This is a genomic window from Streptomyces sp. NPDC058691 (assembly GCF_042714775.1).
Classification (GTDB): Bacteria; Actinomycetota; Actinomycetes; order Streptomycetales; family Streptomycetaceae; genus Actinacidiphila.
In genome coordinates, this window is the sequence record NZ_JBHXSO010000005.1 from 56,263 (window position 1) to 112,608 (window position 56,346).

The following is a 56,346-nucleotide window of genomic DNA, read 5'->3' on the forward strand; positions in this document are numbered from 1 at the left end:
CGCCTCCGCCGGGGGCACCGCCCTGTTCGTCGGTACCGTCCGGGACCACGACGGCCCCTCGGGCGCGGAGGTCACCGGCCTGGGCTACACCGCCCACCCCGAGGCCGAGGCCGCGCTGCGACGGGTCGCGGAGAAGGTGGCGGCGGACTTCCCCGTCCGCGCCCTGGCCGCGGTCCACCGGGTCGGCGACCTGCGTGTCGGGGACCTGGCGGTCGTCGTGGCCGTCTCCTGCCCGCACCGTGCAGAGGCCTTCGCGGCGTGCCGGCGGCTGATCGACGACCTCAAGCGCGAGGTGCCGATCTGGAAGCACCAGGAGTTCTCCGACGGTACCGAGGAATGGGTGGGTGCCGGCGCGAACTGAGCGCGGGGAACGGGGGGCCGGGCGCGCTGCCGCAGCGGCGGCCCCGCATCACTGGATCGAACTGGTGTTCACCGTCCACCGGACGGCCTACCTGCGGTTGCGTAACCCCTGACCCGCCCGGAACGTTATAGCAGCAAACGATTAGTCTGCTCATAGTTTCTTGATCGACTGCGCGTCCGTTCGCGCATACGGGAGGCCTCAGTGGCGGCGCTCGCATGGTTGCTCATTCCGGTGTTGGCCGCTGTCGCCGCCGCCGTCTGGGGAAGCTGGGCGGCGCGTACGCGCTCCACGGGGGACGGCGCCTCACTCGCCGGCTATGAGCGGTTCCGCGAGGCCATGCAGCGTTCCGAGTCGGGCAGCGTCTGAGGGCCCGCGGGGCGCCTGCCGGTCGCGTACCGTACTGTCGTTCCATGCCACGCCGCACTGCGACGCTGCTCGCGTCGACCCTGACGTTGATAGCACTGCTCTGTGTCGCGCTGCTGATGCGCGTGCCGTACGCGGAGATGTCGCCGGGGCCGACCGTCAACACGCTGGGCGACCACGACGGCGCACCGGTGCTGCAGATCTCCGGGCACAAGACCTATCCCGCCGACGGTCACCTGAACATGACCACCGTCCGGGTGACCAGCGCGGACTACTCCATGAACCTGGTCGAGGCGGTCGCCGGGTGGCTGGCCCACGACCAGAAGGTCGTCGAGCACGACACGCTCTACCCGCAGGGCCAGACGGCCGAGCAGGCCGACCAGGAGAACGCCGAGGAGTTCACCCAGTCCCAGGACAGCGCCAAGGTCGCCGCCCTGAGGGAGCTGGACATACCGGTCGGCTCCCGGGTGATCGTCTCCACCGTGGTGAAGGACGCCCCCTCCGAGGGCAAGCTGCACGCCGGTGATGTGATCAAGGCCGTGGACGGCACCCAGGTGAAGGCGGCGGGCGACGTCGCCACGCTGGTCACCAAGCACCAGCCGGGCCAGAAGGTGGTCTTCACCGTCGTCCCCAAGGGAGCCAAGGGCGACGCGACCAAGGACGTCACCATCACCACGGCCACGTCGGACGACGACGGCAAGCGGCGCGCGATCGTCGGCATCCAGGCCGGCGTGGAGCCCACGCTCCCGTTCACGATCGACATCAAGCTCGCGGACGTCGGCGGACCGAGCGCCGGCCTGATGTTCGCCCTGGGCATCGTCGACAAGCTCACGCCCGGCGATCTCACCGGCGGCACCTTCGTCGCGGGCACCGGCACGATCGACGACGAAGGCAAGGTCGGCCCCATCGGCGGCATAGACATGAAGACCATCGGGGCACGCGAAAAGGGCGCCGAGTACTTCCTCACCCCCGCCGACAACTGCGCGGAGGCCGCCCAGGACACTCCGAGCGGCCTCACCCTGGTCAAGGTCAAGACCATCGACGACGCCCTGGACGCCCTGAAGGACATCCGCGAGGGGAAGACCGCCCAGCTGCCGAGCTGCTCGGCCAGCTGAGCCGGACCGGCGCGGGCTTCCCCTCGCGCCGCTACTCCTCGAAGGTCGCCGACAGCGCCTCCGCCAGCCCCGGCACCAGCGCGGCGCCGGTCAGCACCTCGGTCGCCGCGTCCTTGGCGCGCAGCCGCACTGCCGACTCCCGGGTGCCGTCGCGCAGCACGGCGACCGTCATCCGCACCTCCTGGCGCTCGGGATGCGCGGCGACCCACTGTCCCAGCGCGTCCTCGTCCAGGCCCTCGGGCATGGCCTGTTCGGCGGACGGCGGCAGCATCAGCCGCTCCACGGTCAGCGCGCAGCCGCTGACCACCTCGGGCCACGCGATGGTGGCCAGGAACTCGTCGAGCGGCGTGCCGGCCGGCAACTCGTCCTGCTCGATCGGGGTCAGCGCCCCGGCCGTCTGCTCGGCGAGGCCCAGTTCGTCGGCCAGCCCCGGCTCCTGTACACGCAGCCGGTCCGTGTCGACCAGCGCGAAGAGCCGGGCGGGCTGGTCCCAGCCCAGGCCGGACGCGTAGTCGTCGATCTCCAGGACGGCCTGGGTCAGCGGATTCGCGGCGAGCGGGGCGCCGCCGGACTCAATGTTGGACATGCTCAACATCCTGCCTGTTCTGTGACCCGCATCCCCAATCGAGCACCTTGGGGAACTGTGTAAACCGTGAGTAAGTTGCATCAGTGGGCGCCGGCCGGGCGTCCGCCGGAGACCGATTCTTGAGGTGCGCACCTTGGTATTCCAGATGCCGGACCGTGGCGGGGGTCCGCACGGGCCGCGGACCAGAGCGGGGCGCCCGTCGCGGCGAGCCCGGACGCTGCTCATGACGCTGGGGGTCCTGGCCGTGCTGGCCATGGCCTTCGTCATGTTCGCCGGCTTCTGGACCGACTGGCTTTGGTACCGATCCGTCCATTACTCCTCGGTGTTCACCACGACGCTGTGGACCAAGCTCGGGCTGTTCTTCGTCTTCGGCCTGCTGATGGCGGTGGCCGTCGGCATCAACGTCTATCTGGCGCACCGGTTGCGGCCGCCGCTCAGCGCGATGTCGCTGGAGCAGCAGAGTCTCGACCGCTACCGGATGGGCATCGCGCCCTACAAGAAGTGGGTGCTGCTCGCGGTCTGCGCCCTGGTGGGACTGATCGCGGGAGCCTCCGCCTCCAGCCAGTGGCGCACATGGCTGCTGTGGACGAACTCCACCCCGTTCGGCACCACGGACCCGCAGTTCCATGTCGACGTCTCCTTCTACGCCTTCGACCTGCCCTGGTTCCGCTTCCTGCTGAGCTTCGGCTTCGCGGCGGTCGTTCTCTCGCTGCTGGCGGCCGCGCTGGTGCACTACCTCTACGGGGGCCTGCGCATCACCTCCCCGGGCGGCCGGGCCACCGCCGCGGCGACCGGCCACCTGTCGGTGCTGCTGGGCCTGTTCGTGACCCTCAAGGCGGTCGCCTACTGGCTCGACCGGTACTCGCTGGCGGTCAAGTCCGGCAACCTCAAGTCCGGCGACTGGACCGGGCTGCGCTATGTGGACGCCAACGCCTATCTGCCGGCCAAGACGATCCTTTTCGCGATCGCCATCATCTGCGCCCTGCTGTTCTTCGCCACCTTGTGGCGGCGCACATGGTCGCTGCCGCTGATCGGCTTCGGCCTGATGGTGCTGTCGGCGATCCTGATCGGCGGGCTGTACCCGGCGATCGTGCAGAAGTTCCAGGTGCAGCCGAACGAGGCCGCCAAGGAGCAGCCGTACATCCAGAAGAACATCGACTCCACGCGGCAGGCGTACGGCATCGCCGGCACCGAGGTGTCCGACTACGCGGGCACCAACCCGGCCGACGACAAGGACAGGGCGCAGTTGCGCGCGGACGCCGACACCACCGCGTCCATCCGGCTCCTGGACCCCAACGTGGTCTCGCCGACGTTCCAGCAACTGCAGAAGGTGCGCGGCTACTACGCCTTCCCCTCCACGCTCGACGTCGACCGCTACAAGGTGGACGGCAAGGAGCAGGACACCGTGCTCGGCCTGCGCGAGCTGAACCTCGCGGGCATCCCGCAGCACAGCTGGATCAACGACCACTTCAAGTACACCCACGGCTACGGCCTGGTCGCGGCGAAGGGCACCACCGCGACCGAAGGCGGCGAGACCACGGGCGGCGAGCCGGTCTTCACCGAGTCCGACCTGCCGACCACCGGCGCCCTCGGGAAGTACGAGCAGCGGATCTACTACGGCGAGGAGACCAAGCAGTGGTCCATCGTCGGTGACAAGACGACGCCGGAGATCGACTACAACACCGACGACGACGGTGAGAAGTCGTACACCTACACCGGCAAGAGCGGTGTCGGCCTGAAGAACCCGGTGACCCGGGCCGCGTACGCGGTGACCTTCGGGGACCCGCAGATCTTCTACTCCGGCGCCGTCGGCGACGACTCCCGCATCCTGTACAACCGCACGCCCAAGGAGCGGGTCGAGGCGGTCGCGCCCTGGCTGACGATCGACGGCGACTCCTACCCGGCCGTCGTCGACGGCCACGTGGTGTGGATCGTGGACGCCTACACGACGAGCAACGGCTACCCGTACTCGTCGCGGACGACGCTCGGCGACACCACCGCGGACTCGTTGACCGACGGGCAGCGCGCGGTCCTGGCCCAGCAGAACCAGGTCAACTACATCCGCAACTCGGTGAAGGCGACCGTGGACGCCTTCACCGGCGACGTCAAGCTCTACCAGTGGGACGACAAGGACCCGGTGCTGAAGACCTGGATGAAGGCCTTCCCGCACACGGTGCAGCCGAAGAGCAGCATCAGCACCGACCTGCTGGCCCATCTGCGCTACCCGCAGGACCTGTTCAAGGTGCAGCGCCAGCTGCTGACGCGCTACCACGTCACCAAGGCGTCGACCTTCTACAGCGGCAGCGAGGTGTGGCAGGTCCCCAACGACCCGGCCGCGAAGACGGGCAAGGCGGTGCCGCCGTACTACCTGAGCCTGCGCATGCCGGGCCAGAACGCACAGGCGTTCTCGCTGACGACGACCTACACGCTCAACCGGCGTGACAACCTGGGCGCGTTCATGGCGGCCAACGCGGACGCCACCAGCGCGGACTACGGCAAGATCCGATTGCTCAAGCTGCCGTCGAACACCCAGGTGTACGGCCCGCAGCAGGTGCAGAGCCAGTTCAACTCCGATCCCGCGGTGGCGGAGAAGATCAAGCTGCTGAGCGGCGGCGGCGGTTCCACCGTCGAGTACGGCAATCTGCTCACCATCCCGCTCGACGGCGGCCTGCTCTACGTGGAGCCGGTCTATCTGCGCGGCGCCGGCACCAACTACCCGCTGCTGAAGAAGGTGCTGGTCTGGTACGGCGGACGGGTGGAGTTCGAGGACACCCTCGGCCAGGCGCTGAACGCGGTCTTCGGGACGGCGGACGGCGGGACGACACCACCACCGGAGACCGGCGGCGGCAGCGGCACCCAGCCGCCTCCGTCCAACGCGACGGTCGCCCAGGCCCTGGCGGACGCCCAGACGGCGTACGACGCGAGCCAGAAGGCGCTGAAGGCCGGCGACTGGGCGGCGTACGGCCAGGCCCAGAAGGATCTGGCGGCCGCGCTGCAGCGCGCCCAGGAGGCCGAGAAACAAGCGGAGAAAACGGGCTGAGCAGGCACTCCCCGCGTCGTGGTACGGTTGGGACACAACGACGCGGGGTGGAGCAGCTCGGTAGCTCGCTGGGCTCATAACCCAGAGGTCGCAGGTTCAAATCCTGTCCCCGCTACTGTTCGAGAGGGTCCGGAGTCAACTAGGCTCCGGGCCCTTTCACTTGTACGGGGGAACTGCGCGCGCAGAGGTTTCGTCAGGGTAGTTGTCGGGAAGTCGACAAAACGCTGAAGTGACCTCCTGGGACGGTCTCAACCCCGCAGGGTTGTTGCATACCAGGTGTACTGCGGGTACGGGTGGTGCGACGATGGACCTCATGGGGGATGGTGCAAGGCTGCTGAAAACTCGTCGGATCCCGGACATCGGGTCCGCGGGCGACTCCAGCATGCCCGCGTCCGTACCCGCGCAGACGGCCGCCTTCGGGCCGACCGTCGCCGAGCTGCTGCCCGGCCCGCGCATGGGCTCCGCCGAGGAGGAGCGGCTCATCGAGTCCGAACTCCCGGACGAGGAGAGCCTGGAGGCCCGCGAGGAGGCCGAACTCGAGGCGCGCCACCGGCGGGCCGCCGAGCACGGTGACATCGCCGCGGCGAGCGTTCTCGGCACCCTGCTGCTGCGCCGCGGCGACCTGGAGGGGGCCGAGCCGTATCTGCGCGCGGCCGCCGCCGGGGGAGACCGGCCGGCCGCCAACAACCTCGGACTGCTGCTGCATCAGCGCGGCTACGCCGAGGAGGCCGCGGGCTGGTGGCGTATCGCCGCCGTCGCCGGCTCCGCCGCGGCCGCGCACGCGCTCGGCCGGCACTTCCGCGAGCGCGGCGACGAGCCCGGCGCCGAGTACTGGCTGCGCCAGGCCGCCGGGTCCGGGCACACCCTGGGCGCCTACGCGCTGGCCGACCTGCTCGACCACCGCCGCGACGTCGGCGCCGAGCGCTGGTTCCGTGCCGCCGCCGAGCACGGGCACCGCGAGGCGGCGTACCGGCTGGCCCGCATCTGCGCCGAGCGCGGCGAGGAGCGCGAGGCCGAGCAGTGGTACCGCCAGGCCGCCGCCCGGCGGCACCGGCGCGCCGCGCTGCGCCTGGGCACGCTGCTGGAGGAGCGCGGCGAGTTCGAGGAGGCCAGGCGCTGGTACCTCACCGCCGCCCGCGACGGCGAGCCGCGTGCCGCCTGCGCGCTCGGTTTCCTGCTGCGCGACGCCGGTGACGTCGACGGCGCCGCCACCTGGTGGCGGCGCGCCGCCAACGCCGGTGACGGCAACGCCGCGAACGCGCTCGGCGCGCTCCACGCGCAGGAGGGCGAGACCCAGACCGCCGAGCGGTGGTACCGGGCCGCGCTGGAGGCCGGCGACGTCAACGGCGCCTTCAACCTCGGCCTGCTCTGCGCCGGCCAGGGGCGTACGGCCCAGGCCGAGCAGTGGTACCGCAAGGCGGCCTACACCGGGCACCGCGAGGCGGCCAACGCGCTCGCCGTGCTGCTGCTGCAGCGCGGGGACGCGGCGGGCGCCGAGCCGTGGTTCTCCAAGGCCGCGGAGGCCGGCAGCGTCGACGCCGCGTTCAACCTCGGCATCCTGTTCGCCGGTCGGGGCGACGAGGGCACCGCGCGGCGCTGGTACGAGCGGGCGGCCGCCAGCGGGCACAGCGAGGCCGCGCTGCAGGTCGCGTTCGCCCTGCAGAAGGACGGCGACCCGCACGGCGCGGAGCGGCACCTGCGGTGCGCCGCGGGCGGCGGCAGCCCCGAAGGGGCCTTCCGGCTCGGCGCGTTGCTGGACGCGCAGGGTACGGAGGACGCGGCCGCGGAGGCGGAGGAGTGGTACGCCCGCGCCGCCGGGCAGGGGCACCGCCGTGCGCAGGTCCGGCTCGGCATGTGCGCCGCCAAACGGGGGGACGTCGTGGACGCCGCCCACTGGTACCGCGAGGCGGCGGAGGGGGGCAGCCGCAACGGGGCGTTCAACCTCGGGCTTCTCCTCGCGCGCGAGGGGGCGGAGCCGGAGGCGGCCCTGTGGTGGACCCGGGCCGCCGACGCGGGGCACGGGCGTGCGGCGCTGCGGCTGGCTCTGCTGGCCGCGCGGCACGGGCAGCTCGCGGATGCGCAGGCGTGGTGTGCGCGGGCGGTGGAGTGTGGGCCGGCGGAGGTGGCGGAGCGGGCGGCGCGGCTCACGGATGCGCTGGAGCACGAGCTCTCGGCGTAGGGTTTTTCCCCGCCCGCCCTCCCTCCCTCCCCCAACCTTCGGCCGGGGGTGCCCCCAGCCCTGTGAAGTCAGGGCGCCCCGGCGCGCGTGGTTCCTGGGCCGGGGTCGGGGCCTCCGGGGCTGGCCATTCTGGACAGCACATTTACGTGCGTTTCCAGCACCTGCCCATCCCGTCCCGACCCGGATACCGCACACAAATATGCTCCACAGTCCAGAACACCCACCCCTACGACCCCGCCCCCTCCGTAGGGCTCGCGTCTGATCCCCAGTGGGGGGATGGAAGCGGTCCGGGGTGACCCCGGTTGCCTGGCTGAACCCCCGCGTGTGGCGGGGAAAAACCTCCACCCGCGAAAGCCCCCCGGGCAGGATTTGCGCTGTTCAGGGGCGGGGGGTTACTCTAAGGACACAACGACGCGGGGTGGAGCAGCTCGGTAGCTCGCTGGGCTCATAACCCAGAGGTCGCAGGTTCAAATCCTGTCCCCGCTACTGATGAGAAGGCCCGGAAGCCATTGGCTTCCGGGCCTTCTTGTATGCGTCGGGTACAGCCCAGGCATGGATCCGGCAAAAGCGTGCGAACCTTTCGCCGCGGGTCCGGGGCGCCGGAGGATGCTGGACGGGTGGCGAGGGCGGCGGCGCGAGGCGGGGTTGCTGCGCAGGCGGCGTAAGCGGCGGCCGACGGAACTCAGGGATGTGACGCGGTGGGGGCGGCTGTGTGCCGCCGGTGCGGTGGCGGAGCTGCTGACGGAGCTACGGGCGGCGGCGGAGGCCGCGGAGGGCGCCGGGTACGACCGGGAGGCCGCGCTGAAGGCGCTGGGAGAGGCGGATCCAGGGCTGTGGCTGTCGTTGGACCGCGCCGCGCGGACCGTGGAGGGGGCGCCGCTGCCCGCCGGGGAGGCTGATCCGCTGCGTCTGCTGCTGGCCGCGATGGACCGGGACGGCCGTACGCGGCAGGCCGCCGTGGAGGGCCTGGCGCACACGGGCGGTCCGCTGGTGGCCACCGCGTTGGCGCTGCGGACCGCGGACTGGGTGGAGCAGGTGCGGGAGCGGGCCGTGGAGGCGCTGGCACTGCGGTCCGCGCCGGACGAGGCCGCCGCGGCGGTGCGGATGCTGCTGAGACTGCGGGGCAGGCGCCGGGCCGCGGGGGCGCTGGCGGCGTACCGGGAGGTGCTGGCGGCCCCTGAGGCACGGCGGGCGGTACGGGCGCTGGCCGCCGGCGAGGAGCCGCAGACCCGGCGGTTCGGGGTGGAACTGGCCTTGGAGCTCGGGGAGTTCGTCCGCGGTGACCTGGTCAGAACCGCGCTGCGCGACCCGGACCAGATGTGCCGGCGGCTGTGCGCGCAGCGGCTGCTGGAACTGGACCCGGACCAGGCCGGGCGGCTGCTGTGGGCCCGGTCCGCCGCGGTGCGGGAGCTGGCGGTGGCGGCGCTGCCGGAGGACGTGCCCGCGGCGCGGCTGACGGCGTCCCTGGCGGACCCGGCGCGGATCGTGCGGGCGCAGGCGCGGTGGCGGCTGTACAGCAGGGGTGAGCCGCCCGCGCTGACGTACCGCAGGCAGCTGGTGCGCTGCGGGCCGCAGAGCCCGCCGCGGCTGGTCGCGGGGCTGGCCCTCGGGCTGGGGGAGTGCGGGGACGGCACGGACGTGCCGCTTCTGCTGCGGCTGGTCCGGGAGGCCCGTACGCCGTGGCCGCCGGTGGTGCGGCGGGCCGCGGTGCGTGCGGTGGGCCGTCTGGCGCCGCGTGAGGGCCTGCTGGGGCTGCTGGGGCCGCTGGCGACGGACACGGACCCGGGCGTGGCCAGGGAGGCCTTCGAGGCGCTCGCCAGGGTGGCCGGGGAGGTGCCGCCGGAGACCGTGTGGTTCGGGCGGACGCGGCCGGAGCCGGCCGTGCGGAAGGCGGCGGAACGGCTCCGCCGCTCGGCGCAGCGTCAGGCGCAGTCGGGGCACAGGCCCCGGTAGGTCACCTCGACGTCGGAGACGGTGAATCCGAAGCGCTCGCTGTCGGGCAGGTCGGTCAGCGGGTTGCCGGCGGGGTGGACGTCCCGGATGGTGCCGCAGCGGGAGCAGACCAGGTGCTGGTGGGCGTGGTGCGCGTTGGGGTCGTAGCGCTTGGCGCGGCCGTCGGTGGCGACCTCCATGACCTCGCCGAGCGAGACCAGTTCGCCCAGGGTGTTGTAGACCGTCGCCCGGGAGATCTCCGGCAGGCGGGTCGCGGCCCGCGCGTGCACCTCGTCGGCGGTCAGGTGGACGTGTTCGCCGTCGAGGACCTCGGCCACGACACGCCGCTGCGCGGTCATCCGCCAGCCGCGTCCGCGCAGTCGTTCCAGCAGGTCACTCATTCCGTTTCACCTATCCGTGGGATGGATCCAGCTTAACAGCGGGAGTCCGTGTTCCGAATCCGTACGACTTTGATGCCCTTCTTGACTTAGACCTTGTCTATCGTAGGATCGGTTCCGGCGACAGCCACGGCACAGACGAACGCAGGGAGAAGGACGTGACGGTTCAGAAGACCGGCCCGCTGACGACCGAGGCGGGAGCCCCGGTCGCGGACAACCAGAACAGCGAGACCGCGGGGGTCGGCGGACCGGTCCTGATCCAGGACCAACTGCTGCTGGAGAAGCTCGCCCACTTCAACCGCGAGCGCATCCCGGAGCGCGTGGTGCACGCCCGCGGCGCCGGCGCGTACGGCACCTTCACGGTGACCGCCGACGTGACGCGATACACCCGGGCGAACTTCCTGTCGGAGGTCGGCAAGCAGACCGAGACCTTCCTGCGGTTCTCCACGGTCGCCGGCAACCTGGGCGCGGCGGACGCCGTGCGCGACCCGCGCGGCTGGGCGCTGAAGTTCTACACCGAGGAGGGCAATTACGACCTCGTCGGCAACAACACCCCGGTGTTCTTCATCAAGGACGCCATCAAGTTCCCCGACTTCATCCACACCCAGAAGCGCGACCCGTACACCGGCTCCCAGGAGGCGGACAACGTCTGGGACTTCTGGGGGCTGTCGCCCGAGTCGACCCACCAGGTGACCTGGCTGTTCGGCGACCGCGGCATCCCTGCGAGCTACCGCAACATGAACGGCTACGGCTCGCACACCTACCAGTGGACCAATGAGGCGGGCGAGGTCTTCTGGGTCAAGTACCACTTCAAGACCGACCAGGGCATCAAGAACCTGACCACCGAGGAGGCGGTCAAGGTCTCCGGGCTCGACCCCGACTCGCACCAGCGCGACCTGCGCGAGTCGATCGAGCGCGGCGACTTCCCGACCTGGACCGTGCAGGTGCAGATCATGCCCGCGGCCGAGGCGGCGGCCTACCGCTTCAACCCGTTCGACCTCACCAAGGTGTGGCCGCACGCGGACTACCTGCCGATCGAGATCGGCAAGCTGGAGCTCAACCGCAACCCGCAGAACATCTTCGCCGAGGTCGAGCAGTCGATCTTCTCCCCGGCGCACTTCGTGCCCGGCATCGGCCCGTCCCCGGACAAGATGCTGCAGGGACGGCTGTTCGCGTACGGCGACGCCCACCGCTACCGCGTCGGCATCAACGCCGACCACCTGCCGGTGAACCGTCCGCACGCCACCGAGGCGCGCACCAACAGCCGTGACGGCTACGCCTACGACGGCCGGCACGGTGGCGCGAAGAACTACGAGCCGAACAGCTTCGGCGGCCCGGCCCAGACGGGCAGTGCGCTGTGGTCGTCCACCGCGGTCACCGGCTGGACCGGCAACCACGAGGCGCCCTCGCACGCCGAGGACAACGACTTCGTTCAGGCGGGCGACCTCTACCGGCTGATGTCGGAGGGTGAGAAGGAGCGGCTGATCGCCAACCTGGCCGGCTTCATCGCCAAGGTGTCGCGCGACGACATCGCCGAGCGGGCGATCGACAACTTCCGCCGTGCGGACGAGGACTACGGCAAGCGGCTGGAGGCCGCCGTCCAGGCCCTGCGCGGCTGACGGGCGCTTGCCGTAACAGACCCGGAGGGGTTCAGGTGCGTCCAGGCACCTGAACCCCTCCGATCCATTTCCCGGTCTTCCCCCGTCCCTCTCAGCCCGCCAGGGCGGCGGCCGAGTGCGCGGGGTGCCAGCAGCGCACGATGTCGCGGACGGAGACCATGCCGACGGCGTTGCGGTCCTCCATCACCACCAGGTGACGGAAGCCCCCGCGCACCATGGCGGCGGCCGCCTCCTCCAGGGTCCACTGGGGCGCGGCGAAGACGACGTCGGTGGTGGTGTGGGCGGCGGCGAGTTCGCTGTCGGGGCTCAGTCCGGCGCCGACGGCGTTGAGGATGTCGCGCTCGGTGAGGATGCCGAGCCCGCAGGTGTCGGGATCGAGGACGACCGCCGCACCGACCTTGCGAGCGGACATCAATCGGGCGGCCTGGCGGAGGGTGTGAGCCGGGCCGATCGTGAGAACGACCGTGCTCATGGCTTCGCGTACGAGCATGGGATACCCCTTGGCTGCGTCGTGGGCCGTCTTGAGAACTGTTTCACAAATTCACAAGCTCACGCATTCTCATGTTCACATGCGGGACGGCGCGCAGCAAGGGGCGTGCGGAGGGTGATCGGTGGTGTACGGGGGCGGCCCGGGCCGGGTGCGGCGCAGGTGCGGTTCAGGTGCGGTTCAGGAAACCGAGCATCTGCTCGTGCAGCAGTCCGTTGGAGGCCGCCGCATTGCCCCCGTAGGGGCCGTCCGTGCCGTCCAGGCTGGTGAAACGGCCGCCCGCCTCCCGGATGATGACCTCGTTGGCGGCCATGTCCCACAGGCTCAGCTCGGGCTCCGCGCAGAAGTCCACCGAACCCTCGGCGACCATCATGTAGGGCCAGAAGTCACCGTACGCACGCGTGCGCCAGCAGGAGCGGGTCAGATCCAGGAAGCCGTCCAGCCGCCCCTGCTCCTCCCAGCCGCCGAGCGAGGAGTACGCGAACGAGGCGTCCTCCAGCCGGCTCACCCGGGACACCCGCAGCCGCGTGGCGGAGGAGAGGCTGCGCCCGGTGTACGCGCCGCCGCCCTTCACCGCCCACCAGCGGCGGCCCAGCGCCGGCGCGGAGACCAGGCCGACCACGCCCTCGTCCCCGTGCTCGCCGCGCACCATGAGGGCGATGAGCGTGGCCCACACCGGCACGCCCCGGACGTAGTTCTTGGTGCCGTCGATCGGGTCGACGATCCAGCGGCGCGGGCCGGTGCCCTCGAAGCCGTACTCCTCGCCCAGGACCGCGTCGCGCGGCCGGGCGCGGCCGAGCTGGCTGCGGATCAGCTCCTCGGCGCGCTTGTCCGCCTCGCTGACCGGCGTCATGTCGGGCTTGGTCTCGACCTTCAGGTCCAGGGCCTTGAAGCGCTCCATGGTCGCGGCGTCGGCGGCGTCGGCGAGAATGTGCGCCAGGCGCAGGTCGTCGTTGAAGTCCGGCATGGAGCGAACAGTATCGATCGCACCCTGTCGAGGTCACGCAGGGTGCGCGCGAAGGGTTGACACGAACCGACAGCACGTCAATTCTTTGCGCACGGCCGCTTTACGACGGCTTGGAGGCAATCATGCCGACAGCGCGTGAATCCTTGCTGGACGCGGCTTTGGCCGCGCTGTCCGCCCAGTCGTGGGCGGTGATCCGGATGGTGGACATAGCGGCGACCGCCGGAGTGTCGCGGCAGACCCTCTACAACGAGTTCGGCAGCAAGGAGGGCCTCGCGCGGGCCCTCGCACGGCGCGAGGCGGACGAGTTGGTGGCCGGTGTGGAGCGCGTCCTGTCCACCGCCGCCGACCAGGGCGGCGACCCCGGCGACTGCTTCGCCGCCGCCACCGGCCTGCTCCTCCACGAGGCCCGCCGCAACCCCCTGGTGCGCGCGGTTCTGACGGGGTGCCGTGGGGGCCGCGTTCCGGCCGCCGCCATCACCCGCATCCCCGTGCCCCGCTCGCCGGGGGCGAAGCCGCGCAAGAGCGACCTTCCGCTGACCCCCACGGAGGTGCTCGCGGCGCTGCGCACCCGTGCCGCCGCGGTGCTGGAGCGGAGCTTTCCCAAACTGGACTCCGCCGACCTCGCATGGGCGTGCGAGGCGGCGGTGCGCGTGGGCGTGTCCTACGTCATGGCGCCGCTGACCACCGACGAGGACGCGTGCCTGCGCGTGGCCCGGCTGGTGCGCGGGATGCTCGGTCGCGGGTGGGCGGGCGCCGCCTGACCCCGGGCGGGGCCGCCGGCGTGACGCGCGGTCAGTGCGCGGTCAGTGCGTGGAGCCGGACAGCTGGAGACCGATGGCGCCCAGGACGACGAGCGTGACCGAGATCAGCTTCAGCGTCGAGACGACGTCACCGAGGAACGCCATTCCGTAGATCGCGGTCCCGGCCGCCCCGATGCCCGTCCAGACCGCGTACGCGGCGCCGACGTCGAGCTTCTTCAGCGACATCGTCAGCAGCCCGAAGCTGCCGAGCGCGAAGACGCAGAAGGCGATGGTCGGCCACAGACGCGTGAATCCGTGGGAGAGCTTGAGGCAGACCGCGAAGCCGGTTTCGAGGAGTCCAGCGACCACCACGAGGAGCCAGGCCATCGAGCGCCCTCCCGTTCCGTCCTGTCGATGAGCGATCATCACACAGCATGCCCGGAAATCGCGCTTCAGTCCCCTTCCTTGGCCTCCCGCGTCGCGAGCAGCCGGCGCAGCGAGAAGAGGCGGGCCGGTTCGGCGTGCCCGTCGGCCACCCAGGCGTCCAGCGCGCAGTCCGGTTCGTCGTGGCTGCAGGCGCGCGGGCAGCCCTCCGTGCCCGGTACGAGGTCCGGGAAGGCGTTGATGACCCGTGAGGGGTCGATGTGCGCCAGGCCGAAGGACCGCACGCCCGGGGTGTCGATGACCCAGCCCTGCTCGCCCTTGAGGGGCAGCGCGAGAGCCGAGGTGGTGGTGTGCCGGCCGCGGCCGGTGACCGCGTTGACGTGGCCCGTGGCGCGCTGACGCTCCACCAGGGCATTGACCAGGGTGGTCTTCCCGACCCCGCTGTGGCCGACGAAGGCGGTGACGCGGCCTTCCAGGTGCTCGCGCACGGCGGCGGTCGCGGCCTCGTCGAAGTGCTCGTGACTGGTGACGACATAGGGGACGCCGAGCGGCGCGTAGGTCTCCAGCAGCGTTTCGGCCGGGGCCAGATCGGACTTGGTCAGCACCAACAGCGGTTCCAGACCGGCGTCGTAGGCCGCCACCAGGCAGCGGTCGATCAGCCGCGGCCGCGGTTCCGGGTCGGCGAGGGCGGTGACGATCGCGAGCCGGTCGGCGTTGGCGACGACCACGCGCTCGAACGGGTCGGTGTCGTCGGCGGTGCGGCGCAGCACGGAGGAGCGCTCCTCGACCCGCACGATCCGCGCCAGGGTGTCCTTGTCCCCGGACACGTCGCCGACGATGCCCACCCGGTCGCCCACCACGATGCCCTTGCGGCCGAGTTCGCGGGCCTTCATGGCGGTGATGGTGCGGTCGTCGACGAGGCAGGTGATCCGGCCGCGGTCGACGGTGAGGACGAATCCCTCCTGGGCGTCCTCGTGCTTCGGGCGGATGGTCGAGCGGGGCCGGTTGCCCTTGGGGTTCGGGCGGGACCGGACGTCGTCCTCGTCGGTGTGCTTGCCGTAGCGGCGCATGAGCTCAGACCCGCACCGGGGACGCGGGGGCGGCGGGCGTGGCGCCCAGCATGGCCGTCCACATGTCGGGGAAGTCGGGGAGCGTCTTGCCGGTGGTGGCGACGTTCTCCACCCGCACGCCCTCCACGGCCAGGCCGAGGACCGCGCCGGCGGTGGCCAGGCGGTGGTCGTCGTAGGTGTGGAAGACGCCGCCGCGCAGCGGGCGCGGGCGGATGCGCAGGCCGTCCTCGGTCTCGGTGACGTCGCCGCCGAGCGCGTTGATCTCCTTGGTCAGCGCGGCCAGCCGGTCGGTCTCGTGCAGCCGGAGGTGGCCGACCCCGCGCAGCACCGACTCGGAGTCCGCCAGCGCGGCGACCGCGGCGATGCCCGGGGTGAGCTCGCCGACCTCCGACAGGTCGGCGTCGATGCCCTGCACCCGTCCGGAGCCGATCATGACCAGGCCGGCGTCGGTCAGCTCGCAGGAACCGCCCATCCGGGTGAACAGCTCGCGCAGCGCGTCGCCGGGCTGGGTGGTGCGCACCGGCCAGTCGGGGATGACGACGCGGCCGCCGGTGACCAGGGCCGCCGCCAGGAACGGCTGGGCGTTGGACAGGTCCGGCTCGACGGTGACGTCCACGCCGAGCAGCGCGCTCGGGTCGACCCGCCACACATTGGGCTCGCCCCCGTTCTCCGGGGTGTCGACCTTCGCACCCGCGTGCCGCAGCATCTCCACGGTCATCCGGATGTGCGGCAGGGACGGCAGCGTGGGGCCGGTGTGCCGGACCTCGACGCCCTGGTTGTAGCGCGGGCCGGACAGCAGCAGTGCGCTGACGAACTGCGAGGAGGCGGACGCGTCGATCGAGACCGACCCGCCGTCCAGCGCCCCGCCGCCCTGCACGGTCAACGGGATCGCGCCGCGCCCCTCGTCGTCGATGCGGGCGCCGAGCGCGCGCAGCGCGTCGATCACTCCGTGCAGCGGCCGCTCGTACGAACGGGGGTCGCCGTCGAAGCGCACCGGGCCGTCGGCGAGCGCGGCGACCGGCGGCAGGAAGCGCATCACGGTGCCGGCGTTGCCGACGTCGATGGTCGCCGGGCCGTGCAGCCCGGCGGGGATGACCCGCCACGCCTCGCCGCCGTAGGGGTTGACCACCTCGTCGATCTGCACGCCCATGGACCGCAGCGCCTCGGCCATCAGGACCGTGTCCCGGCTGCGCAGCGGACGGCGCAGCCAGCCGGGCTCGGAGGCGAGGGCCGCCAGCACCAGGGCGCGGTTGGTGACCGACTTGGATCCGGGCACGGTGACCGTGGCGTCGACGGGAGCGGACGCGTGCGGTGCGGGCCAAAGGGCGGTGTGCGCGGGGGTACCGGTCATGGAAACCAAGCGTAGTGGTTGAACGTGAGGCTGAATCGCGCACAAAGCGGACGAAACCTGACGGAAACAGGGGTCCGCCCGCAAGGGCTACAGAGGGACTACAGGCCCAGCAGCCAGCGTCCGCCTCCGAACAGCGAGAACAGCGCCACCGCGTAGAAGAGCAGCATCCACAGGGCGGCCGGGGTGTGGGTGAGGCGCGCCAGCTGGTCCGCGTCCGAGCTCGGCGCGGCGCCCCCGCGCCGTTTCCCCTGAAGCTCCAGCACCGGGCGCACGCCCCCGAGGAGCAGGAACCACACCACCAGGTACGCGAAGACCGCTTGCACCTGCGGCCCGGTCAGCCACGACACCAGGAGGAAGATCGCGCCGGTGACGAAGACCGTCAGCACCCCGTAGGCGTTGCGGATCATGACGAGCATCAGCAGGAGCAGCGCGGTCGCGCCCCAGAGCAGCAGCGTGATGTGCCCGGCCGCCAGCAGCAGCGCGCCGCCCGCCCCGAGGAGCGAGGGCGCGGTGTAGCCGGCCGCGGCGGTCAGGATCATGCCGAGGCCGTACGGCTTGCCGCGGGAGACGGTCAGCCCCGAGGTGTCCGAGTGCAGCCGGATGCCCTGCAGACGGCGTCCGGACAGCAGCGCGACCAGGCCGTGGCCGCCCTCGTGCGCGATGGTGACGGCGTTGCGCGACAGCCGCCATATGCCGTGCGGGAGGACCGCGGCCAGGGCGACGGCGGCCGTCGCGCCGACCACCCAGGCGGAGGGCGCGGGCTGGGTGCCGAAGAGGGAGTCGATGAGCTGCACGGTTCCGCACCCTACGACGGCGAGCTGTGCCCGCGCCGTGGCAATCTGGCACTCATGTGCGGCCGATATGCAGCGAGCCGGCGGCCCGAGGACCTCGTCGACCTCTTCGACGTGCGGAAATGGGACGCCACCGAGGCGCTGGACCCCAACTGGAATGTCGCTCCCACCGACAGCACCTACGCGGTGCTGGAACGCCCCGACAAGGAGACCGGCGAGATCGTCCGGCAACTGCGCGCCCTGCGCTGGGGTCTGGTGCCGAGCTGGGCCAAGTCCCCCGACGGCGCGGCGAAGATGATCAACGCACGGGCGGAGACGGTGCACGAGAAGCCCTCCTACCAGCGGCCGTTCGCCTCCCGCCGCTGCCTGCTGCCCGCCGACGGCTACTTCGAGTGGGTCACCGGCACGGACGAGCGGCAGCTGGAGGAGCAGGGCAGGAGGAAGCGGCCCCGCAAGCAGCCCTACTTCGTCACCCCCGCGGACGGCTCGGTCTTCGCGATGGCCGGGCTCTACGAGTTCTGGCGCGACCGCACCCTGCCCGACGCCCACCCGCGCGCCTGGTGGGTCACCTGCGCGGTCATCACCACCGAGGCCGACACCGAGCCCTTCGCGGACGCCGACGCGCGCCCCCGGGGCCCGCGCGCCCTGTCCGACATCCACCCCCGCATGCCGCTGTGGCTGACCCCCGACCGGTGGGACGCCTGGCTGGACCCCGCCCGTACCGACCCCGGCGCGCTGCGCGGACTGCTCGTGCCGCCGGGACACGGGCTGCTGCGCGCCCACCCGGTGCGCACCGAGGTCAGCAACGTCCGCAACAACGGGCCCGAGCTGGTGGAGCCGATCGAGGCGCCGGAGGAGGAGACGCTGTTCTGAGAACCGTCCTCTGAGAGTCCGCGGTGGCAGACTGCGACGGTGAACGTGATCTCCGACACGGTCGAGACCGTGCCCACCCCGGTGGGGGACGCCCGCATCACCTGGCACCGGGCGCGCGGGGCCCGCGCGGTCGTCGCGCTCGGTCACGGCGCGGGCGGCGGCATCGAGGCCCGCGACCTGCGGGCGCTGGCGGAGGCCCTGCCGCCGCACGGCTGGACCGTCGCCCTGGTCGAGCAGCCGTGGCGGGTGGCCGGCAAGAAGCTGGCGCCCGCCCCGAAGACCCTCGACGCGGCCTGGACCGCCCTGTGGCCCGCCCTGGCCGCTCCCGGCCTGCCGGTCGTCGCCGGGGGCCGCAGCGCGGGGGCGCGGGTGGCCTGCCGCACCGCCGACGCGCTCGGCGCGGTCGCGGTGCTCGCGCTGTCCTTCCCGCTGCACCCGCCCGGCAAGCCGGAGAGGTCCCGCGTCGACGAGCTGACCGGCGCGGGCGTCCCGGCCCTGGTCGTCCAGGGCGGCCGGGACCCCTTTGGGCGGCCCGAGGAGTTCCCGCCCGGCCACGAGCCGGTGGAGGTGCCCTTCGCCGACCACGGGTTCGCCGTGCCGAAGTCCGCGGACCTCGGCCAGGAGGAGGCTGTGACGATCCTCACGGACGCCGTACTGGGCTGGCTGGGGGACCTTCCGCCGCTCCGGGAATGAGCCGCGGTCGGGCCGTGTTGTGCCAGGCGTCCAGACGAAAGTTCGTACGTACAGTGAGGAAGCCGCATGGCGACAGCCGCATGCCGCGCCCGTGCCGAGGCGCCTTACCTGGCCTGGCCCGAGTGGCCGGCGACGGGTGGTACGGCGGGCACGACCAGCGCACCGATCCCGCCCGGGATATCCTCCGATGGCGTGGGGTCCGTGTATGGCCCCGTGACCGTCGTGGAGGAGGTGGGTCCGGTCAGCGGCACCGACGACAGTACGTCCGAGGTACACGAGCAGGTCCAGGTATCCCAGGAATCGGACCTGGAGCGCAGTGCGCGCTTCGAGCGGGACGCCCTGGAGTACCTCGACCAGATGTACTCGGCGGCGCTGCGCATGACCCGCAACCCGGCCGACGCCGAGGACCTGGTCCAGGAGACGTACGCCAAGGCGTACGCGTCCTTCCACCAGTTCCGCGAGGGAACCAACCTCAAGGCGTGGCTGTACCGCATCCTCACCAACAGCTTCATCAACTCCTACCGCAAGAAGCAGCGCGAGCCCCAGCGCAGCGGCACGGAGGAGATCGAGGACTGGCAGCTGGCGCGTGCCGAGTCGCACATGTCCACGGGCCTGCGCTCCGCCGAGTCCCAGGCGCTGGACCACCTGCCCGACTCCGATGTGAAGCAGGCACTGCAGGCCATTCCGGAGGAATTCCGGATCGCGGTGTATCTCGCGGACGTCGAAGGCTTTGCGTACAAGGAGATCGCCGACATCATGGGTACGCCCATCGGTACGGTGATGTCCCGTCTGCACCGGGGGCGGCGGCAGCTGCGCTCGCTGCTGGAGGACTACGCGCGGGAGCGCGGGCTCGTTCCGGCGGGCGCGGGAGACGAGAAGGGCTCGGGCACATGAGCTGCGGCAACGCGCATGAGACGGATTGCTCCGAGGTACTCGACCACCTTTACGAGTACCTGGACAACGAGATGTCCGACGACGCCTGCGCCAAGTTCAAGCAGCACTTCGACGAGTGCCACCCTTGCTTGGAGAAGTACGGACTGGAGCAGGCCGTCAAGAAGCTGGTCAAGCGCTGCTGCGGCCAGGACGACGTGCCCACGGACCTGCGGTCCAAGGTCCTCACCCGGATCGAGCTGATCCGCGAGGGCGAGGTCGCGCCGGTCCCCAGCCCGCTCGAGGGCGGCGACGCGACCACCGCGGCTTCCTAGGGCGCGTTTCGGAAGTCCCACCCGTATCGCGGGAGGTCACGCGGGATCACCCGAAGGCGGGAATCGCGGCGGCTCTCCCGCCGGGTGGCGGCCGCGCCCCTAGCCTCGTCACGTGCGTGCGATGCGGGTGGTGCGGGAACTTCCGCCGGTGGCGCGGGTCTACCTGCCCACCGTCGTGCTGTCGGCCTGCGGCGCGCTCGTCACGGCGCCGTACGACGGCGTTCCCTGGCTGACCGCGACTCTCCTGGCGGGTCTGTACCTCGCCGGTGAGCTGGCCCGCGCGCCCTTGCCGCCGGTGGTCTTCGCCGCCGCGTTGCTGCTGCCGCCGGGCGCGGCCGCCCTCGTGGCGGTGCCCGGCGCGCTGGCCGCGCCGGTACGGGGCGAACCCCGCGGGGTGCGCCGGGTGTGGCACGCCGCACAGCTGTCGCTGGCCGCTTACGCGGCGGCCCGAGTGCGCGGCCTGCTCGACGACGGCCCGCCCGACCGGCTGCCGGGGCTGCTGCTCCCCGCCGCGGGCGCGGCACTGGCGTTCTGGCTGGTGTCGGCCGCACTGACCGGCGGGGTGCTGGTCGCCGCCGAACGCGTGCCCGCGGTCCCCGCGTGGCGCGGCGCCCTGCTCGGCTCCCTCGCACCGCACCTCACGTACGCGCTGGTGGGCCTGCTGGCCGCGGTGCTCTGGCAGGGGCCGTACGGAAGCCTCGCCGCGGTCCTGGCGCTGCTGCCGACCCACATCGCGCGCTGGGTCGCCGAGCAGGCGCAGCGGGAACGCGCCACCCACCAGGCCACGGTGCGCGCCCTGGTGCAGGCCGTGGAGATCAAGGACCGCTACACCCGGGGCCACAGCGAACGCGTCGGCCGCGCCTCGGCCCTGATCGCCCGCGAGATCGGCCTGCCGGCCGACCGCGTGGAGGCCCTGCGGCTGGCGGGCATCCTGCACGACATCGGCAAGATCGGCGTCCCGACGCGCGTGCTGCGCAAGGACGGCCCGCTCACCCCCGAGGAACGCCGCATCATCGAACTCCACCCCGGCTACGGCCACGACATCGTGCGCGGCATCGACTTCCTGGACGACGCCCGGTCGGCGATCCTCCACCACCACGAGCGCATGGACGGCTCCGGCTATCCGCACGGCCTGGCCGGCGACGCCATCCCCTCCTCGGCCCGCGTCGTCGCGGTGGCCGACGCCTTCGACGCCATGACGTCGGCGCGCAGTTACCAGCCCGCCCGGGACGTCGGCGAGGCGCTGGGGGAACTACGGCGGTGCTCCGGCCGCCACTTCGACCCCGAGATGGTGGAGGCGCTGGTGCGCGTCGTGGACCGCGACGGCTGGAACCCCGCGCTGACCACGGACGAGCCGGAACCTTTCGCCGCTCCCGGTCCCGCCGACGTCACCCCGGTGGCCGGACGGGTCGTCGCGCCCCGCCGGCACGCCCGTGGTCACGGCGGCGCGGACCGCGCGCCCGGCCGCCGCGCGGGCAAGGGGCGGCGGGCGTGACCGTACCGGGCGGCCGGGGGCACCGGCGCGCCACACCGGCGGCAGACGCGGTGGCCGCCGCGGCCGGGCTGTTGCGGCGCCGCCACCACCGCCGGCGGACCCCGTCGGTCGCGCACGTGGTGCACGCCCTCGCTCTCGCGGCCGGTGCCGCCGGGCTCGGGTGGACGGCCGTGCACGGGGTGGCCGACCCGGCGTCCGCCGCCGTGTTCGGCGCGCTCATCGTGGTCGGCGAGGTGCTCCGGGTCGCCGAGGCCGACGGCCGCGAGGCGGCGCCCGTGGCGTTCGCCGGGGCGCTGGGGTACGCGCTGGTGGGCACGGAGGCGGTGCCCGTCGTGGTCACGGTCGTCGGGTGCGCCGTGCTCGCCGGACGGGTGCGCGGCGGGACGTGGGACGCCGCCGCCCGGCGGGTCCTCACCACCGGCTTCGCGGCGGCCTGCGCGCAGCCGCTGTACGGCGGCAGCGGCGGCCACCCGGTGTACGCCGTGCTGCTGCTCGCCAGCACCATCCTGTGCGACGCCGTCCTGGCCGCCTGGCTGACCGCCGCCCGTACGAGGGAACCCTTCACGCCGGTGCTGAGGGACGAGGTGGCCGCGCTGCCCGGCGTGGGGTCGGCGGTGTGCGCGGGCGGGGCGGTGCTGGCCCAGGCGGTGCAGGCGGCGGGGCTGTGGGCGGTACCGGTGTGCGCGGTGCCGCTGCTCCTGACGCAGACCGCCTTCCGGCGCCACGCGGCGATCCGGGCGACGCGGCATGCGACGGTCGCCTCGCTCGCCCGCGCCACCGACCTCGCGGGCTACACCCCGGCCGGCCACGCCCGCCGGGTCGGCGCGCTCAGTCACGCGCTGGGCAGGGAACTCGGCCTGGGCGGACGGGCGCTGGCCGCAGTGGAGCACGCCGCCCTCCTGCACGACATCGGCCAACTCTCCCTTGTGGACCCGGTACCCGGTGGCGCGACCGTGCCCCTGGACCCCGCGGAACGCCGCCGCATCGCCCTGCTGGGAGCGGCCGTCGTACGCCGGACGGGGGCGCCGGAGGAAGTCGCCAGGATCGTGGAGGCCCAGGCCGATCCCTACCGCGAACAGCCGCTCGCCGGGCGGATCGTGCGTACGGCCAACGCCTACGAGGACCTGGCCGGGGGCGGGGCCGCCGTGGGCCGGGGACTGCAGGCGCTGGAACGATTGCGCCTGGACACCGCCCAGGAATACGACCCCCGCGTGGTCGAGGCCCTGACCAGGGTCATTGCCAGGGGAGGGCAGTGAACCGGCCGGTAATGAGCGGGCGTACCAAGGGGCATGGTTGGATGCCCGCAGGGGCGCAGAGCGCCCAAGAGGCACGCATGTCGCCCATGCTGCCAAACCGACAAGCCCGGCCGTGTGTGACAGGCCCTGCCGATGGCAAGGAGGACTGATGAGCACCGCTGAGCACGGGACGTGGGGGGACGGACGGGGCACCGTGGAGCACCAGCGAAAGCGAACGGCAGGCGGGACACCTTGAGGATCTTCGGCAGGGCACGCCATCGGCCCTCCGCCACCTGGCGGCAGGCGACCGATCGCGCGTTCACCCTGATCAGCGACGGGCGGTACGAGGACGCCGGCGCGCTCCTCATCCGCGCCGCGGATCTGGAGCCCTGGCGCTCGGAGTCCTGGTACAACCTCGCACTGCTGCACAAGTTCCGGCACGACTGGGAGCAGGCCCGCACCACCGGCCTGCGGGCCGTCGCCCTCCTCGACCGGGCCCCCGGAGCCCCCGACTGGTGGAACGTCGGCATCGCCGCCACCGCGCTGCAGGACTGGCCGCTGGCCCGGCGCGCCTGGCAGGCCTACGGCCTGCGGCCCGACACCGCCGGCACCGGCCCGATCGACATGGAACTCGGCAGTTCCACCGTGCGGCTCTCCCCTGAGGGCGAGGCCGAGGTGGTGTGGGGCCGCCGGCTCGACCCGGCCCGGATCGAGGTGCTGAGCATCCCGCTGCCCTCCTCCGGGCGCCGCTGGGGCGAGGTCGTCCTCCACGACGGCGTGCCGCACGGCGAGCGCCGCACCGCCGACGGCGCGACGTATCCGGTCTTCGACGAGATCGAGCTGTGGGCGCCCTCTCCCGTGCCGACCTGGCTGGTGCTGCTGGAGGCGGCCACCGAGGCCGATCGCGACGCGCTGGAGCAGCTGGCCGCCGACGCGGGCTACGCCGCCGAGGACTGGTCGTCCTCCGTTCGGCTGCTGTGCCGCACGTGCTCGGAGAGCCGGATGCCCACCGACGACGGCTCCGACGCCTCCCGCGACCCCCACGACCAGGGCGAGCCGGGCCACCCCGGGCACCTCAGCCACCGCAGCCCGGGCGCCCTGTGGGCCCCTGAGCGGGAGTGCGGGATCGCCGCCCCCGTGGGGCTGGTGCGCGGGCTGCTGGACAGCTGGGTGGCGGACAGCCCGGACACCCGGGACTGGCGTGATCTCGAAGAGGTCTGCTGACCCGCTCGGGTGCACGTACCCTTGATGGGCTATCCAGCGTTGGAGCAGGCCCCAGGAAGGCGTACGACGGACCATGTCGCAGCAGGACACCGAGCAGACCGCATTCACCGACGACGTGACGGACGCCGAGGAGCGTGAGGCGGCCCACCGCGCCCGCGGCACGGCCCGTCCCATCACGGTCGTCGGCAACCCGGTCCTGCACCACCCGTGCAACCCGGTCACGTCCTTCGACGACGACCTGGCCGCCCTCATCGACGACATGTTCGCCAGCCAGCGCGCCGCGGAGGGCGTCGGTCTCGCCGCGAACCAGATCGGCGTGAACCTGCGCGTCTTCGTCTACGACTGCCCGGACGACGACGGCGTCCGCCACGTCGGCCACGTCGTCAACCCGGTCATCGACGAGCTCCCCGCCGCGCGGCGCGTCCTCGACGACGGCAACGAGGGCTGCCTGTCCGTCCCCGGCGCCTACGCCGAACTCCCGCGCCCCGACTTCGCGGTCTGCCGCGGCCAGGACCTGCACGGCAACCCCGTCGTCGTCCAGGGCACCGGCTTCTTCGCCCGCTGCCTCCAGCACGAGACGGACCACATCAACGGCTACCTCTACATCGACCGGCTCTCCAAGCGCGACCGCAAGGACGCGCTGAAGCAGATGGCAGAGCTGACGCCGAAGTACGAGACCGTCCCGAACGACTGAGCCGCCGCCGCGGACAGGCTGAACCGCGGTATCCCGAGGAGCGCCGCACGATGACCACCCGGCCCGGGCACCACGGGGAAGTGCTCATCGCACGGCCGGAGAGAACGCCCGACGCACTCCGCGCGGCGCTCGCGCTGGTGGCACCTCACCGCCTTGCCGGGATGGAGCAGCCATGGCCGAGATCCGGGCCGTTTTCGGCGAGGCCCGCGCGGCGGTGGGTGAGTGAGCCGGGCTTGGGAGTACGAGCCCGGCGTCCTCCGGGTCACCGCATTCTGGCCGGCTGACGAACGACGGGGCTGCAGGCGGCCGTTGCCGCCTGCAGCCCCGTCCCGCGGTCCGGATCAGAAGTCGTCGTCGAAGGAGACCGAGCCCTCGACCGCCACCTGGTAGGCGGAGGCGCGGCGCTCGAAGAAGTTGGTCAGCTCCTGGACGTTCTGCAGCTCCATGAAGGAGAACGGGTTCTCCGAGCCGTAGCGGGCCGGCAGGCCGAGGCGCACCAGGCGCTGGTCGGCGACGCACTGCAGGTACTCGCGCATGGAGTCGGTGTTCATGCCGGGCAGGCCGTCGCCGCACAGGTCGCGGGCGAACTGCAACTCGGCCTCGACGGCCTCCTCCAGCATGGCGGTGACCTGTTTGCCCATCTCCTCGTCGAAGAGGTCGGGCTCCTCCCGGCGGACGGTGTCGACCACGTGGAAGGCGAAGTCCATGTGCATGGACTCGTCGCGGAACACCCAGTTGGTGCCGGTGGCCAGGCCGTGCAGCAGGCCGCGGGACCGGAACCAGTAGACGTAGGCGAAGGCGCCGTAGAAGAACAGGCCCTCGATGCACGCCGCGAAGCAGATCAGGTTGAGGAGGAAGCGGCGGCGGTCCGCCTTGCTCTCCAGGCGGTCCATGGACTCCACGGAGTCCATCCAGCGGAAGCAGAACTGCGCCTTCTCGCGAATGGAGGGGATGCTCTCCACCGCGTCGAAGGCGGCCGCGCGCTCCTCGGGGTCGGGGAGGTAGGTGTCGAGCAGCGTCAAGTAGAACTGGACGTGCACGGCCTCCTCGAAGAGCTGCCGCGACAGGTACAGCCGCGCCTCGGGGGAGTTGATGTGCTTGTAGAGCGTCAGCACGAGGTTGTTGGCCACGATCGAGTCGCCGGTGGCGAAGAACGCGACCAGGCGGCCGATCATGTGCTGCTCGCCGGGCGAGAGCTTGGCGAGGTCGGCGACGTCGGAGTGGAGGTCGACCTCCTCCACGGTCCAGGTGTTCTTGATCGCGTCGCGGTAGCGCTCGTAGAAGTCCGGGTAGCGCATCGGACGCAGGGTCAGCTCGAAGCCCGGGTCGAGCAGGTTCTTGGTGGAGCTCATTACTGGCAGGCCTCGCAGGACTCGGGGTTCTCAAGGGAGCAGGCGATCGCGTCGGCGTCGGGCGTGGCCTGCTGGACGGGGATGATCGCCGGGGCGGCCGCGCGGGCGGACTGGGCGATGCGGGTGGCCGGGCGGGAGCGCAGGTAGTACGTCGTCTTCAGGCCCTGCTTCCAGGCGTACGCGTACATCGAGCTGAGTTTGCCGATGGTGGGCGCGGCCATGAAGAGGTTGAGCGACTGGCTCTGGTCGAGGTACGGCGTACGGGCCGCGGCCATGTCGATCAGGGCGCGCTGCGGGAGCTCCCAGGCGGTGCGGTACAGGGCGCGGACGTCGGCGGGGATCCAGTTGAAGCCCTCGACGGAGCCGTTGGACTCGCGCAGGGCGTCGCGGGTCTGCGCGTCCCAGACGCCGAGCTTCTTCAGCTCGTCCACCAGGTAGGAGTTGACCTGGAGGAACTCACCGCTCAGCGTCTCGCGCTTGAAGAGGTTGGAGACCTGCGGCTCGATGCACTCGTAGACGCCCGCGATGGAGGCGATCGTCGCGGTCGGGGCGATGGCGAGCAGCAGCGAGTTGCGCATGCCGGTCGTGGCGACGCGGGCGCGCAGCGCGTCCCAGCGCTCGGGCCAGTTCGCCTCGGTCGCGTAGTGGTCGGGGTGCAGGACGCCGCGGGCGGCACGCGTCTCGGACCAGGCCGGGTGCGGGCCGTGGCGCTCGGCCAGGTCGCAGGAGGCCTCGTACGCGGCGAGCATGATGCGCTCGGCGATCCGCGTGGACAGCGCCGTGGCCTGCGCGGAGTCGAAGGGCAGCCGCAGCTTGAAGAAGACGTCCTGCAGGCCCATCACACCCAGGCCCACCGGGCGCCAGCGCTCGTTGGAGGAGGCGGCCTGGCCGGTGGGGTAGAAGTTGATGTCCACCACGCGGTCGAGGAAGGTCACGGCGGTGCGGACGGTGGCGTCCAGCCGCTCCCAGTCGATGACGTCCGCGCCGGTTTCGTGCCGATCGGCGGCGCCGGCGAGGACGAAGGCGGCGAGGTTGACCGAGCCGAGGTTGCAGACCGCGGTCTCGCCGTCGTTCGTGACCTCCAGGATCTCCGTGCAGAGGTTGGAGGAGTGGATGACCCGGCCGGGCTCGGCGGTCTGGTTGGCGGTGCGGTTGGAGGCGTCCTTGAAGGTCATCCAGCCGTTGCCGGTCTGCGCGAGGGTGCGCATCATGCGGCCGTACAGCTCGCGGGCCGGAAGGGTCCTGCGGGCCAGGCCCGCGGCCTCGGCCTCGCGGTAGGCGGCGTCGAACTCCTCGCCCCACAGGTCGACCAGGCCGGGCACGTCGGCGGGGGAGAACAGCGACCAGTCGCCGTCGGCGTCGACGCGGCGCATGAACTCGTCCGGGATCCAGTGCGCCAGGTTGAGGTTGTGGGTGCGGCGCGCCTCCTCACCGGTGTTGTCGCGCAGCTCCAGGAACTCCTCGATGTCCGCGTGCCAGGTCTCCAGGTAGACGCAGGCCGCGCCCTTGCGGCGGCCGCCCTGGTTCACGGCGGCGACGGAGGCGTCGAGGGTGCGCAGGAACGGCACGATGCCGTTGGAGTGGCCGTTGGTGCCGCGGATCAGCGAACCGCGGGAGCGGATGCGGGAGTACGACAGGCCGATGCCGCCGGCGTGCTTCGACAGCCGAGCGACCTGGTGGTAGCGGTCGTAGATCGAGTCCAGCTCGTCCAGCGGGGAGTCCAGCAGGTAGCAGGAGGACATCTGCGGGTGCCGGGTACCGGAGTTGAAGAGCGTGGGGGAGCTGGGCAGGTAGTCCAGCCGGCTCATCAGTCCGTAGAGCGCGGCGACCTCGTCCAGCGCGCGGGTGGTGTGGTCCTCGGCGAGACCGCAGGCCACCCGGAGCATGAAGTGCTGCGGGGTCTCGATGACCTGGCGGGTGATCGGGTGGCGCAGCAGGTAGCGGCTGTGCAGGGTGCGCAGGCCGAAGTAGCCGAAGCGGTCGTCGGCGCGGCCGGCGAGGGCGGCGTCGACCAGGCCGTCCAGCCGGGCGGCGTGGGTGGCGACGAACTCGGCGGTGCCGTCGGCGATCAGGCCCTCGCGGTGGCCGACGGCGATGGAGGCGGAGAAGGACACCGCTCCCTCGCCGGCCGCCTCCTCGGCGATGGCGGTCGTCAGCAGCCGGGCCGCCAGGCGCGAGTACTGGGGGTCCTCCGAGATCAGCCCGGCGGCGGCCTCCGTGGCCAGCGCCCGCAGTTCCGCCTCGTCCGCGGCGGCGCTGCGGCCGCGCAAGGCGGCGGCGGCGACCCGGCCGGGGTCGGTGTCGGGGAGGTCTGCGGTCAGTTCCGTCAGGATGCGCAGCAGGTCGCTGCCGGCTGAGGCCGGCTCCGATGTGGCGACGGGTGCGGCGGGCGCGATGGTCACGTGTGCTCTCTCCCTCGTACGGCGACGACGCGGGAGGAATGACGGGGCGCACGCAGGGCAGGGCATGCCGCGGCGCGTCCGCCGGCCCAACCCGCGAGGCCCGGACACTTCACCGTCCGGACGGCGCGCCGGACGGTGCCGTCGGCAGGTATCGGACTCGCGGGCATGCCTCAAGGCGCCCGCACACCGTTGCGGGGCAGTCCCGGATTCCCACCGGCTTCCCCTGCGGCGACAGCGGAGTTGAGCATACATCTAGTGGCGCCCGCTCGTGACGCCACCAGATGTTGTGTCGGGGCGGTTACAGATTGCCCGGTTCAGGCGTGCCGGTCGTGGACCTGCGCCACCACTTCGCGCGCTGGACGGGGACCACCCCGCAGGCGTACCGCCGTACCTTCCGCCGGCCCGAGCGGGCGCGGACCGCATGACGACGGGCCGCCGCCCCGTCCCAGGGCGGCGGCCCGTGACCGTGGGCCGGAGCCGGCCGTCAGTGGCCGGCGGCGACCGGCAGATCCGGGTGATCCCCCGGCAGATCCCGCTGCACGCCGGGCTCGCCGGCGTCGGCGGTGTAGTCCTTCTGCGTCGTCTCGTCCACGCCCTCGGGCGCCTTGACGGCCCGCAGGACCACGGTGAGGACGACCGTGACCACCACGTTGAGCACGAAGGCGGTCAGGCCGATGTAGCCGATCTGCCCGATGACCGGGATGGTGTCGGATGAGCCGCCGAAGTGCTTCTGGGCGGGGCTCGCGACCCCGTAGGCGACCCACGTGCCGTAGACCATGCCGACCGCCCAGCCGGCCAGCAGCGCCCAGCGGTGGAACCAGCGGGTGAACAGTCCGCCGACCAGGGCCGGGAAGGTCTGCAGGATCCAGATGCCGCCCAGCAGCTGGAAGTTGATGGCGACCGTCTTGTCCATGGTGAGGACGAAGACCAGCGCGCCGACCTTGACCAGCAGCGAGACGATCTTGGAGACCTGGGTCTCCTGCGCCGGGGTGGCGTCCGGCTTGATGAAGTCCTTGTAGATGTTGCGGGTGAACAGGTTCGCCGCGGCGATCGACATGATCGCGGCGGGCACCAGGGCGCCGATGCCGATCGCGGCGAAGGCCACGCCCGCGAACCAGGACGGGAACATGTTCTCGAAGAGCTGAGGGATCGCCAGCTGCCCGTTGTAGCCCGTGATCCCCGCTCCGACCCCGCTCGCCAGCGCCATGAAGCCGAGCATCGCCAGCAGGCCGAGCATCAGCGAGTACAGCGGCAGCACGGTGGTGTTGCGGCGGATGACGTCACGGCTGCGGCTGGAGAGCACCGCGGTGACCGAGTGCGGGTACATGAAGAGCGCGAGGGCCGAGCCGAGCGCCAGCGTCCCGTACGCCCACTGGGCCGTGTCGCCCGGCGCCAGCGATCCGCGCGGCTTCCCGGTGGCCGGGCTGACCTGCGTGTAGGCCTCGTTCGCCTTGGCGAAGATGTCGTCGAAGCCACCCAGTTTGATCGGTATGTAGATGATCGCCACCGCGATGACGATGTAGATCAGGGTGTCCTTGACGAACGCGATCAGCGCCGGCGCGCGCAGGCCCGAGGAGTACGTGTACGCCGCCAGCACGCCGAAGGCGATCAGCAGCGGCAGGTCCTTGACGAACCAGTTGGACGACGCGCCGCCGCCCACGCCCATCACGTCCAGCACGGCCTGGATGCCGACCAGCTGGAGCGCGATGTAGGGCATGGTGGCCAGGATGCCGGTGACGGCCACCGCCAGCGACAGGCCCTTGGAGCCGAAGCGGCCGCGGACGAAGTCCGAGGTGGTGACGTAGCCGTGCTTGTGGGAGACCGACCACAGCCGCGGCAGGAAGATGAAGACCAGCGGGTAGACCAGGATCGTGTACGGCACCGCGAAGAAGCCGGACGCGCCCGCCGCGTACACCGCCGCCGGAACGGCCACGAAGGTGTAGGCGGTGTACAGGTCACCGCCCAGCAGGAACCAGGTGATCCAGCCGCCGAAGCTGCGGCCGCCGAGCCCCCACTCGTCCAGGTGCAGCGCGTTCTCGGCCCTGCGCCAGCGGGCGGCCAGGAAGCCGAGCACCGTGACGACCACGAAGAAGAAGATGAAGACGGCGAGCGCGACGCCGTTGACCCCGTCCTTCACTTCGCCGCCTCCTTCCGTGCCCGCTCCTCGCGGCGGACCAGGACGTACGCGGTGTACGTCAGCCCGGAGGACAGGAACACCCACAGCATCTGGTACCAGTAGAAGAACGGGATGCCGATGAACTCCGGGGTCAGCTTCGCGTACGAGCCGACCCAGAGCATCGCGACGAACGGGATGACGAGGCAGACGCCGGCGATCACGCGGGTGGCGGTGACCACCGGTGGCCGGACCGGAGTTCCGGTTGTTTGTTCGGACATTGCTGCGGCTCCGTCCTGATCTCACTCCTGTGTAATGCGCAGGAAATCTAGGTCAGGCTCCGGCGCACGTCACTACCCGTCCGCATTGCGGTATGGAAACGATCTCCACGGACGGGAACGATCCGGGAACTTCCCGGGTTCTTCCGGGAATTACGGCCTCCGCAGACGGGCCACGAACTTGTAGCGGTCGCCGCGGTAGACCGAGCGCACCCACTCCACCGGCTGCCCGCCGGAGTCGATGGAGTGCCGCGACAGCAGCAGCATCGGCAGGCCCACGTCGGTGCCGAGCAGTCCGGCCTCGCGCGGGGTGGCCAGCGAGGTCTCGATCGTCTCCTCTGCCTCGGCCGGCCGCACGTCGTAGACCTCGGCGAGCGCGGTGTAGAGGGAGGAGTACTTGGCCAGGCTGCGGCGCAGCGCGGGAAAGCGCTTCGCCGACAGGTGGGTGGTCTCGATCGCCATCGGCTCGCCGTTGGCCAGACGCAGCCGCTCGATGCGCAGCACGCGGCCGCCGGCCTTCATGTCCAGCAGTTCGGCCAGCCGGTCGTCGGCAGTGATGTAGCCGATGTCCAGCAGCTGCGAGGTGGGCTCCAAGCCCTGGGCCCGCATGTCCTCGGTGTACGAGGTGAGTTGCAGAGCCTGGGAGACCTTCGGCTTGGCGACGAAGGTGCCCTTGCCCTGGATGCGCTCCAGCCGCCCCTCGACGACCAGTTCCTGGAGCGCCTGGCGCACGGTGGTGCGGGAGGTGTCGAACTCCGCCGCCAGGGTACGTTCCGGAGGCACCGGCGAGCCGGGCGGCATGGTCTGCGTCAGCTCCAGCAGATGGCGCTTGAGCCCGTAGTACTTGGGCACCCGGGCGGTTCGTCCGGCCGCGGTCGCCGCTGCCTCGGCGGACTCCGTCACCGCCGGTCCGGCCTCGCCGTCGCTGTCCATCGCCTCTGCTCCCGAGTGCTGTCGTGCTGCCGTCACCGGCTCCTCCGTCATTCGCGGCTCACATCGTGGCACGGTCGGGGCCCAAATCGCGTTACGGGCCCAGATGTCGGTCCGGTAACGGACGCGACCGGTGCTCTTATACACCCTTGACACCCCTAAAGGTCTAGGCCAAGCTTCGGGCACTGGTCTACACCACTTGGTAATCACTGCCCTGGGGAGGGTGTTGTGAAGCGCAAGCTGATCGCGGCGATCGGTGTCGCAGTCATGGTCGCCGGCGTTGCGGCCTGCGGTTCGGACGACAAGGGCTCCGACAAGGCCGCCGCGCCCAAGGAGATCACCGTCTGGCTGACGGTCGACGCACAGAAGAACTGGCCCGAGCTGGTGAAGCAGGCGGACGATGCCTTCACGGCCGCGCACAAGGGCGTGAAGATCCACCACGAGTACTACGAGTGGACCGCCAAGAACCAGAAGCTCGACGCCGTGCTCGCCACCAAGAAGGTGCCGGACGTGGTCGAGATGGGCAACACCGAGACGCTCGGCTACCTGGTCAAGGGCGCGTTCGCCCCGATCGACAAGAGCAAGTTCGAGAACTCCGGCGACTGGCTGGACGCCCTGGAGGGCTCGGTCACGTACAACGGCAAGACCTACGGCGTCCCTTACTACGCCGGTGCCCGTGTCGGCACCTGGCGCAAGGACGTCGCCAAGGCGGCGGGCGTCACCAAGGCCCCGGCCACCTGGGCCGAGCTGACCGACGCGCTCGACAAGATCCAGAAGAAGAACGGCGACAAGTTCTCCGCCTGGTACCAGCCCAGCCGTGACTGGTACACCGCGCTGGCCTTCGTCAAGGACGCGGGCGGCGACGTCGCCAAGGAGGACGGCGGCAAGTGGACCGCCTCGCTGTCCGACCCCAAGTCCATCGAGGGCCTGAAGACCTGGAAGGGCGTGCTCGACAAGTACTTCCACGGCGACAAGAACAAGGACGAGTCCGACCGCTACATCGTGTACGGCCAGGGCAAGTCCGCGCTCATCTACGGCGCCAGCTGGGAGGGCGGCGCCGCCGCCGACCCGAAGACGGACAAGACCGGCAAGCTCAAGGACAACCTGGAGACCTTCGCGCTGCCCGGCCCGAACGGCGACCTGCTGCCGAACTTCATCGGCGGCTCCGACCTGGTCATCCCGGCCAAGTCCGCCGCGCAGGACCTCGCCGCCGACTGGATCAACCAGTTCACCAACACGGCCGCCCAGAAGGTCCTGATCTCCAAGGGCAACCTGCCCAACGCCAAGTCCCTGCTCGCCCCGCTGAAGGACGACCCGGCGACGGCCGCCTCGGCCCGCGCGAACGAGAACACCTGGTTCGTCCCGACCGCGCCGGGCTGGCTGCAGGTCGAGAAGAAGCAGATCCTGCAGAACATGCTCAACGACATCGCCGTGGGCAAGGCGTCCATCGAGGACGCGGCGAAGTCCGCAGACGACCAGATCAACGCGGTGATCAACGCCGGCTGACCGATGGTCAGGGCAGCACAGTGATCGACGCCGGCCGGCCGCCCACGGGCGGCCGGCCCCGGTGCGCGAACGCCAGGGACTGGAGTAGCCGAGGAGCACATGATGAGTGCCGTTGACACACCGCTCGAAAAGGTGCCGCGCCCGCGGCCGCCGGCGGGACAGGGCCGGGGGCCACGCCGTCTGGGCGGGGCCGCGCTTCCCTGGACCCTGCTCGCACCGACCATCGGCGTCCTGGTGCTGGTCCTCGGGTACCCGCTGGTCAGGCTGGTCACCCTGTCCTTCAAGCAGTACGGGCAGGCCGAACTCTGGCAGGGGCTGCCCGGCGACTGGCAGGGCTTCGCCAACTACACGCATGTGCTCGGCGATTCGGAGTTCTGGGCCGTCGTCCTGCGCACCCTGCTCTTCACCGTCGCGGCGGTGCTGCTCACCCTCGTCCTCGGAATGGCGGTGGCGCTGCTGCTCCAGCGGGTCTCGCCCTGGATGAAGACGCTGATCAACATCGCGCTGGTGGCGAGCTGGGCGATGCCCATCGTGGTCGCCATCACCGTCTTCAAGTGGATGTTCGACAGCGACTACGGCGTCCTCAACTGGCTGCTCAGCCGGCTGCCCGGGGTCGACTTCAGCGGCCACAACTGGTTCACCGACACCAAGCAGGGCTTCCTCGTGATCACCTTGATGGTGGTCTGGGGCGCCATCCCCTTCGTCGCCATCACCCTGCACGCCGGCCTGACCCAGGTGCCCAAGGAGCTGGAGGAGGCCGCCCGCATGGACGGCGCCGGGCCGGTCAAGGTCTTCCGGCATGTCACCCTTCCGGTGCTCAAGCCGCTGATCGTCATGCTGACCACCCTGTCGGTCATCTGGGACATGGGCGTCTTCCCGCAGGTCTTCCTCATGCGCGACGGCCACCCCGAGCCCGACTACCAGGTGCTCACCACCTACTCGTACGACCAGGCATTCGTCGCCAACGACTACGACGCGGGCGCGGCCATCGCCGTCATCACCGTGCTGCTGCTCCTCGGCGTGATGGCCGTCTACATGCGCCAGATGCTGAAGATCGGAGAGGTGGAGTGACGACCGTGCTCGACACCGCCCCCGCCCCGGCGGCACCGCCCGCCTCGCCGGCCCGCCGCGCCACCCGGCGCCCGCGCCGCAAGGGACGCGCCGTCTACAACCTGCTCGGCCTGCTGGTCGTGGTCGTCACCGGGTTCCCGGTCTACTGGATGCTGAACACGGCGTTCAAGCCCGCCAAGGACGCCATCGACCCGAACCCCAAGTTCTTCCCGACCAGCCTGTCCTTCCAGAACTTCTCCGACGCCCTCGACATCGGCGACTTCTGGGGTTCGGTCGGCCGCAGCCTCATCGTCTCCGGCTCGACGGTGGGCCTCGGTCTGATCATCGGGCTGCTGGCGGCGCTGGCCATCTCGCGCTTCGTCTTCCGCGGCCGCAAGGCGATCATCGTCGCGATCCTCGCCGTGCAGATGGTGCCGCTGGTCGCGATGATCATCCCGGTCTTCCTGCTGCTCAACCAGATCGACCAGATCGACAAGCTCTCCGGTCTGGTCATCACCTACCTGACCTTCATCCTGCCCTTCACGGTCTGGACGCTGCGCGGCTTCATCGTCAACATCCCCAAGGAGCTGGAGGAGTCGGCGATGGTCGACGGCTGCACGCGCATGGGCGCGTTCCTCCGGATCGTCCTGCCGCTGCTCGCCCCCGGCCTCGTGGCCACCTCGATCTACGCGCTCATCCAGGCCTGGAACGAGTACCTCTACGCGATGCTCATCATGAGCCAGGAGCACCAGACCGCCACCGTCTGGCTGGGCAACTTCGTCACCTCGCGGGGCACGGACTACGCGCCGATGATGGCGGGTTCGACCATGATGGGCGTTCCTGTGGTGATCTTCTTCCTGATCGTGCAGCGCAAGGTCGCCGCCGGCCTGACCGCCGGGGCGGTGAAGGGATGACCGAGACCTTGAGTCAGATCCCCGACGGCACCGCGGACGCCGACGAGCTCGCGCGGGACGCCCTGGCCGTGCTGCAGCCCGGCTTCCACGGCACCACCGCCCCCGAGTGGCTGCTGCGCCGGCTCGCGGAGGGCCTGGGTTCCGTCGCGCTGTTCGCCCGCAACATCGAGTCGCCCGAGCAGCTCGCCGCGCTCACCGCGCAACTGCGCGCCGTACGACCCGAGGTGCTGATCGCCGCCGACGAGGAGGGCGGCGACGTGACCCGGCTGGAGGCCCGCAGCGGCTCTTCCTTCCCCGGCAACCTCGCGCTCGGCGCGGTCGACGACACCGCCCTGACCCGGGACGTCGCCGCCGAACTGGGCCGCCGGCTGGCCGACTGCGGGGTCAACCTCAACTGGGCGCCCTCCGCCGACGTCAACTCCGACCCGGGCAACCCGGTCATCGGCGTGCGCTCCTTCGGCTCCGAGCCGCTGCTCGTGGCCAGGCACACCGCCGCCTACGTCGAGGGCCTGCAGTCCGCGGGCGTGGCCGCCTGCACCAAGCACTTCCCCGGGCACGGCGACACCTCCGTGGACTCCCACCACGCGCTGCCCAAGGTGGACGTGGATCTGGACACCCTGCACTCGCGTGAACTGGCCCCGTTCCGCGCCGCCCTGGCCGCCGGCACCAAGGCCGTCATGAGCGCGCACATCCTCGTCCCGGCGCTGGACCCGGACCGCCCCGGCACGCTCAGCCCCGCCGTCCTGACCGGGCTGCTGCGCGACGGGCTCGGCTACGAAGGCCTCATCGTCACCGACGGCATCGAGATGCGCGCCATCGCCGACACCTACGGCGTCGAACGCGGCACGGTGCTGGCGATCGCCGCGGGTGCCGACGCCATCTGCGTCGGCGGCGGCCTCGCCGACGAGGAGACCGTGGTCGCGCTGCGGGACGCCATCGTCGACGCCGTGCGCGCCGGCGAACTGCCGCGCGGGCGGCTCGCCGACGCGGCCGCCCGGGTACGGGCGCTGGCGGCCTGGGCCGCGGGCGCGGCCGGCTCCGCCGCCGGCTCCGCCGCCGGCACCGCGCCGGACCCGGAGATCGGGCTCACGGCGGCGCGCCGCGCGCTGCGCGTGACCCGGACCGAGGAGTACGTGCCGATCACCGAGGCGCCCTACGTCGCCGCGTTCACCCCGGTCGCCAACATCGCGGTCGGCGCCGAGACGCCGTGGGGCGTCGCCGCGGAACTGGACCGGCTCCTGCCGGGGACGGTGACCGGCACCTTTCGCCAAGGTGATGCTTTGACCGCAAATGTGCTCCGCTCGGCGGCGAACCGTAGGATCGTCGCAGTGGTCCGTGACGTGCACCGTCACCCCTGGATGGCCGAGGCGCTGGGCGCCCTGCTCGCCGCCCGGCCGGACACGGCGGTGGTGGAGATGGGCGTTCCCCAGGCTCCGCCCTCCGGCGCGCTGCACATCGCGACCCATGGCGCGGCCCGCGTGTGCGGGCGAGCGGCCGCGGAGGTCATCGTCGGCAAGGAGGCCGACGCCTGACCGTCCCGGCGGCGCCACCTGTTCCGGAGACCGACCTGGAGGCCCCCAGAATGTCCGCCCCGACTCCGACCCAGCAGCCCCCGATGCCGGGCCGGATCATGTCCGGCGAGATGGCCGAGCAGCCCACCGTGCTGCGCCGCATCCTCGAGGAGGGCGCGCCGCGCATCCGTGAGATCGCCGAGCGGATCGCCGCGCGCAATCCGCGCTTCGTGCTGCTCACCGCGCGCGGCACGTCCGACAACGCGGCGCTGTACGCGAAGTACTTGATCGAAGTGCTGCTCGGCAAGCCGGCGGGCCTGACCTCCATGTCCACCACGACCGCCTACGGCGCCCGCCCGGACCTCACCGACTGTCTGGTCATCACCGTCAGCCAGTCCGGCGGCTCGCCCGACCTGGTCGCCTCCACCCGGGCCGCCCGCGACGCCGGCGCGATCACCCTGGCGGTCACCAACAACGCCGACTCGCCGCTGGCCGAGGTCTCCGAGTTCCACATCGACGTGCTCGCCGGACCGGAGAAGGCGCTCCCGGCGACCAAGACGTACACGGCCGAGCTGCTCGCCCTCTACCTCTTCGTCGAGGGCCTGCGCGGCGGCGACGGCAACGCCGCCAAGATCCTCCCCGAGCTCGCCGAGCAGATCCTCGCCCGCAAGGAGGAGGTCAAGGCGCTCGCCGGCCGGTACCGCTTCGCCGAGCGCCTGGTGCTCACCTCGCGGGGCTACGGCTACCCGACCGCGAAGGAGGCCGCGCTGAAGCTGATGGAGACCAGCTACATCCCGGCCCTGTCCTTCTCCGGCGCGGACCTCCTGCACGGCCCGCTGGCGATGGTCGACAACGTCTCGCCGGTCATCGCCATCGTCACCGAGGGCAGGGGCGGCCAGGCGCTGCAGCCGGTCCTCGACCGGCTCCGTGGCCGGGGCGCCGACCTCGTCGTGATCGGCAACGAGGCGTCCGTCGAGGCCGCGTCCGCGGGCTTCGTGCTGCCGACCGCCGGCGTGGCCGAGGAGGTCCAGCCGATCCTGGAGATCCTGCCGCTGCAGATGCTCGCCTACGAGGTGACGATCGCCCGCGGCCAGGACCCGGACGCGCCGCGCGCCCTGGCGAAGGTGACCGAGACGCACTGACGCCGCCCCGCGGCCCGGCCCGTGGGCGGGGAGGGTGAGGGAATTCCCGCCCGCTTCGTCCACGGGCCTTTCGCGTGCCGTGCGGGAAGGGGAGCCGGGGGAGTGCCGCCGGCGTCAATCGTCAAAGGTGTGAAGCCGCGGCGCGTGCCGGGCGCATGATCGGCACGGGAAAGCCGCGGGGGAACGGGAGACCCGGGGAAGCGCAGGCGCGCGGGCCCCCGGAAACCACTTCGGGCCGCGGCGCCGGAACGGGACCCTCAACCCGTCCAGCACCGCAGCCCGGAGCTGCTGTCGGCACCGTGGCACGCGGGGTGTGCGGTTCCCGCGGCCCGTCAGGGCCGACTCGTGAGGCCTGGCGCAGTCAGGGCAGAGAGCGCTCCGGCCTCGCTCCACCCTTCTGTGCGGGAAGGGCGGAAGTTCAGTTGTTCACGTCAATTCTGGACTAGACCATTATCAGTTGTCCATAAGCTGACGCAGTCAGATCATAGGCGCTCGAAGGCCTTTGTGGGGACTGGATGTCAGCGCTTGCCATGAGCGCGGGTACGCTCATTTGCGTGCCCTCCATGAACGATCTCGTACGCCAGCACACCGACCTCGACGATTCCGATCTCGAGTGGCTCCATCTGCTGGTGTCGGAGTGGCAATTGCTCTCGGATCTCTCCTTCGCCGACCTCGTCCTGTGGGTGCCCACGAGCGACGGCACGCGTTATGTCTCCGTCGCGCAGATGCGCCCCAACACCGGCCCCACCTCCTACCAGGACGACATGGTCGGCCATCTCGTGCCGCGCGGCCGCCGCCCGATGCTGGACGCCGCGCTCGACGAGGGCCGGATCGTGCGGGAGGGCGACCCCGAGTGGCGCGAGGAGGTGCCGGTGCGGGTCGAGTCGATCCCCGTACGCCGGGCCGGCCGGGTCCTCGGGGTGATCGCGCGCAACACCAATCTGCTCACGGTGCGCACCCCGAGCCGGCTGGAGCTCACCTATCTGCAGAGCGCGTCCGACCTGGCGCAGATGATCGCGGCGGGCACCTTCCCGTTCCCGTCCGAGCAGGTCGACATGGACGCCTCGCCGCGCGTCGGCGACGGGCTGATCCGCCTCGACGCCGAGGGCATCGTCCAGTACGCCAGCCCCAACGCGCTCTCCGCCTACCACCGCCTCGGTCAGGCCGCGGACCTCGTCGGCCACCATCTGGGCACCGCCACGGCCGAGCTGGCCCCCTCGCGCGGCAAGAGCCACGAGGCGCTGGTGACCGTCGCCAGCGGCAAGGCGCCGCGCGAGACCGAGATCGAGGGCAACGGCGGCGTCATCCAGCTGCGCGCCATCCCGCTGAGCCCCAAGGGTGTGCGCAGCGGCTCGCTGGTGCTGCTGCGCGACGTGACCGAACTGCGCCGCCGCGAGCGGGAGCTGATCACCAAGGACGCCACCATCCGGGAGATCCACCACCGGGTGAAGAACAACCTCCAGACGGTCGCCGCCCTGCTGCGGCTGCAGGCCCGGCGGATGGATTCCGACCAGGGGCGCGAGGCGCTGGAGGAAGCGGTGCGGCGGGTCGGCTCGATCGCGATCGTGCACGAGACCCTGTCGCAGAACCTCGACGAGCGCGTCGAGTTCGACGAGATCGCCGACCGGGTCCTGGCCATGGTCGCCGAGATCTCACCCGGCCGGGTCAGCACCCGGCGCGCCGGCCGCTTCGGCATCCTCAGCGCGGATGTCGCCACCCCGCTGGCGATGATCCTCACCGAACTGCTGCAGAACGCCCTGGAGCACGGATTCGGCCCCACCGAGCAGGGCTCGGTCGAGGTCTCGGCGGAGCGGCGCCAGGGAAGGCTGACGATCGCGGTGCGGGACGACGGCCGCGGCCTGCCGCCGGGCTTCGATCCCCAGCAGGCGGGCAACCTCGGCCTGCAGATCGTACGGACCCTGATGGTGGGGGAGTTGGGCGGCACCTTCGACATGGTCCCGGCCGGGGAGCGCGGGACGAAGGTGCTGCTGGAGCTCTCGCTGGAAAGCTGAACGCCCGCCGTACGCCCGGCCGGAGGAACGCGGAAGCCCCGGCGGCTCGAGGGAGCTGCCGGGGCTTTTTGCGTCGCGATGCTGCGCGGTTCGGAGGTTCTGCGCGCTGCGGCTCGGGGGTAAGCGTGTGCGTCAGGCGCTGGCGTTGCGGGCGCGGTTGCGGGCGGCGCGGCGCTTCATTGCGCGACGCTCGTCCTCGCTGAGGCCACCCCACACGCCGGCGTCCTGGCCGGTCTCAAGCGCCCACTGCAGGCACTGCTCCATGACGGGGCAGCGGCGGCAGACGGCCTTGGCTTCCTCGATCTGCAGCAGCGCAGGACCGGTGTTGCCGATAGGGAAGAAGAGCTCAGGGTCTTCTTCGCGGCAAACGGCGTTGTGACGCCAGTCCATGGCTGCTCCATCTCCTTGTATTGCATGCAAGTTGCTTGTGAATGTGAACGCTTTCACGAATCCCCAGACACGACACGGGACATCGCCCAGTCTCCTGGGTGCGGTCCCGCGGGGGTGTGGTGAGGATTCCGGCTACTGAGGACGCCCGAAGAGCGGCTGTCCCGATCGCCAGGAAGAGCCTCGCAAACCTGGGCTGCGGATACAACCCCTTCCGGAAACTTTTTTTTGATTCCTCGGTGTCGGCTCGGTCACAGCCGTACTTCCATGGGGTGCAGGGCAGCCTAAACGTTCGAGTGGAAGGACTTTATGTCCTTCTGCTTACACAATCACACGCAGTGCACGGCGTACGCCTGAGAAGGTTGCGCTGATTCGCAGTCCCAGGTGGTCTCCGTCCACCTGGAACGGCAGTGGCGCCTGCGAATGCAAGGTGAAGTCCGTCAGATCGTGCAGCGAGGTCGCGTGCTTGCCGTGCGGCCCCCGCTCGGGGGTCGACCGCAGCAGTTGTGCGGCGATACGGGTCACCGCGGCGGTCGACAGACGGGAGAGTCCGAGCACGTCCAAGGCGGTGTCGAAGGACGCCCGCGGCGACGCGTAGACCGGGCGATTGCCCAGGTAGGTCCAGGGGGCGGTGTTGCAGACTATGGCGATCGCGAGGTCGGTGACCGGGTCCTCGCCGGGCCGCTCCAGCGTGATCGACCCGCCGCGGCGACTGGGCTCGGCGAGGAACTGCCGGACCATCTGCCGTATGTAGAGCGCGTGCGTCGAACGCTTGCCGATCTCCCGCTGCTGTTCGACCCGGCCGACGACGCCCGCGTCGAATCCGAGGCCGGCGCAGAAGGTGAACCAGCGCGCCGGCACGCCCTCGTCCGCGGTGCCCGGCGTGCCGCTCACACGGCCCAGCCCGACCGTCCGCGAACTTCCCTCCCGCAGCGCGTCCAAGAGGGCGCCGGTCGCCTCCACGGGATCGTTGGGCAGCCCCAGGGCGCGCGCGAAGACATTCGTGGAGCCGCCGGGTACCACCGCGAGCTTCGGCAGCCCCTCCGGGTCGGGGCCGTTGTGCAGCAGCCCGTTGACGACCTCGTTGACCGTGCCGTCACCGCCCAGGGCCACGACGAGCTCGATCTCCCCGCCCTCGGCGGCCTGCCGCGCGAGGTCGCGCGCGTGCCCCCGGTACTCGGTGGCGGCCACCTCGAGCTTCAGGTCGCTGGCGAGCGCGTGCGCGAGGACGTCACGGGTACGGGCGCTGGTGGTGGTGGCGGCGGGATTGACCACGAGGAGAGCGCGCATGACCGCCAGGGTACCTACCGGGCGGTACCGCCCCGTACTCCCGGTGGAGCGGGACGGCTACCCTGCTGGGGTGAGTGGCAAGGAGAACACCGTGCGCCCGGGCCGTACGAGCCGCCTTGTGGCGGCCGCCGCGGTCGCGGCAGTGGAAGGCGCCGCGCTGGCCGCGTGGGGCATCGCGATGCTCGTCCTCGGGCTGGTCGGCAACCCCGACAGCCCGCGCCAGGCCGAGGCCGGCGGCCTGACGGTGCTGGCCCTGGCGGCGATGCCCCTGGCGGCGGCGTACGGCCTGTGGCACGCCCGCCGCTGGAGCCGGGGACCCGCCCTCATCATCCAGCTCGTCGCACTGCCGGTCGCCTGGACGATGGTGCAGAACGGCGGCGTGATGATCGCCGCGGGCGCCGCCCTGGGCGCCGCGGCGATCGCCGAACTGGTGCTCCTCGTGCACCCCGCGGCCACCGAGGCACTCGGCATCGCCCCCGCCGCCGGGGACTAGGGCACGGCCCGGCCGCCCGGCGGGGCGGCCGACACTCCTCGGCTACTCCTCGACGAGGAGCTTGTCGCGCAGCTGCGCCAGCGTGCGGGCGAGCAGCCGGGAGACGTGCATCTGGGAGATGCCGACCTCCTGGGCGATCTGCGACTGCGTCATGTTGCCGAAGAAGCGCAGCAGCAGGATCTTCTTCTCGCGCGGCGGCAGCTGCTCCAGCAGCGGCTTGAGGGACTCCCGGTACTCCACGCCCTCCAGGGCGTCGTCCTCGGCGCCCAGGGTGTCCGCGACGGCCGGCGACTCGTCGTCGGTGTCGGGGACGTCGAGCGAGAGCGTGCTGTAGGCGTTCGCGGATTCGAGGCCCTCGAGGACCTCCTCCTCCGTGATCTTCAGGTGCTCGGCCAGCTCGTGCACGGTCGGGGCCCGCCCGTGCCGCTGGGAGAGCTCGCCGGTGGCCGTCGTGAGCGCGAGCCGCAGTTCCTGGAGGCGGCGCGGGACACGTACGGCCCAGCCCTTGTCCCGGAAGTGCCGCTTGATCTCGCCGACGACGGTGGGGGTGGCGTACGTGGAGAACTCCACCCCGCGGTCGACGTCGAACCGGTCGACGGACTTGATCAGGCCGATCGTGGCGACCTGGGTGAGGTCGTCCAGCGGCTCGCCGCGGTTGCGGAAGCGCCGGGCGAGGTGCTCCACCAGCGGCAGGTGCATCCGCACCAGCCGGTTGCGCAGCTCGGCGCGCTCCGGCGAACCCGGCGGAAGCTTGCCCAGCTCCACGAAGAGCGCACGCGCCCCGGCCCGGTCGTGCGGGTCGTGGTGCTCGTGCTGCGCCTGCTGCTCCTGCTCCATGCGACCTGCCTGATCCGCCTGATCCGCCTGCTCGGCCGCGTCCTTGTCCTCGGGACGGTCCGCCGGTCCACTGCCGGGATGGGGTCGCGCCTCGTGCTGTCGCGCCGCAGGGGCGGGTACGGGGCGGCCCCGCACCCCAGGCGTACTGCCTTCCAGATCGTTCACGGCGATTCCCCCGTTACAGCTGTCCCGGTCCGGCACCGCGCTTCTTGTGCAGGGCGATGCTCACGGTCTTGTCCTCGGCCACGCTGGAGTCCACCTCGCCGGCCAGGGCGGACAGCACCGTCCAGGCGAAGGTGTCGCGCTCCGGGGCGCGGCCGTCGGTCGTGGGCGCCGACACGGTCACCCACAGCGCGTCCCCGACCAGGCGGAAGACGCAGCTCAGCACGGACCCCGGGACGGCCTGCTGGAGCAGGATCGCGCACGCCTCGTCAACGGCGATGCGCAGGTCTTCGATCTCGTCGAGGGTGAAGTCCAAGCGGGCCGCGAGGCCGGCGGTCGCCGTACGCAGCACCGAAAGATAGGCCCCCGCCGCGGGCAGCCGGACCTCGACGAAGTCCTTCGACCCGGGCTCGCCTGCGATCTCGGACACCCTCACCTCCAAGGTGGCACTCGCTCTGCCCTCATCGGCATTGCACTGATCTGGTTCGGTTCGCCAGCGACGCTATCGCGATCCATACCCCGGTGTCGCCCGGACGGAGCACGGCCGCCGCCACGAATGAGCCCCGGCCCGGCACCTCATGGCTGTCACCCATAGTAGGCGTATGTGCACGCACCGTGGGTAGGGGGCGAGGGGTCTCAATTCGAAAGAGAAGTCGCTTTGTTGACACGGGCCTGCTCCGCGAGGGTGCGCAGCGGTTCGCCGGCCAGCCGCTGCACCGTCCATCCGTCCTGGGGACGGGCGCCCATCGCACGGTAGAACGCGATCGACGGCTCGTTCCAGTCCAGCACGGACCACTCGAAGCGCTCGTAGCCCCGCTCGACGCAGACGGCGGCCAGTTCGGCGAGGAGCGCCTTCCCGTGGCCGCCCCCGCGCGCGGAGGGGCGTACGAACAAGTCCTCAAGGTACACGCCGTGGGTGCCGGTCCAGGTGGAGAAGTTCAGGAACCACAGGGCGAAGCCCACGGCCGCGCCGGTGTGGTCGTCCTCGGCGACGAAAGCGAAGACCGCCGCGCCGGGGCCGAAAAGCGCCTCGTGGAGCTGCTCCGTCGTCGCCCGCGCGCTGTCCGGCTCCCGCTCGTACTCCGCCAGCTCGCGGATCATCGAGTGGATCTCCGGGATGTCTTCGGGCGCCGCGGGTCGGATCATGCCGCCTAGGCTAACCGCTCGGCCGCCCCGTCACGACGGCCGCGATGACCGTCCCCTCGGCGAAGGCGCCCTCGGCGGCCAGCGTGAACAGGCCGTGCAGCATCTTGGCCACGTACACGGGGTCCGGCACGAAGCCGTGGCGCGCGCCGAAGTCCTCCGCGAAGGCGTCGAGGGCGGGCGTGCGGCGCGCGTAGCCGCCGTGGTGGAAGCGCTCCTCCAGCCGCCAGTCGCCGCGCCGCCCGCCGAAGGCCGCCTCCTGGAGGCGGCCTATGTCCTCCCGCAGGAATCCGCCTCCCTTGAGGACGGGAAAGCCGATCACCCGCTGGTCCGGGCCCAGCCCCGCCGCGAGCCCCGCCAGGGTGCCGCCCGTGCCGCAGGCGACGCCCACGACGTCCGCCGCGCCGCGCAGTTCCTCGCCGAGCGCGACGCACCCTTGTGCGGCCAGGGCGTTGCTGCCGCCCTCGGGGACCACATAGGCGGGGCCGAACCGTTCCAGGAGCTGCGCGAGGATCTGCGGCTCGTCCTTGCGGCGGTAGGCCGCCCGGTCCAGGAAGTGCAGGCGCATGCCGTCGGCGGCGGCACGGGCGAGTGACGGGTTCAGCGGGCGCCCTGCCAGTTCGTCGCCGCGCACGACACCGACGGTGGACAGCCCCAGCAGGCGGCCCGCGGCGGCGGTCGCGCGCAGGTGGTTGGAGTAGGCGCCGCCGAACGTCAGCAGCACCCGGTGTCCCGAGTCGGCGGCGGCGCGCAGGTTGAGGTGGAGCTTGCGCCATTTGTTGCCGGGCACTTCCGGGTGGATCAGGTCGTCCCGCTTGACCAGCATGCGGATGCCGCGCCCCGCCAGCCGCTCGTCGCCGGTCAGCTCGACGAGGGGGGAGGGCAGCCGGACATCCGCGATCACCGCTTCATTGTGACGTCACCGCGGGGAGAGCAGGACCCGGTAGCCATGGTGGTGCCGCAGCCCGGTCAGCGGCCGGGACGGCCAGGAGCGGGCGTACGCGGGCGGCAGCCGGTGCGGCGGCATGATGACGGCGACCGGCCGGTGCAGGGCGGCGCGGGCGACCTCGGCGGCGGTCATGTCGCCGTTGTGGCCGGCGACCTGCCCGGAGGCGCAGCGGGCCTGGTAGCCCACGGGGCCCGCCATGGGGCCGGTGACCAGGCAGGGCGGCAGGACCCCGAGCTGGTGCAACCGTGTCGCGATGCGCAGGTAGTCGCCGTTGCCGGTGGCGGCGATCCGCACCGCGCGGTGCAGCACGACCTGCTGACCGGCCAGCTGCGCCGCCAGCGCCACGGCGACGGCCACGAGGACGGCGGGGCGCAGCGCGGGCCGCACGAGCGCGGGCAGCCGCGCCAGGCACGCGGCGGCGGGCAGCGTCAGCAAGGCGTAGGCGGGGAGCAGGAAGCGCGGCGCGGCGTAGTCGATGAACAGCAGATAGGGCAGTGCCAGGGACAGCCCGCACAGGGCGGGCAGCGCCCGGACGCCGCGCACCGCCGCCGGGCGGCCGAGGACGGTTCCCGCGGCCGCCAGGACCGGCAGCACGAACCACCACACCGCGTCGGCGCGGTGCTCCCACACGGCGTCGCAGGGGCGGCAGAGCAGGCTCGTGCCGTCGAGAGTGCTCAGCTGGTCCGCGACGGCCACATGCCACCCGAAGCCGCCCTCGATCTCGCTGGAGCGCCGCAGCCGCTCCAGTACCCCGCCGTAGGAGGTGACGGCCTCGGCGGCCCACTGGGCGCCGCCCAGCACGACCCCGGCGGCCAGGACGGCCAGGAGCAGCAGCGTGCGCCGTCCGCCGCGGGCGAGGAGCGCGGCGATGCCGAGCGGCAGGGCGAGCCAGGCCGCGTCGTGGGGCCGCAGCAGTGTGAGCGCCACGAAGGAGAGCCCCAGGCCGGCGAAGGCGGCCCGGTCCACCGGGCCCGGTGCCGCCGCCCGCAGGAACCAGCCGACCGCGGCGAGACCGATCAGCGCCACCCACAGATTGGGCATGGCCTGCGGGCCGTACAGGAGCGTCACCCACAGGCTCGCGAAGAGCGCTCCCGCGAGCGCGAGCACGGACGGCCGCACCAGGGGCCGCCACACCCGCAGCGCGAAGAAGAGCGCGGCACCCGACAGCAGCGCCAGATAGACGCGCAGCGCGACCGTCGACGAGGTCAGCATCACCATGGGCGCGACGAGCGCCGGAACGCCGCGTGCACGGGGTGCGCTGAAGAACGCCGCCGGGATGTGCGGCGCCACCTGGCTGACGTACACCGACTCGTCCCAGCCGAGCACGGTGAGGCCGGGGGCGACCACCAGGAGGAGCTGGGCCGCGGTGAAGGCCAGGGCCACGGCGGCCGGCAGGAGGGTCGCCGGCCACCGGGTGCCGCGCCGTGGCGCGGCATGGGCGCCGGAGCGCCGGGCGCGGGGTGACGTCAGCTCGTGCGTCGTCGCCATCAGTTCTCCTTGGAGAGGCCCGGCGGCTTCGGCCGGTGGGTCCCCAGCCCAGCCAGCCGTCGCGCACGCGATCAAGGCGGCACGCCGCTGGGTGCCGCGCGCTCGCCCGGGAGGCGGGTCAGGGGGCGGCCGCGTCGACGGCGTCGGGCAGCCCGACGGCCGCCTCCCCGGCGTTCCACGCGGGCAGTGGCTGCTCGGCCCACAGGACCTTGCCGTCGGGGGTGTAGCGGGTGCCCCAGCGTTCGGCGATCTGGGCGACCAGGAAGAGGCCGCGGCCGCCCTCGTCGGTCGTGGCCGCGTAGCGCAGGTGCGGCGAGGTGCTGCTGCCGTCGGAGACCTCGCAGGTCAGGGCGCGGTCGCGGAGCAGGCGTACGGAGATCGGCGCGGAGCCGTAGCGGATCGCGTTGGTGAGCAGCTCGCTGAGGATCAGCTCGGCGCCGAAGCTCAGCTCGAACAGGCCCCACTGCTCCAGCCGCTCGGTCACCGCCGTGCGCATGCCCGCGACGGCGGCGGGGTCGACCGGCACCTCCCATTCGGCGACGTGGTCGGCGGGGGTCCGACGGGTCCGGGCGATCAGCAGGGCCACGTCGTCCTTGGGGCGGCCGGGCAGCAGCGCTTCCAGCACGGCCCGGCAGCTGTCCTCCGGCGCCCGCTTCGGGTGCGTGGCGAGCGCCCGGCGCAGCATCTCCATGCCCACGTCCAGGTCGCGCGTGCGGTCCTCGATGAGCCCGTCGGTGTACAGGACGAGCTGGGTGCCCTCGGCGAGCTCCAGCTCCGCGGTCCGGAACGGCATGCCGCCCAGGCCCAGCGGGGGGCCGGCGGGCAGGTCGGGGAACTCCACGCTGCCGTCGGGGCGCACCAGCGCGGGCGGGTGGTGGCCGGCCCGCGCCATGGCGCAGCGCCCCGTGACGGGGTCGTAGATCGCGTACAGGCAGCTGGCGCCCGTCACTCCGGCCCCGACGTCGGCGTCCGACTCGTCCTGGTCGATGCGGCCGACCAGGTCGTCCAGATGGCCCAGCAGCTCGTCCGGCGGCAGGTCGAGGGTGGAGAAGTTGTGCACCGCGGTGCGCAGCCTGCCCATGGTGGCGGCGGCGTGCAGCCCGTGGCCGACGACGTCGCCGACGACGAGCGCCACCCGGTTGCCGGGCAGCGGGATCACGTCGAACCAGTCGCCGCTGACGCCGGACTGGGCCGGCAGGTAGCGGTGGGCGACGTCCAGCGCGCTCTGCTCGGGCAGGGCGCGCGGCAGCAGGCTGCGCTGCAGGGTGACGGCCAGGGCGTGCTCGCGGGTGTAGCGGCGGGCGTTGTCGATGTTGATGGCCGCGCGGGCCACCAGTTCCTCGGCGAGCGAGAGGTCCTCCTCGTCGAACGGCTCCGGCTTCTCCGAGCGCCAGAAGTTGACCACGCCCAGGACGACGCCCCGGGCCTTGAGCGGGGTCGCGATGAGCGAGTGGATGCCGTAGCGGACGATGCTGCGCGTCCGCTCGGGGTCCTGGGCGAGCCAGCCGGGGTCGTGGCCGAGGTCGGTCACCACCTCGGAGCGTCCGGTGCCGAAGCCGCGCGCCTGGGGGGTGGACGGCAGGAAGTCGATCAGCTTGCCCAGGGGGTACAGCGGCGCGTCGTCGCGGATGCCGCTGACGGCGGTGCGGCGCATGTCGACGGCCGCCGCGCCGGTGGGCTCCTCGCCGTGCAGGACGGGGTCGGCGAGATCGACGGTCACGTAGTCGGCGAAGCGGGGCACCGCGACCTCCGCCAGCTCCTCCGCGGTGCGGACCACGTCGAGCGTGGTGCCGATGCCCAGGCCCGCATCGTAGAGCAGTTTGAGCCGTTCGCGGGCGGTTTCGGCGCGGCCGGCGAGCGCCTGCAGCTCGGTGGAGTCGCGCAGGGTCACCACCGAGCCCGTCAGGCCGTCGGCGCGGTTCGTGCACCGCTGGTTCACCGCCAGCAGCCGGTCGCCGGCCGGCAGGATCTCGTCGGTGGCCTCGCGGCGGGAGGTCAGCAGCCCGACCATGGCGGGTTCGAGGTCCGCCAGCTCGGTGACGTGCCGCCCCTCGGAGTCGGCGGGCAGGTCGAGCAGACGCTCGGCCTCGTCGTTGACGAGCAGCAGCCGGCCGTCGCCGGAGACGATGAGCACGCCCTCCCGGACGGAGTGCAGCACCGTGTCGTGGTGCTCGTACATGCGGTTCATCTCGACCGGGTCCAGGCGGTGGGTCTGCCGCCGCAGCCGCTTGGAGATGAGCGCCGTCCCCGCCATGGCCAGGGCGAGCGCGGCGGCGCCCGCCCCGAGGATGATCGGCAGCTGCCGGTTCACCACGAGGGTCACGTTCTTGACCTTCATGCCGGCCGAGACCAGGGCGATGATTTTGCCGTGCGGGTCGTCGACGGGGTCGTGGACCGGGACGACGGCCTGCACCTCGTGGCCGAGCGGGCCGTGGACGCTCTCGGTGTAGACCCGGCCGTGCAGCGACGGCTCGATGGTGCCGACGAACCGCTGGCCGATCCGTGCCGGTATGGGGTGCGTGTAGCGGATGCCGTGGGTGTCCATGACGACGATGAAGTCGACCCCCGCCTCCTTGCGGGCCAGCTCCGTGACCGGCTGGAGCACCTTGGAGGGATCGGGGCTCTTCAGGGTCTCCGTCAGCCCCGGGGAGCGCGCGAAGGTGCGCGCGGCGGCGACCGAGCGGTTGACGGCCTCGCGCTCGCTGTCGTGCCGGGACTGCAGCACCAGGGCGAGCATTCCGCAGGCCACGAGCAGCACGACCACCGCCACCTGCAGGACGAAGACCTGCCCGGCGACGCTACGGGGACTCTTCTCGCTCAGCGATCGCACCGATACGCCCCGAATCGACCGAGAACGTCGACCATGTCGCATTTCTAGCACCCCCGATGGGGCACTGCCAGAGGCCGAAGGGGCCGTCGGCCCGCACCGCGGTGCCCAGGAGCCCGCGCGGACGGGCTCAGAAGTGCAGCTCGGCGGGGAAACCCGTCCAGCGCAGCTCTTCCGGAAGGTGCCGCATGTCGTTGTAGAGCAGGACGGAGTGCGGACGTCCCGGCGTGTAGCGGATGACGGTCAGGGCGGCGTTGGCATGGTTGAGGCTCAGCCAGCGCCACGGCGGCGCGTCGAGGGCCGCCGAGACCAGCCGGCCGATCAGGAAGTTGTGGGTGACCACGAGCTCGTGGGTTTCCTTTCCCGCGGCGGGCGGCCCCGTGAAGCGCGCCAGTGCCTCTCGCGCCAGCTGCGGCCCCCACGCGCGGTCCTCCGGGCCGAAGCGGTCCAGGAAGCGGGAGAGGAAGTACGCGCTGTCCGGGGGCAGCTCGGAATCCGCCGGGAAACAGGGCGGGTAGTCGCCCACCGACTCGTTCGCCTCCACCGTCACCGCGCCGCCCAGTCGCTCGCCGACGAGTGCGGCGGTCTGTGCGGCCCGGGTGAGCGGGCCGTGGTGGACGGCGGTGATCGGGGTTCCCTTGAGGCGCTCGCCGAGGAGTTCCGCCTGCCGGAAGCCGTTCTCCGTCAGGCCGCTCTCGTCGGGCAGCGCCTCCGCGTGCCGGGTCAGATAGAGGTAGCGGCTCGCGGTGCCGGTCATGCCGGGCCCCTCTCGGGTGGGTGTCGGGGGTGATGGCCGTGGAGACGTCCCCCGTGCGGGCCCGGTTCCGCCGCGGCGCGGAGCGTACCCCGCGGGATGACGCCTGCCCGCGGGTCCGGGGCTCGTGCGGTCCCGGCCGGACGCGCCGGCCAGGGGGCGCGACGCCGCCCCCGGCGTACGATGAGACGCATGCCGTCGGCGAGCTGACGCGGGAGGCCGCGATGCGAACGCTGAGTACGCCGCAGACGCCGGATGCGCCGGGTACCCCGAAGACCTCGAAGACAGCCAGGATTCCGGGCCTGCCGCGCACCGGGCGCCTGTGGGCCGCGGTCCTGGTCCTCGCCGCCGTCGCGGTGGCGGTCGCCCTGGGCCTGGGCGTTCCCTTCGCCGCGGTGTTCATCCTCGCGGTGGCCCTGATGTGCCCGGTCCTCATGATGGTCATGCTGCACGCGCTCCGCGGCGGCCCGCGCCGCCGCGGCTTTCAGGCAGGGCCGCCGGACTCCCCGCCCCGGGTCTGAGCCGCCGAGGCACGTCCCAGCAGCAGCGCGCGCTCGCGTTCGTTGCGCGTGAGCCCGGCGGCGCGCAGGAACTCCGTACGCGCCTCGTCATGCCGGCCCAGGCGCTCCAGCAGGTCTCCCCGGACGCTCGGCAGCAGGTGGTACTCGCGCAGCGCGGGCTCGTCGGTCAGCCGGTCGACCACCGCCAGCCCCTCCTGCGGCCCGTACGCCATGGTGACCGCGACCGCCCGGTTGAGCTCCACCACCGGGGACGGCGCCCGCAGTGCCAGCACGCCGTACAGATCGGCGATGCGCCGCCAGTCGGTGTCCTGCACACGCGCCGCCTGTGCGTGGCAGGCGGCGATGGCGGCCTGCAGCGCGTACGGACCCGGCGGTCCGCCGGCCGCGTCGGAGCGGGCCAGTGCGGCGAAGCCGCGGCGGATCAGCAGCCGGTCCCAGCGCCGCCGGTCCTGGTCGACCAGCAGCACCGGCTGACCGTCCGGGCCCGTCCTGGCAGCGGCGCGGGAAGCCTGGATCTCCATCAGCGCGACCAGGCCGTGGACCTCGGGCTCCTTCGGCATCAGGCCGGCCAACAGGCGGCCGAGGCGCAGCGCGTCCTCGCACAGCGCCGGACGCATCCAGTCGTCCCCGGCGGTCGCCGAGTACCCCTCGTTGAAGACCAGGTAGATGACCTCCAGCACCGAGGACAGCCGCTCGACCCGGTCCGGTCCCTGCGGCTGTTCGAAGGGGACCTCCGCCTTGGCCAGGTTCCGCTTCGCCCGGACGATGCGCTGCGCGACCGTCGCCTCGGGCACCAGGAAGGCCCGCGCGATCTCGGCGGTCGTCAGGCCGCCCAGCAGCCGCAGCGTGAGCGCCACCCGCGCCTCGGTGGACACCACCGGGTGGCAGGCGGTGAAGACCAGCCGGAGCAGGTCGTCCTCGATGTCGTCGTCCGCCGCGGCCTCGGCCGCCGCGAAGCCGGCCTCGGACTCCGGCGGGCGCGCCTCCAGGGCGTGCCCCAGTTCCTCCAGCTTCCGCGCGAAGACCTCCTTGCGGCGGACGAGGTCGATCGCGCGGTGCTTGGCCGCTGCCGTCAGCCAGGCGCCGGGGTTGGCCGGGACACCGTCGCGCGGCCACTGCTCCAGGGCTGCGACCAGGGCGTCCTGCGCCAGCTCCTCGGCGACGCCGACGTCGCGCACGACGCGCGCGACAGCGGCGATCACCCGGGCCGACTCGATCCGCCACACCGCGTCGATCGCTCGGCGGGCGTCATCGGAGCCAGAAGCCGTACCGGTCACAACCACCCATCAGAGCAGTCGCCCCGGGCAGCTGCAACCCGTTCGGGGGAGCGGGCCGCCCCCGCCTTCAGGCGAGCTCCGGGGCCTCCTCCATCTGGCGCACCTCGCAGGTGAGCTCCCAGTCCTCGCCGTGCACCTGGAGGAAGCGCTTGGTCCACTCCAGCGCCTCCTCCACCGACTTGGCCTGGATGATCGCGTAGCCGCCGATGAACTCCTTCGACTCGGTGAAGGGACCGTCGACGACGGTCAGCTTTCCGTGGTCCCAGTGCATCCGGAAACCCTCGGCGGTCGGGCGCAGCCCGGCGGTGTCCAGCAGCACGCCGGCCGCGGACATCTCCTCGATGAGCTTGCCCATGTCCGCCATCAGCTGCTCGCTCGGGCCGCCCGCCGGCACGTTGTCCTCGTTGATCCTGATCAGGGACATGAAACGCATGGCCGTACTCCTCTGTTTCTCTGCTTCGATTCGCTCCGGCGGGGCCCGTGGCCCCGCTTCTGCATACGCGTCGAACGGGCGGCACGCCGATCGACACGTCGGCCGAAGTTTTTTCCGGGTGCACGGGCGGGCGCGGATCCGTCGCGGCGGCCGGCAGGACCCGCGAACGGGTGACGCGCGGTGCGCGCCGCCCGTACAGAGGTCACCCGGTCCGGTGATATCCGGCAACCGGGCTTGGTTCCCGGGGAGTCGGGCCGTGATGCTGAGCAGACAGCGACTGCGCCCCGGACCAGACGCCGCGCCGGGTGCGCGGCGGGCGTGCGCCCGGCATGAAGGAATTGTCCTAGATGATCCAGATCTTCTTCGCGGCGACCCAGTACGCGGCGGCGACCGTCACGGCGGCCGTCCGGGCGGGGCTGTTCGGCCCGCGCGAGGGGCACCGCCGCCTCCTCGTGGTGAGCAACACCTCGGCCATCCCCGAACTGACCACGCCCCTGGACCGGATGGCCGGTTTCGAGGAGCTGCGCCCGGAGTTCGACGCGGTGCACTCCTGGAACGAGACCATCGCCCCGCACCATCCGGCCGGCTGGTCCCCCCGTGAGCAGGACCTCACCCTGTGGGAACGGGCGCTGCGCCTGGCCTGGGACATCGGGGACGGGCCCGTCGAGATCGCCTGCGAGTCCCTGCAGGCCAACCCCTCCCGGGCGGTGGCGGAGATCTTCGCCGAGAGCACGATCCACGTGTACGCCGACGGCCTGATGAGCTACGGCCCCACCCGTGACCGTCTCCCGGGCGGCATCGCCTGCCGCATCGCGCGGCTGCTCCACCTCGACCTGCTCCCGGGACTGCGCCCGCTGCTGCTCTCCGAGTACGGCGTCGAAGCGGTGCCGATCCCCGGCGAGCCCTTCCTGCGCACGCTTTCCGGCATCGGCGCGGCCGCGCCCGCCGCGCCCGGAAGGTACACCGCCGTGCTCCTCGGCCAGTACCTCTCGGCGCTGGAGCTCATCTCGGAGCGGGAGGAGGACGAGCTGCACGCGCGCATGCTGCGCGGGGCGGTGGCGGCGGGCCACACCTCGGTGCTCTTCAAGCCGCATCCCAGTGCCCCCGTGCATCTGTCGCGCTCCCTGGAGCGGGCCGCCGCGGAACTCGGCGCCGAACTCACCGTCCTGGACGCCCCGGTCCTCGCCGAGACCCTCTTCGAACGGGACCGCCCCGAGCTCGTCGTGGGCTGCTTCTCTACGGCGCTGATCACCGCCGCGTCCTTCTACGGCATTCCGGCCGCCCGGGTCGGCACCGATCTGCTGCTGGAACGGATCAGCCCGTACGAGAACAGCAACCGCGTGCCGCTCACGCTGATCGACGCCGCGCTGCCCGATCTGGAACGCGACGCGGAGGTGATCGGCAAGCCCCCGGCCCTCACCGGCGAGTTGGTCGCCGACCGACTCGCCCCGCTGATCCGCGCCGTCGGCTACTGCATGCAGGCACGGGCCCATCCCGCGCTGCGCCCGGACGCGGAGGCCTGGCTGACCGGCCATCAGTCCGGTCACGCCCGGTACTTCAAGCGCCGCCGGCTGACCAGCCTCCGGCTCCCTGGCGGCGCCCCGGTCCGCGCCGAGGCGTTGCGGCGCCACCCGGCCGTGCGGCGCATCGTGCGCACGCTGCGAGCCGTCAGGGCGTGAGCACGGGACTCAGCGCAGGGGCACCGGCAGCCGTTTCCGAGCGCCGGTGCCCGCGGTGAGCACCTCCATGCAGGCGATGAGGAGATACGCCGGGCCGGTCAGCCGGACGCCGTCCCCGGGGTAGAGCCACACCGCCGGGTGCGGTGCGGGCCGGCGGGGATCCCGCGCGGCCGGCCACGACCCGCGGGTGAGGTGACGCAGCCCCAACGGCGCCCACACGTCCTCGCCGTGGGGCGGCACGAGGAAGTAGACGAAGCCGCAGCGGCGGTCCCACATGACCGGCCCGAGCGGCGCGGTGCTGTCCTGCAGCCGTGCGTGGACCTCGTGGCCGGGTCGCTCCGGGAGGCGCACCGCGTCCCATCGCACACCGGCGGGCAGCAGCAGCACCCTGTTCCTGGCGCGCTCCCACGCGCGCAGCCGGGACGCCGTCCCACCGGTTCCCTGGGCGAGCCAGGCCGCGAGGGCGGGCCCGCAGAATTCGTCGCACATACCTCTCCCGGTTCTGCCGCAAGTGATCAGCGTGCGCACGTGGGTCCGGCGGGAGGTGTCGGCAAAACACCGAAAGTCAGCTGTCGGCATGTGCTGTGAGCAATGCCCATGACGTTGAATCACTTGATCGGATGGAGCAAAAGCGGCCAGTTTTGGGCATCTGGGTTTCGCTGGGGTTGATCACCTCTAGATTCCGTCCGGATGCGGCGGGTGCCGGGCGTGACGTGCCGCATCGCGGAAGCGTTGAAGGTAAGGACTACGCGTCCGGAGTGCAGTTTTCGTGATGCTCGGGAGAACCGCCCCGGGGCGCGTGGAATCACTGTCAGGATTCCGGGACACGGACCGCCGCCGGAAGGAGGGCCGGCCCAGGCGGACGGGCGGACGGGTGGTCCGCGCTGCGCCGTCCAGAAGTATTGGACGACTCGTCTGGTCACGTTGGACGCTAGTGGCTGGAACGTCTCGCGGCAAGCATTTCGCGGCATTTGGGTCCGGGCGGTGCCGCGTGGAAAGGTGAAGTTGCAGGTGAGGGCGGCCCGAGCCGGGGCGAACCGCGGTGGCCGCTATAGACTCGATCTCACTCGGACGGGTCAACCGACGTGCTAGCAGGAAGAATCCACCCCGTGGTGAACGCACTGCAGGAACTGATCAGGCGCCGGCTGGAGCAGCAGGGCTGGTCGTACGGCGAGGTGGCACGCCGTGGAGGCGTGCCGCGGTCGACCGTGCACCACCTGGCGACCAGCGCGCGGGTCGCGAGGATGCCGCAGCAGTCCACCCTGGACGGGCTGGCGCGGGGTCTGGAACTTCCGCTGGACGCCGTGCGCAGAGCCGCCGCCGAGGCCTGCGGGATCCACCTGTACTTCGCGGACGGCGCGGCCGCCGGCGGCGAGGGCGGTGTCGCCCCCGACCCTGAGGTCGCCACGCTGATCGCCAGCGTCCAGCGGCTGTCCGAGGCCGATCGCCGGCATGTCGCCGCACTCGTCGAATCCCTGCTGCGCAGCGCCCCCGAAGCGGAATCCGGGCCGGAACGCGAGCCCGGTCCCGAACGTGAGCCCGGCACCGGCCCCGCGGTCGCTCCGGGGTCCCCCGGCTGAGCTGCCGTCAGGGCAGCGGCGCGGGCGGGAAGATGGGGGCGCCATTTGCGGACGAGTGGGTACTGCCGATGGCCCGGACGGTCTGATGCAGCAGTGTGCTGATTTGGCCATTGCCGGTGTCCGCTGACCGGGGCATCCCGTCCGGAACGACATGCTCATGCCCGCCCTGCCGTGGTGGGTGGTGGTGAAGTAACTCAAGAACGGACAAAGAGCGGGGAGAACGGGGATATTGTCACCAGTCCCGGGGTGAGTGTGGGTGGGCCCCCGGAGCCTCCGGTGAGAGGGGTGCAGGTGCTTTTCGTTCAAGGGGCGTCCGCAACCGCAGTCGTCCGCCACCGGACGGGAGAGTCCGTCGTCCTGCTTTCCGGCGAACTCCCCGCCGTCCTGACCCCTTCGAGTCTGAACGAACTGCTGAATCTGGCCGCGGCCGTTCTGACCCCGGAGGAGATGGAGCTCTTCCGCAGCTGTCTGACCGCACTGCGCTGCGGGGAGAAACTCCAGGAACGCCGCATCG

General features: G+C 71.9%; 52 protein-coding genes, 2 tRNA genes and 1 riboswitch (2 of these 55 cut by a window edge). Of the genes, 29 read left to right on the top strand and 25 right to left on the bottom strand.

Translation table 11 applies throughout. From position 1 onward, the window contains the following. The 3 genes from ACFWVC_RS05385 to ACFWVC_RS05395 all read left to right on the top strand — a co-directional run. Positions 1-361, top strand: the 3' portion of a protein-coding gene (locus ACFWVC_RS05385; protein WP_384277985.1) for a molybdenum cofactor biosynthesis protein MoaE. The gene continues 98 nt to the left of window position 1, outside the view; the window shows 361 of its 459 coding nt (coding positions 99-459); its start codon lies off the left edge, out of view; its stop codon occupies positions 359-361. A 234-nt stretch (positions 362-595) separates the two neighbouring features. Next, complete coding sequence (locus ACFWVC_RS05390) at positions 596-727, top strand: hypothetical protein (RefSeq protein ID WP_384278678.1); 132 nt, start codon at positions 596-598, stop codon at positions 725-727. Between the two features lie 44 nt (positions 728-771). Then, positions 772-1,839 (top strand): PDZ domain-containing protein, encoded by a 1,068-nt coding sequence (locus ACFWVC_RS05395; protein ID WP_384277990.1) that lies wholly within the window; start codon positions 772-774, stop codon positions 1,837-1,839. A 31-nt stretch (positions 1,840-1,870) separates the two neighbouring features. Here ACFWVC_RS05395 and ACFWVC_RS05400 read toward each other — a convergent pair whose 3' ends face one another. After that, on the bottom strand, positions 1,871-2,425 hold the full coding sequence (locus tag ACFWVC_RS05400) for a PPA1309 family protein (RefSeq protein WP_384277998.1): 555 nt from the start codon (positions 2,423-2,425) through the stop codon (positions 1,871-1,873). A gap of 145 nt (positions 2,426-2,570) precedes the next feature. Between ACFWVC_RS05400 and ACFWVC_RS05405 the strand changes: the two genes are divergently transcribed. The 5 genes from ACFWVC_RS05405 to ACFWVC_RS05425 all read left to right on the top strand — a co-directional run bounded on the left by ACFWVC_RS05405 (position 2,571) and on the right by ACFWVC_RS05425 (position 9,597). Continuing rightward, a complete protein-coding gene (locus tag ACFWVC_RS05405; RefSeq protein WP_384278605.1) occupies positions 2,571-5,465 on the top strand; it encodes a UPF0182 family protein in 2,895 nt (964 codons plus the stop codon). Positions 5,466-5,506: 41 nt separating this feature from the next. Then, a tRNA-Met gene (locus ACFWVC_RS05410) sits at positions 5,507-5,580 on the top strand. Between the two features lie 339 nt (positions 5,581-5,919). Then, complete coding sequence (locus ACFWVC_RS05415) at positions 5,920-7,644, top strand: tetratricopeptide repeat protein (RefSeq protein WP_384278612.1); 1,725 nt, start codon at positions 5,920-5,922, stop codon at positions 7,642-7,644. Positions 7,645-8,056: 412 nt separating this feature from the next. Next, positions 8,057-8,130: transfer RNA gene (locus ACFWVC_RS05420), tRNA-Met, on the top strand. Between the two features lie 204 nt (positions 8,131-8,334). Beyond that, a complete protein-coding gene (locus tag ACFWVC_RS05425) occupies positions 8,335-9,597 on the top strand; it encodes a HEAT repeat domain-containing protein (RefSeq protein WP_384278005.1) in 1,263 nt (420 codons plus the stop codon). Here ACFWVC_RS05425 and ACFWVC_RS05430 read toward each other — a convergent pair. Then, positions 9,567-9,977, bottom strand: a complete 411-nt coding sequence (locus tag ACFWVC_RS05430) for a Fur family transcriptional regulator (protein ID WP_384278012.1) — start codon at positions 9,975-9,977, stop codon at positions 9,567-9,569. The genes ACFWVC_RS05425 and ACFWVC_RS05430 overlap by 31 nt on opposite strands. Before the next feature lie 155 nt (positions 9,978-10,132). Here ACFWVC_RS05430 and ACFWVC_RS05435 point away from each other — a divergent pair, with 155 nt between their 5' ends. Continuing rightward, positions 10,133-11,593, top strand: a complete 1,461-nt coding sequence (locus ACFWVC_RS05435; protein WP_384278018.1) for a catalase — start codon at positions 10,133-10,135, stop codon at positions 11,591-11,593. A 91-nt stretch (positions 11,594-11,684) separates the two neighbouring features. Here ACFWVC_RS05435 and ACFWVC_RS05440 read toward each other — a convergent pair whose 3' ends face one another. After that, positions 11,685-12,083, bottom strand: a complete 399-nt coding sequence (locus ACFWVC_RS05440) for a cyclic nucleotide-binding/CBS domain-containing protein (RefSeq protein ID WP_384278024.1) — start codon at positions 12,081-12,083, stop codon at positions 11,685-11,687. Between the two features lie 166 nt (positions 12,084-12,249). Then, the gene (hisN, locus tag ACFWVC_RS05445) at positions 12,250-13,047 is read right to left on the bottom strand and encodes a histidinol-phosphatase (RefSeq protein WP_384278030.1); all 798 of its coding nucleotides are present in this window, start codon (positions 13,045-13,047) and stop codon (positions 12,250-12,252) included. Positions 13,048-13,169: 122 nt separating this feature from the next. On the opposite strand from hisN, the gene ACFWVC_RS05450 reads away from it, so the two are divergent. Next, positions 13,170-13,808 (top strand): TetR family transcriptional regulator, encoded by a 639-nt coding sequence (locus ACFWVC_RS05450; RefSeq protein ID WP_384278035.1) that lies wholly within the window; start codon positions 13,170-13,172, stop codon positions 13,806-13,808. 42 nt (positions 13,809-13,850) lie between these two features. On the opposite strand, the gene ACFWVC_RS05455 is transcribed toward ACFWVC_RS05450, so the two are convergent. The 4 genes from ACFWVC_RS05455 to ACFWVC_RS05470 form a co-directional block, all read right to left on the bottom strand. After that, positions 13,851-14,174, bottom strand: a complete 324-nt coding sequence (locus ACFWVC_RS05455; protein ID WP_384278039.1) for a DMT family transporter — start codon at positions 14,172-14,174, stop codon at positions 13,851-13,853. 65 nt (positions 14,175-14,239) lie between these two features. Then, complete coding sequence (gene rsgA / locus ACFWVC_RS05460) at positions 14,240-15,241, bottom strand: ribosome small subunit-dependent GTPase A (RefSeq protein ID WP_384278046.1); 1,002 nt, start codon at positions 15,239-15,241, stop codon at positions 14,240-14,242. A gap of 4 nt (positions 15,242-15,245) precedes the next feature. After that, on the bottom strand, positions 15,246-16,592 hold the full coding sequence (aroA, locus tag ACFWVC_RS05465; protein WP_384278052.1) for a 3-phosphoshikimate 1-carboxyvinyltransferase: 1,347 nt from the start codon (positions 16,590-16,592) through the stop codon (positions 15,246-15,248). A gap of 98 nt (positions 16,593-16,690) precedes the next feature. After that, positions 16,691-17,386, bottom strand: coding sequence for a M50 family metallopeptidase (locus tag ACFWVC_RS05470; protein WP_384278060.1), 696 nt, complete (start codon positions 17,384-17,386; stop codon positions 16,691-16,693). A gap of 54 nt (positions 17,387-17,440) precedes the next feature. On the opposite strand from ACFWVC_RS05470, the gene ACFWVC_RS05475 reads away from it, so the two are divergent. The 8 genes from ACFWVC_RS05475 (at position 17,441) to def (ending at position 24,802) form a co-directional block, all read left to right on the top strand. Then, a complete protein-coding gene (locus tag ACFWVC_RS05475) occupies positions 17,441-18,256 on the top strand; it encodes an SOS response-associated peptidase (protein ID WP_384278067.1) in 816 nt (271 codons plus the stop codon). A 48-nt stretch (positions 18,257-18,304) separates the two neighbouring features. Further along, a complete protein-coding gene (locus ACFWVC_RS05480) occupies positions 18,305-18,949 on the top strand; it encodes an alpha/beta family hydrolase (RefSeq protein ID WP_384278618.1) in 645 nt (214 codons plus the stop codon). A gap of 231 nt (positions 18,950-19,180) precedes the next feature. Next, positions 19,181-19,843 carry a sigma-70 family RNA polymerase sigma factor gene (locus ACFWVC_RS05485; protein WP_384278624.1) on the top strand — a complete coding sequence of 221 codons (663 nt, stop codon included), beginning with the start codon at positions 19,181-19,183 and terminating at the stop codon, positions 19,841-19,843. Continuing rightward, a complete protein-coding gene (rsrA, locus tag ACFWVC_RS05490) occupies positions 19,840-20,154 on the top strand; it encodes a mycothiol system anti-sigma-R factor (protein ID WP_384278075.1) in 315 nt (104 codons plus the stop codon). Before ACFWVC_RS05485 ends, rsrA begins: the two co-directional genes overlap by 4 nt. Before the next feature lie 130 nt (positions 20,155-20,284). After that, positions 20,285-21,649 carry an HD domain-containing phosphohydrolase gene (locus tag ACFWVC_RS05495; protein ID WP_384278631.1) on the top strand — a complete coding sequence of 455 codons (1,365 nt, stop codon included), beginning with the start codon at positions 20,285-20,287 and terminating at the stop codon, positions 21,647-21,649. Between the two features lie 71 nt (positions 21,650-21,720). Next, a complete protein-coding gene (locus tag ACFWVC_RS05500; protein WP_384278636.1) occupies positions 21,721-22,905 on the top strand; it encodes an HD-GYP domain-containing protein in 1,185 nt (394 codons plus the stop codon). A gap of 231 nt (positions 22,906-23,136) precedes the next feature. After that, positions 23,137-24,108, top strand: a complete 972-nt coding sequence (locus ACFWVC_RS05505; RefSeq protein WP_384278082.1) for a tetratricopeptide repeat protein — start codon at positions 23,137-23,139, stop codon at positions 24,106-24,108. 73 nt (positions 24,109-24,181) lie between these two features. Beyond that, a complete protein-coding gene (gene def, locus ACFWVC_RS05510) occupies positions 24,182-24,802 on the top strand; it encodes a peptide deformylase (RefSeq protein ID WP_384278089.1) in 621 nt (206 codons plus the stop codon). A gap of 341 nt (positions 24,803-25,143) precedes the next feature. On the opposite strand, the gene ACFWVC_RS05515 is transcribed toward def, so the two are convergent. The 5 genes from ACFWVC_RS05515 to ACFWVC_RS05535 form a co-directional block, all read right to left on the bottom strand. Next, positions 25,144-26,154: a ribonucleotide-diphosphate reductase subunit beta gene (locus ACFWVC_RS05515; RefSeq protein WP_384278096.1), complete on the bottom strand. Its 1,011-nt coding sequence runs from the start codon at positions 26,152-26,154 to the stop codon at positions 25,144-25,146. After that, positions 26,154-28,556: a ribonucleoside-diphosphate reductase subunit alpha gene (locus tag ACFWVC_RS05520; protein ID WP_384278103.1), complete on the bottom strand. Its 2,403-nt coding sequence runs from the start codon at positions 28,554-28,556 to the stop codon at positions 26,154-26,156. Before ACFWVC_RS05520 ends, ACFWVC_RS05515 begins: the two co-directional genes overlap by 1 nt. Positions 28,557-28,681: 125 nt before the next feature. Continuing rightward, a riboswitch (cobalamin riboswitch) is annotated at positions 28,682-28,811 on the bottom strand. Positions 28,812-29,040: 229 nt separating this feature from the next. Further along, positions 29,041-30,693 carry a monocarboxylate uptake permease MctP gene (mctP, locus tag ACFWVC_RS05525; RefSeq protein ID WP_384278109.1) on the bottom strand — a complete coding sequence of 551 codons (1,653 nt, stop codon included), beginning with the start codon at positions 30,691-30,693 and terminating at the stop codon, positions 29,041-29,043. Then, a complete protein-coding gene (locus ACFWVC_RS05530) occupies positions 30,690-30,950 on the bottom strand; it encodes a DUF3311 domain-containing protein (protein ID WP_384278115.1) in 261 nt (86 codons plus the stop codon). The genes mctP and ACFWVC_RS05530 overlap by 4 nt, the downstream gene beginning before the upstream one ends. A gap of 150 nt (positions 30,951-31,100) precedes the next feature. Further along, positions 31,101-31,880, bottom strand: a complete 780-nt coding sequence (locus tag ACFWVC_RS05535) for a GntR family transcriptional regulator (protein ID WP_384278641.1) — start codon at positions 31,878-31,880, stop codon at positions 31,101-31,103. Between the two features lie 225 nt (positions 31,881-32,105). Between ACFWVC_RS05535 and ACFWVC_RS05540 the strand changes: the two genes are divergently transcribed. From ACFWVC_RS05540 to ACFWVC_RS05565, 6 genes are all read left to right on the top strand, one after another. Further along, positions 32,106-33,383 carry an extracellular solute-binding protein gene (locus ACFWVC_RS05540; protein ID WP_384278122.1) on the top strand — a complete coding sequence of 426 codons (1,278 nt, stop codon included), beginning with the start codon at positions 32,106-32,108 and terminating at the stop codon, positions 33,381-33,383. A 102-nt stretch (positions 33,384-33,485) separates the two neighbouring features. Continuing rightward, positions 33,486-34,454: a carbohydrate ABC transporter permease gene (locus ACFWVC_RS05545; RefSeq protein ID WP_384278128.1), complete on the top strand. Its 969-nt coding sequence runs from the start codon at positions 33,486-33,488 to the stop codon at positions 34,452-34,454. A gap of 5 nt (positions 34,455-34,459) precedes the next feature. Continuing rightward, positions 34,460-35,347 (top strand): carbohydrate ABC transporter permease, encoded by an 888-nt coding sequence (locus ACFWVC_RS05550; RefSeq protein WP_384278136.1) that lies wholly within the window; start codon positions 34,460-34,462, stop codon positions 35,345-35,347. After that, on the top strand, positions 35,344-36,879 hold the full coding sequence (locus ACFWVC_RS05555; RefSeq protein ID WP_384278141.1) for a glycoside hydrolase family 3 protein: 1,536 nt from the start codon (positions 35,344-35,346) through the stop codon (positions 36,877-36,879). Before ACFWVC_RS05550 ends, ACFWVC_RS05555 begins: the two co-directional genes overlap by 4 nt. Before the next feature lie 50 nt (positions 36,880-36,929). Beyond that, positions 36,930-38,000, top strand: a complete 1,071-nt coding sequence (locus ACFWVC_RS05560; protein ID WP_384278147.1) for an SIS domain-containing protein — start codon at positions 36,930-36,932, stop codon at positions 37,998-38,000. A 563-nt stretch (positions 38,001-38,563) separates the two neighbouring features. Beyond that, on the top strand, positions 38,564-40,012 hold the full coding sequence (locus ACFWVC_RS05565) for a sensor histidine kinase (RefSeq protein ID WP_384278644.1): 1,449 nt from the start codon (positions 38,564-38,566) through the stop codon (positions 40,010-40,012). 132 nt (positions 40,013-40,144) lie between these two features. Here ACFWVC_RS05565 and ACFWVC_RS05570 read toward each other — a convergent pair whose 3' ends face one another. Next, positions 40,145-40,402: a WhiB family transcriptional regulator gene (locus ACFWVC_RS05570; RefSeq protein WP_018563321.1), complete on the bottom strand. Its 258-nt coding sequence runs from the start codon at positions 40,400-40,402 to the stop codon at positions 40,145-40,147. Between the two features lie 318 nt (positions 40,403-40,720). Then, positions 40,721-41,689 (bottom strand): diacylglycerol/lipid kinase family protein, encoded by a 969-nt coding sequence (locus ACFWVC_RS05575; RefSeq protein ID WP_384278157.1) that lies wholly within the window; start codon positions 41,687-41,689, stop codon positions 40,721-40,723. Between the two features lie 70 nt (positions 41,690-41,759). Here ACFWVC_RS05575 and ACFWVC_RS05580 point away from each other — a divergent pair, with 70 nt between their 5' ends. Further along, complete coding sequence (locus ACFWVC_RS05580; RefSeq protein ID WP_384278164.1) at positions 41,760-42,182, top strand: hypothetical protein; 423 nt, start codon at positions 41,760-41,762, stop codon at positions 42,180-42,182. Between the two features lie 42 nt (positions 42,183-42,224). Here the strand turns inward: ACFWVC_RS05580 and ACFWVC_RS05585 are convergent, their stop codons facing one another. From ACFWVC_RS05585 to ACFWVC_RS05615, 7 genes are all read right to left on the bottom strand, one after another. Then, a complete protein-coding gene (locus ACFWVC_RS05585) occupies positions 42,225-43,154 on the bottom strand; it encodes an RNA polymerase sigma factor SigF (protein ID WP_384278648.1) in 930 nt (309 codons plus the stop codon). Positions 43,155-43,197: 43 nt separating this feature from the next. Further along, on the bottom strand, positions 43,198-43,611 hold the full coding sequence (locus ACFWVC_RS05590; protein WP_319665704.1) for an anti-sigma regulatory factor: 414 nt from the start codon (positions 43,609-43,611) through the stop codon (positions 43,198-43,200). 206 nt (positions 43,612-43,817) lie between these two features. Next, a complete protein-coding gene (locus ACFWVC_RS05595) occupies positions 43,818-44,327 on the bottom strand; it encodes a GNAT family N-acetyltransferase (protein ID WP_384278173.1) in 510 nt (169 codons plus the stop codon). 10 nt (positions 44,328-44,337) lie between these two features. After that, positions 44,338-45,228: a 1-aminocyclopropane-1-carboxylate deaminase/D-cysteine desulfhydrase gene (locus ACFWVC_RS05600; RefSeq protein WP_384278179.1), complete on the bottom strand. Its 891-nt coding sequence runs from the start codon at positions 45,226-45,228 to the stop codon at positions 44,338-44,340. 15 nt (positions 45,229-45,243) lie between these two features. Next, positions 45,244-46,761 carry a hypothetical protein gene (locus ACFWVC_RS05605; RefSeq protein ID WP_384278185.1) on the bottom strand — a complete coding sequence of 506 codons (1,518 nt, stop codon included), beginning with the start codon at positions 46,759-46,761 and terminating at the stop codon, positions 45,244-45,246. A 118-nt stretch (positions 46,762-46,879) separates the two neighbouring features. Beyond that, positions 46,880-49,633, bottom strand: a complete 2,754-nt coding sequence (locus ACFWVC_RS05610) for a SpoIIE family protein phosphatase (RefSeq protein ID WP_384278188.1) — start codon at positions 49,631-49,633, stop codon at positions 46,880-46,882. An 85-nt stretch (positions 49,634-49,718) separates the two neighbouring features. Beyond that, a complete protein-coding gene (locus ACFWVC_RS05615) occupies positions 49,719-50,345 on the bottom strand; it encodes a histidine phosphatase family protein (protein WP_384278192.1) in 627 nt (208 codons plus the stop codon). A 221-nt stretch (positions 50,346-50,566) separates the two neighbouring features. Between ACFWVC_RS05615 and ACFWVC_RS05620 the strand changes: the two genes are divergently transcribed. After that, complete coding sequence (locus tag ACFWVC_RS05620) at positions 50,567-50,863, top strand: hypothetical protein (RefSeq protein WP_384278195.1); 297 nt, start codon at positions 50,567-50,569, stop codon at positions 50,861-50,863. Here ACFWVC_RS05620 and ACFWVC_RS05625 read toward each other — a convergent pair. Together ACFWVC_RS05625 and ACFWVC_RS05630 are read right to left on the bottom strand one after the other, a co-directional pair. Beyond that, on the bottom strand, positions 50,827-52,140 hold the full coding sequence (locus ACFWVC_RS05625; protein ID WP_384278198.1) for an RNA polymerase sigma factor: 1,314 nt from the start codon (positions 52,138-52,140) through the stop codon (positions 50,827-50,829). The genes ACFWVC_RS05620 and ACFWVC_RS05625 overlap by 37 nt on opposite strands. Before the next feature lie 67 nt (positions 52,141-52,207). After that, entirely contained in the window at positions 52,208-52,573 is a 366-nt protein-coding gene (locus ACFWVC_RS05630; protein WP_384278204.1) for a YciI family protein, read from the bottom strand. A gap of 347 nt (positions 52,574-52,920) precedes the next feature. On the opposite strand from ACFWVC_RS05630, the gene ACFWVC_RS05635 reads away from it, so the two are divergent. Further along, positions 52,921-54,252, top strand: coding sequence for a polysialyltransferase family glycosyltransferase (locus tag ACFWVC_RS05635; RefSeq protein ID WP_384278209.1), 1,332 nt, complete (start codon positions 52,921-52,923; stop codon positions 54,250-54,252). Positions 54,253-54,261: 9 nt separating this feature from the next. On the opposite strand, the gene ACFWVC_RS05640 is transcribed toward ACFWVC_RS05635, so the two are convergent. Beyond that, positions 54,262-54,741: a hypothetical protein gene (locus tag ACFWVC_RS05640; RefSeq protein WP_384278215.1), complete on the bottom strand. Its 480-nt coding sequence runs from the start codon at positions 54,739-54,741 to the stop codon at positions 54,262-54,264. A 620-nt stretch (positions 54,742-55,361) separates the two neighbouring features. Between ACFWVC_RS05640 and ACFWVC_RS05645 the strand changes: the two genes are divergently transcribed. Together ACFWVC_RS05645 and ACFWVC_RS05650 are read left to right on the top strand one after the other, a co-directional pair. After that, the gene (locus tag ACFWVC_RS05645) at positions 55,362-55,832 is read left to right on the top strand and encodes a helix-turn-helix domain-containing protein (protein ID WP_384278222.1); all 471 of its coding nucleotides are present in this window, start codon (positions 55,362-55,364) and stop codon (positions 55,830-55,832) included. A 291-nt stretch (positions 55,833-56,123) separates the two neighbouring features. After that, positions 56,124-56,346, top strand: partial view of a hypothetical protein gene (locus ACFWVC_RS05650; protein ID WP_384278226.1) — the 5' portion only. 38 nt of this gene lie beyond the right edge of the window; only the first 223 of its 261 coding nucleotides appear in the window; it begins with the start codon at positions 56,124-56,126; the stop codon falls past the right edge of the window.

Coding starts and splice junctions, on each gene's coding strand:
- ACFWVC_RS05575 (WP_384278157.1), bottom strand. CDS start 41,689: ATGCGCGCTCTCCTCGTGGTCAATCCCGCCGCCACCACCACCAGCGCC.
- ACFWVC_RS05595 (WP_384278173.1), bottom strand. CDS start 44,327: ATGATCCGACCCGCGGCGCCCGAAGACATCCCGGAGATCCACTCGATG.
- ACFWVC_RS05415 (WP_384278612.1), top strand. CDS start 5,920: ATGGGCTCCGCCGAGGAGGAGCGGCTCATCGAGTCCGAACTCCCGGAC.
- ACFWVC_RS05565 (WP_384278644.1), top strand. CDS start 38,564: ATGAACGATCTCGTACGCCAGCACACCGACCTCGACGATTCCGATCTC.
- ACFWVC_RS05535 (WP_384278641.1), bottom strand. CDS start 31,880: ATGGACAGCGACGGCGAGGCCGGACCGGCGGTGACGGAGTCCGCCGAG.
- ACFWVC_RS05545 (WP_384278128.1), top strand. CDS start 33,486: ATGAGTGCCGTTGACACACCGCTCGAAAAGGTGCCGCGCCCGCGGCCG.
- ACFWVC_RS05440 (WP_384278024.1), bottom strand. CDS start 12,083: ATGCTCGTACGCGAAGCCATGAGCACGGTCGTTCTCACGATCGGCCCG.
- ACFWVC_RS05515 (WP_384278096.1), bottom strand. CDS start 26,154: ATGAGCTCCACCAAGAACCTGCTCGACCCGGGCTTCGAGCTGACCCTG.
- ACFWVC_RS05405 (WP_384278605.1), top strand. CDS start 2,571: ATGCCGGACCGTGGCGGGGGTCCGCACGGGCCGCGGACCAGAGCGGGG.
- ACFWVC_RS05530 (WP_384278115.1), bottom strand. CDS start 30,950: ATGTCCGAACAAACAACCGGAACTCCGGTCCGGCCACCGGTGGTCACC.
- ACFWVC_RS05395 (WP_384277990.1), top strand. CDS start 772: ATGCCACGCCGCACTGCGACGCTGCTCGCGTCGACCCTGACGTTGATA.
- ACFWVC_RS05450 (WP_384278035.1), top strand. CDS start 13,170: ATGCCGACAGCGCGTGAATCCTTGCTGGACGCGGCTTTGGCCGCGCTG.
- ACFWVC_RS05455 (WP_384278039.1), bottom strand. CDS start 14,174: ATGGCCTGGCTCCTCGTGGTGGTCGCTGGACTCCTCGAAACCGGCTTC.
- ACFWVC_RS05635 (WP_384278209.1), top strand. CDS start 52,921: ATGATCCAGATCTTCTTCGCGGCGACCCAGTACGCGGCGGCGACCGTC.
- def (WP_384278089.1), top strand. CDS start 24,182: ATGTCGCAGCAGGACACCGAGCAGACCGCATTCACCGACGACGTGACG.
- ACFWVC_RS05430 (WP_384278012.1), bottom strand. CDS start 9,977: ATGAGTGACCTGCTGGAACGACTGCGCGGACGCGGCTGGCGGATGACC.
- ACFWVC_RS05605 (WP_384278185.1), bottom strand. CDS start 46,761: ATGGCGACGACGCACGAGCTGACGTCACCCCGCGCCCGGCGCTCCGGC.
- ACFWVC_RS05620 (WP_384278195.1), top strand. CDS start 50,567: ATGCGAACGCTGAGTACGCCGCAGACGCCGGATGCGCCGGGTACCCCG.
- ACFWVC_RS05640 (WP_384278215.1), bottom strand. CDS start 54,741: ATGTGCGACGAATTCTGCGGGCCCGCCCTCGCGGCCTGGCTCGCCCAG.
- ACFWVC_RS05475 (WP_384278067.1), top strand. CDS start 17,441: ATGTGCGGCCGATATGCAGCGAGCCGGCGGCCCGAGGACCTCGTCGAC.
- ACFWVC_RS05630 (WP_384278204.1), bottom strand. CDS start 52,573: ATGCGTTTCATGTCCCTGATCAGGATCAACGAGGACAACGTGCCGGCG.
- ACFWVC_RS05400 (WP_384277998.1), bottom strand. CDS start 2,425: ATGTCCAACATTGAGTCCGGCGGCGCCCCGCTCGCCGCGAATCCGCTG.
- ACFWVC_RS05560 (WP_384278147.1), top strand. CDS start 36,930: ATGTCCGCCCCGACTCCGACCCAGCAGCCCCCGATGCCGGGCCGGATC.
- ACFWVC_RS05555 (WP_384278141.1), top strand. CDS start 35,344: ATGACCGAGACCTTGAGTCAGATCCCCGACGGCACCGCGGACGCCGAC.
- rsgA (WP_384278046.1), bottom strand. CDS start 15,241: ATGCGCCGCTACGGCAAGCACACCGACGAGGACGACGTCCGGTCCCGC.
- hisN (WP_384278030.1), bottom strand. CDS start 13,047: ATGCCGGACTTCAACGACGACCTGCGCCTGGCGCACATTCTCGCCGAC.
- ACFWVC_RS05570 (WP_018563321.1), bottom strand. CDS start 40,402: ATGGACTGGCGTCACAACGCCGTTTGCCGCGAAGAAGACCCTGAGCTC.
- ACFWVC_RS05615 (WP_384278192.1), bottom strand. CDS start 50,345: ATGACCGGCACCGCGAGCCGCTACCTCTATCTGACCCGGCACGCGGAG.
- rsrA (WP_384278075.1), top strand. CDS start 19,840: ATGAGCTGCGGCAACGCGCATGAGACGGATTGCTCCGAGGTACTCGAC.
- aroA (WP_384278052.1), bottom strand. CDS start 16,592: ATGACCGGTACCCCCGCGCACACCGCCCTTTGGCCCGCACCGCACGCG.
- ACFWVC_RS05610 (WP_384278188.1), bottom strand. CDS start 49,633: ATGCGACATGGTCGACGTTCTCGGTCGATTCGGGGCGTATCGGTGCGA.